Genomic DNA, 57,671 nt, shown 5'->3' with positions numbered 1-57,671 from the left:
TCCCGTCCGGGACCGGCCCGGCGGAGCCGCCGGGGCCACCAGGGCTGCCTGGGCCGCGTTCGGCCGGTGTGGGCGCCCCCGCCGCCCCCTTCCGGCGGGCGCCCCGTCGGCGTCGGCGCCCGCCGCCGGCCGCACCGGGCGGGCCGCCGGGGCTTTCCGGGGCCTCGCCCGGAGCCGGGGCGGGCCCCGGCCCCGGCCCGCCGTGACCGCCCGGCGCTGGTCCGGGCGTCGCCTCACCCGCCCGTTCCTCGCGGCGCCGCCGCTGGGCCTCGACGGCGGCCATCAGCGCAGTGGGCGTCATGCCGTCGTTCATCGACTCGTACAGCAGCTCGGCCAGCAGGTAGCCCGGGGCGAGCCGCAGCACATGGCCGAGCACCACCCGGGCGGTCGCCGTGTCCCCCGCGGCCCAGGAAGCCCAGGCCAGCAGGGTGAGCGGGGCCACCGCGCAGCACTCGTACGGCGGCACCGCGCGCCGGGCGAGGAAGCGCCACAGGCGCTCGGCGGGAGCGAGCTCGGCGGGGCGGACGTACTCGACGCCGCGGTCCCGGGTGAGGCGGTCCCGCAGGGCGAGCAGCAGCCGGGCCGTGCGCTCCTCGTCCAGCTCCCGGGCACCGGCCGCGAACTCGGCGAAGGCCTGCTCCAGCAGTTCGATGCCGTGCTCCCGGGAGACCGTGCCGACGACGGCCTCGGCGCTGGCGAGCGCCTCGCGCTGGACGGCGTCCTCCGGCGGACCGACCGGGGCCAGTCCGTCCGTGATCGCCTTCCGGCTGCCGCGCGGCACCAGGCCGGCCACCGTCGCCGCCGTGGCCGCCGGACCCGGATCGGGCCCGCGCCGCACCGGGTTGCCGCCCGGATCGCAGCACCCGTCGCGACGGCAGAGGAAGGACCACCAGCGGCCGTCCGAGACGCACAGCGACTCCTTCACCGCCACTCCCCTGCGCCCGAAGGCCGCGCGAAGGTGGTCGGCCAACGGCCGCAGCCGCTCCACCACCGGCGGGGCGTGCGCGGTGCCCGGATCCTGGCAGAGGTAGAGGAGCACCTGGAGCGGGCGACTGCCGTGCCGCTCGGAGAGGGCGACCAGCAGGGCCGCCGTCTCCTCGGCCGCCCCGGGCCAGTCCGCGGGCGAGGCCGGGAGGTCCGCCCGGATGACCCCGCCCTGGTGCAGGTCGGGGCCCTGGAGGCCGACCGCGACGATGCTGTCGTCGGGGTAGAACCCCAGGAGGTAGGGCAACAGCTCGGCCATGTCGGCCGGACCGCGCATGACGACCGGCCGCTGCTCGGAAGCCGGGCCGAGGGACAGGGTGACGTGTTCGTTGTTCTTCGCGTTCATGGCCGCAACACTGGACGCAATCCGAGAACGGCGCCGAACTTCCTCTTTTCCTGTGGATAACCCCGGCCCCGAATTTCTCATCGCTCATTCGGAGCACACGAAACCCACACCCGCGAGTGGATTTCGCCGACCGTTCAGCGGATCAGCGGATGAATTCCACCCCGCCTTCCACCCTTCCTTCCGCCCTGCGATCCGGCCCCGTTCGCCCCTTGTCGGCACCATGGGGTTACATCGACGCCATGCAGCAGCCCGACATCCACACCACCGCCACCGCCGACCGCGACGAGGTCCGGGCGCGGGCCGAGACCGTCCTCAGGGAACTGGCCGGCCCCGCCGCCGCCCTGCGCGAGGACCAGTGGACGGCCATCGAGGCCCTCGTGGTCGACCACCGCCGCGCTCTGGTCGTCCAGCGCACCGGCTGGGGGAAGTCCGCGGTCTACTTCATCGCCACCGCCCTGCTCCGCGCCCGGGGCGCGGGGCCGACGGTGATCGTCTCCCCGCTGCTCGCCCTGATGCGCAACCAGGTCGAGTCCGCGGCCCGCGCCGGCATCCACGCCCGCACCATCAACTCGGCCAATCCCGACGAGTGGGACGAGATCCAGGCGGAGGTCGCCGCCGGGAAGGTCGACGTCCTGCTGGTCAGTCCCGAGCGGCTGAACAACCCGGACTTCCGCGACCAGGTGCTGCCGAAGCTCGCCGCCTCCACCGGCCTGCTGGTGGTCGACGAGGCCCACTGCATCTCCGACTGGGGCCACGACTTCCGACCCGACTACCGGCGGCTGCGCACCATGCTCGCGGACCTCCCGCCCGGCGTCCCGGTGCTGGCCACCACCGCCACCGCCAATGCCCGGGTCACCGCCGACGTCGCCGAGCAGCTCGGCACCGGCACCAGCGACGAGCACGCCCTGGTGCTGCGAGGCCCGCTCGACCGGGAGAGCCTCACCCTGGGCGTGCTGTCCCTGCCCGACCCGGCGCACCGGCTCGCCTGGCTGGCCGACCACCTCGACCGGCTCCCCGGCTCGGGCATCGTCTACACCCTGACGGTGGCCGCGGCCGAGGAGGTGACGGCCTTCCTGCGCGAGCGCGGCTTCCCGGTGGCCTCCTACTCCGGCCGCACCGAGGACGCCGAACGCCGCACCGCCGAGGCCGACCTGCTGGCCAACCGGGTCAAGGCCCTGGTCGCCACCTCCGCGCTCGGCATGGGCTTCGACAAGCCCGACCTCGGCTTCGTCGTCCACCTGGGCTCGCCCAGCTCGCCGATCGCCTACTACCAGCAGGTCGGCCGGGCCGGGCGCGGTGTGGACCGGGCCGAGGTGTTGCTGCTGCCCGGCCGCGAGGACGAGGCGATCTGGCGCTACTTCGCCTCGCTGGCCTTCCCGCCGGAGGAGCAGGTGCGCCGCACCATCGACGCCCTGGCCGAGGCCGGCCGGCCGCTCTCCACCGCCGCCCTGGAGCCCCGGGTCGACCTGCGCCGCGCCCGGCTGGAGACCATGCTCAAGGTGCTGGACGTGGACGGCGCCGTCCGCCGGGTCAAGGGCGGCTGGACGGCCACCGGGCAGAGCTGGGAGTACGACACCGCCCGCTACGCCAAGGTGGCCGCCTCCCGGGAGGCGGAGCAACGGGCGATGCGCGACTATGCGGCCGCCACCGGGTGCCGGATGGAGTTCCTGCGCCGCCAGCTGGACGACGAGCAGGCCGCGCCGTGCGGGCGGTGCGACAACTGCGCGGGCCCGCTGCACAGCCCGGAGGTCTCCGCCGAGACGCTGGCCGCGGCCCGGGCCGCGCTCGGCCGCCCGGGCGTGAGCTTCGAGCCCCGCCGGCTCTGGCCCACCGGGATGGACGCGCTCGGGGTGCCGCTCAAGGGCCGGATCCCGGCTGGCGAGCAGGCGGAGACGGGCCGGGCGCTCGGCCGGCTCTCCGACATCGGCTGGGGCAACCGGCTGCGCACCCTGCTCGCCGAGCAGGCGCCGGACGTGCCGGTGCCGGGGGAGGCGGTGGACGCGCTGGTGGCGGTGCTGGCCGACTGGGCGCGCGGTCCGGGCGGCTGGGCCGGGCCGGCGACGGCGGAGGGCGCCCGGCTGGAGCGGCCGGTCGGCGTGGTGGCCATGGCCTCCGCCTCCCGCCCCCAGCTGGTCGGCAGCCTCGCCGCGCGGATCGCCGAGATCGGTCGGCTGCCACTGCTCGGCCGGATCGAGTACGCGGGCGGCCTGCCGCCGCACGGGGCCCGCAGCAACAGCGCCCAACGGCTGCACTCGCTGGCCGGGGCGCTGGTGCTGCCGCCGGAGCTGGAACAGGCGGTGGCGGGGGCCGGCGGGCCGGTGCTGCTGGTCGACGACCTCGTGGACTCGGGCTGGACGGTCACCGTGGCCGCCCGGCTGCTGCGCCGGGCGGGGGCGAGCGCGGTGCTGCCGCTGGTCCTGGCCGTGCAGGGCTGAGCGGGAAGCGGCGGGCCGCCGCGAACCGGGCGAGACAGCCAAGACGGCCATCACTCGAATGGCCTAACGGAAAGGAGGCCGCAAGGCGATTCCGATCACCCAGCGGACCGGCCGGAGAAAGGAGTGCCCACCATGCGGAAGGCGGTTCACCGCACCCTTTGCGCGATGAGGATCAGCGCCGGACGGCGCCTCCGTGACACTCAGGCAGTTGTGGAACATATCCGGCAGAACATGGGCTATCGGATGGCGTTCATCATTTCATCATTGCCGGTCCGGCCCCGTTGCCCCGAGAATTGGGAGGTACCCGAAACCCGGTCCGCTGGATCCGTCCTTCGGCGTACTCAGGCGCCCGCCTGCCCCCGGGTCAGGAAGGAGGATCGTGGTCAACGGTATCGGCCGAGGTCAACATCCCCTCTCCGGGAGCCCGGCGCCCAGAAGGGTGATCGACCTGGAGACCTGGACCGCCTCGGGGGTCCCGTTGCTGCGCGATCCGCGCGCATTCGTCCTGGAGCTGCACCAGCGCCACCTGCCCCAACCGGGGACGGTCGTGGTCGGCGTCCTGGACGCGCTCCACCACCTGGGCGCCTCGGCGTCGTTCACGCCCCGGCCGCACCAGACCGACGGCTGGCAGCACCGGAACGACCTGCTGGCCCACCTGCGCCGGATCACTCCGCACGACCTGCGACGACCCGAGCCGACCCGGACGGCCGTGCTGCTGCGCTGCCGCGAGGGAGCACCCGGCTGGACGGAGCAGGACGGTGCCTGGATGTGGGCGCTGCGGGACGCCTCGGCGCTGCACGGGCTGCGCTGCGGCTCCTACATCGGGCTCACCCCGGTGGGCTGGCAGATCCTCGGCGAGGGGCGCAGCGGACGCCATCCGCACGCGGGGTCGTGGGCGGACGGACCGGTGCACACCGTGACCGAGCTGCCACCGAGATCGGCACTCGACGACGCCTCGCGCCGTCAGCGCGCCCGGCAGCAGGCGGCCGAGCGGGCCAAGCGCGTTGACGGTGCGCAGCGCTCCCACGCGTCCGAGCCGCCGTGGGCCCCGGCGCGGGTCACCGCCGTCGAGCCGAGCCGCCGCACCGGAACCGGCTGAACAGCGCACGCTGAACGGCACACGCTGAACAGCGCCCACGGGAAGCGACGCTGTGGGGCTGACAGGGGGAAGTGGGGCGCGAGGGGCGCTGTGCCCGTCGACGGCAGCAGGCGGGGGCGGGTGACCGGACGGACTGCGGGCCCGGCACCGTACGGCACCGGGCCCGGGGTGGAACGGCTCGTCAGGCTCGTCAGGCCTTGACCGGGCGCCCTGGCGCGACGGCGGGCGCCCCGGCGGCGGCCGGACCGGCCTCCCCGCAGACCACCAACAGCGCGGTCGCGTGGCCGAGCGCCTTGGTGTACGCGTCGGCGGCCCGGGCGGGCGAACCTCCGTTGACCACCAGGACCACCACCTCGCGGCGGACCGGACGGGCGAGCGCGGCGTCCGCGTAGAACACGTCCCCGCCGTCGGCGAGTTGCGCCCAGTAGCGCTCCTCACCGAAGGAGAGCTCGTGCTGCTGCCAGGGGTGCGCGTCCCCGACGGTGAGCACCAGGATGTCGCCCGGGTTCCGGCCGGAGTCCAGCAGCAGGTCGACCGTGTCGTCGGCCCGCTCCAGCGCCTGGGCCGGGGCGGCGGCGACCCGCTGGACCTCGACCTGTGGCGCGGGGGACGCCGGACGGCGTGGTGCCGGTCCCGGCTTCGGGATCAGGCGCGGCGGGCCCGAGCGGTCGGCGCGCGGCGGAGCCGGGCGCGGTGGCGCCGGGCGGGGGCCGGGCACCGGGGCCGGCGCGGCGGTGACGGTGGTGGGTGCGGTGGTGGGAACGCCGCCGGTGGCAGGTGTGTGGAGGGCTTGTGCGTCCGACTCGCGGGGGAAGGGAACGCCGGGGCCCGGGAGGCTCTCGTGAATCTCCGGCTCCTCGGGGAAGACAGGCATACCCGGATATCTATCAAATGCCGGTCGGACGCGCACGGGCGCCCCACCCCTTGGGCACGGGACCCCCAGGCACCACAGCCGGGGCAATTCAGACGGACCGTCAGAAACCGAGCGCCAGCTGTTCGTCGGCGGATCCCTGGCCCGCGCCCGCGAGGTCCCGAACGCGCTTGAGGTGGCGCCACTTCGGCAACGCGTCCAAGTAGGCCCAGGAGAGCCGGTGCAGCTCGGTGGGGCCGTGCTCCTCCAGCGCGGCGCGGTGCACCGGGGACGGGTAGCCCGCGTTGTCCGCGAAGCCGTACTGGGGGTGCGCCTCGCCCAGTTCGGCCATCAGGCCGTCGCGGTGGACCTTGGCGAGCACCGAGGCGGCGGCGACGCAGACGCAGGACTGGTCGCCCTTGATCACCGTGCGCACCCGCCAGGGGCCGCCGAGGTAGTCGTGCTTGCCGTCCAGGATCACCGCGTCGGGCTCGACCGGGAGCGCCTCCAACGCGCGGACGGCGGCCAGCCGCAGCGCCGCCGTCATGCCGAGCTCGTCGCACTCCTGCGGCGAGGCGTGCCCGAGCGCGTACGCGGTGACCCAGTCGGCGAGCACCGGCGCCAGCGCCTCGCGGCGCAGCTCGGTGAGCAGCTTGGAGTCGGTCAGCCCCTCGGGCGCCCTGCGCAGTCCGGTGACGGCCGCGCCGACGGTGACCGGTCCGGCCCAGGCGCCGCGTCCGACCTCGTCCAGACCGACCACGAGCTTGGCGCCGGCCCGGCGCAGCGAGCGTTCGACGGAATGCGTCGGCGGGACGATGGGCATCGCAGGGGCTCCGTTCGGCAAAGCAGCCCCTTTCCAATGGGGACAGCCTCCAGCCTAAGCCGTCTTACGAGCGCCCAGAACCGGTCCTTCCGAGCCCGGCCCCGGTCCCGGCCCCCGCTCCGAGACCCGCTCCCCCTCCCGCTCCCCCTCCCGATCCCGGTCCCGGTCCGAATCTCGCCCCAGGCCCCGCCCTACGGTTGCCGGATCAGCGGCACCAGCACGTCGTCCATCAGCCGGGCCGCGAAGTCGGGGGCCATCTCCCGGTCGTGGACCTTCACCCGGAACAGCAGCATCGCGGGTATGACGTCGGCGACCAGGGGGCTGACCGCTCCGGGCCGGACGTCGCCGCGCTCGGCGCCCCGGCGGAGGATGTCCAGGATGGCATCCTTGGTCGGTTCCATCACCCGCTGCACGATGAAGTCCTTGAACACCTCGGCCTGCTGCTGGGACAGCTCGCCCATCAGCACGTGCAGCGCGGCGCCCGCACGGGAGCCGATCCCGTCCGTGAACAGCTCGATGAGCTGCAGCAATTCGGCCCTGGCGGACCCGAGGTCGGGGACCCCGTGAGGGCGTGGCAGAGTGGCATCCAGGGCGTCGATGACGAGTTCCATCTTGGACGCCCAGCGCCGGTAGAGCGCGGCCTTCCCGGTCCGCGCCGCAGCGGCGACGCCCTCCATCGTCAGTCGCGCGTAACCGCCGGAGGTGAGCTGGTCGAGCGCGGCCTCGAAGATCGCGTTCTCCAACTCCTTCCCCCGGCGCCGCACCGGCCGGGCCAGCGCCTCCCGGGCGACCCGCATCGGGCAACGCGGCTCCGGCTCCCCGTCCGACGACCTCGCGCCACCCACCGGCTCCACGGGTGGCGAAGCCGCCGGCCCCGGAGCCACCGGCACCGCGGGCGACCGGACCGCGCCATCCGCCGGTCGGGCGGCCGCTCGACCGGATGCCCGGTCCGCCGCCAGTCGCCGCACCAACCGTTCCATCGCCACCATCCTTAAGGAACGCTTGCGTTCACTATCAGGCCCAGGATATCTTCCAGATTAGTGAACGGGACCGTTCCTTCCCAGTCCGCACGCGCCCGCCCCGCGCCGCACGGCGCCCGCCCGCGTCGGCGCGCAGCAGCGCACAGCACCACTCCGGGCCCGCAGTTCGGCCCGATACCGAGCACCCGGTCCCCGAGCACCGAGTCACCGAGTCACCGAGTCACCGAGTCACCGAGCAAGTGACTCACCGAACACCGAAATCGCCCAACACCGAAATCGCCGAACACCGAGATCACCGAGCACCGAGTCACCGAGCACGTAGCCAGCAGGGGGAAGCATCCATGGCCATCTCCGACACGCTCAGCAAGAACGCACCACCGAAGGGCCGCCAAGGCCGGGGGAAGGGCATCACCCTGGCCGTCATCGCGGCCACGCAGCTCATGGTCGTGCTCGACGCGACCATCGTGAACATCGCGTTGCCGCACATCAAGGACGCGCTGAACTTCTCGACCACCGACCTCTCCTGGGTCATCAACGCCTACACGCTGACCTTCGGCGGGCTGCTGCTGCTCGGTGGTCGCGCGGGTGACATCCTGGGCCGCCGCCGGGTGTTCATCTTCGGCACCCTGCTGTTCGGCCTGGCCTCGCTGCTGGGCGGTTTCGCGCAGGACAGCGGCCTGCTGCTGGCCGCCCGCGCGCTCCAGGGCATCGGCGGCGCGATCTGCTCACCGACCGCCTTCGCCCTGATCGCCACCAACTTCGACGAGGGGCCGGAACGCAACAAGGCGTTCGGCGTGTTCTCGGCGGTGGCCGGCTCGGGTGCCGCGATCGGCCTGCTGGCCGGCGGCCTGCTCACCGAGTACCTGAACTGGCGCTGGGTGTTCTTCGTCAACGTGCCGATCGCGATCCTGATCGCGATCGCCGCCCCGCGCTACATCGCCGAGTCCGAGCGCCACCCGGGCCGCTTCGACGTGCCGGGCGCGCTCGCCTCGACGCTCGGCCTGGTCGGCCTGGTCTACGGGTTCATCCGGGCCGCCTCGGACGGCTGGTCGGACGGCATCACGCTCGGCTCCTTCGCGGCCGGCGCGATCCTGCTGGCCGCCTTCTTCGTGATCGAGAACCGCACCGCCCAGCCGATCACCCCGCTGCACCTGTTCGCCGACCGCAACCGCACCGGCGGCCTGGTGATGATGCTCTGCCTGGCCGCGGCCATGTTCGGCATCTTCTTCTACGTGGTCCTGTTCGTGCAGGGGCCGCTCGGCTACAGCCCGCTCAAGGCGGGCGTGTCGTTCCTTCCGATCAGCGTCTCGATCATCATCGCCGCGCAGATCGCCTCCAACCTCCAGGCCAAGTACGGCCCGAAGCCGTTCATGGCGGGCGGCGCGCTGCTGGTCACCGTCGGCCTCTCCTGGCTGACCCAGATGGACAAGACCAGCGGCTACGTGGACGGGGTGCTCGGCCCCACGGTGGTCTTCGGCTTCGGCATGGGCCTGATCTTCGTCCCGGTGATGCTGCTCGCGGTCGCGGGTGTGCCGGGCGAGGAGACCGGCGCCGCCTCCGGACTGCTCAACTCGATGCAGCAGATCGGCGGTTCGCTCGGCCTGTCGATCCTGACCACGGTCTTCGCGCACTACGCGACCGCCGAGGCCAAGGCGCAGCTGCCGGGGTTCATGCACAGCGCGACTCCGAAGGAACTCGGCTACTTCCAGGAGCACCACGAGTTCCTCCCGGGCACCGATCCGGCGAACTCCGTACTCGCCCAGGGGATTTCGCACGGCTTCATCGTCGGCGCGGCGCTCGCCGGGGTGGCCCTGCTGATCGCCCTCTTCGTGATCAAGGCGAAGGCCAGCGACCTGCCGAGCGGCGACTCGGCCGGCGTGGCCATGCACTGAACCGCAAGGCACCGGGCGCCGGAACGCACTGAGGCGCCACGACCGTACGGGCCCGCCGGGAGCACCACGCTCCCGGCGGGCCCGTCCCGTACTCCTGACGCGGCCGGCCGTCAGGAGTACGGGTCGATCCGCAGCCCCGCCCGCTCGCAGGCGTTGGTACCGCCGAAGCCGCCGTCGCTCAGCGGCCGGGCGGCCAGGATCCGGCGGGCCCGGTCGGCGGAGCGGCTGGTGGCGTACCAGGCCGCGGGGTGGTCCGCCAGGTCGGTGCGGATCAGTTGCAGCGCGCAGGTCCGCTGCGGTTCGGGGAGCCGGTCCAGGGCGGGCACCGCGTCCGCCGAGAGTTCGCGGACGTTGCGCAGGTCGATCCGGTGCGAGCGCTCGAAGCGGGAGACGTTCTGCTCCGCGATGATCGAGTCCGGCCCCATCAGTCCGTAGACCGCGACGGTGAGCATGCCGCTGAGGACGACGACGCGCGGCAGCCGGTCGGCACGCCGGGTGAGCCCGGCGGCGATCAACAGCAGGAAGACGACGCCCAGCCAGGATTCGACCACCAGCACCCACAGCCGCAGCCTGGTGAGGCCGGAGGCGTCCACGTAGAACCACATCCGGCCGAGCGCCGAGGCGACCACGACCAGCGCGAGCAGGCAGAGCAGTCCGAGCAGGATCCGCGCCACCCGGCGGTCGCCGGGGGTGGTTCGCGGGGCCCAGCGCTTGGCGACGGCCACCACGACCAGGGTCAGCACGGTGATGGCGCTCAGCTGCCAGAACCCCTGTCGGGCGTAGGCGGAGCGGCTCATGCCGGTGTCCCGGAGTACGGCGTCCGCCCCGCCGAGCACCACCACGGCCTGGATCACGGCGAAGGCACCGAACAGCAGCTCGAGCGCGACCAGCGGCAGGGCCCACTCCAGTCGGCGCCGCTCCCGCCCCGGGGCGGCCGTCACGCGGTCCCAGCGGCGCGGGCCGGCCGCGGTGTACGCGAAGCCGAGCGCGGTGACCGTACCGAGCAGGAACAGCAATGCCCGCACCGGCAGTTGACGGAAGTCGAAGCTGGGGTTGAGATCGCTCAACAGGTCCGCCATGCCGGCGTCGGCGCTGGCGAACAGCAGGCCGAAGACGGTCAGCAGGACGGCGGCGACCGCGAGCGCCTTCAGCACCGGGACGATCCGGCCGCGGCCCGGGAGCTCCCTTCCCCGCAGGCCGTTCCAGGCCCAGGCCACGCCCGGCACCGACTGCCAGACGACGGCGGGCAGGGCGAGTAGCACCCCCGGCCAGCGGCGCCCGCCGTGCAGGGCCAGCGAGGCCAGTCCGAGCGCTCCCCCGACGGCCAGCAGGGTGGGCCAGCCGGCGTCCCACAGGGCCGGGACGGCGAGCAGGGCGAGGGCGAGCAGGCTCCAGACCACCGTCCACGGCCGGATCCGCCGGCCCGCTCCCCGCGCGACGAGCCCGGCACCGACGGCGGTGACGGCGCCGCAGATCAGCAGGTCGGCGCCGACGCCGTCGTACAACAGCCAGGCCGTCACCAGGCCGGTGACCGGGGCCGCCAGGAGGGCTCGGGGCGTGGCCGCCGCCCGACGGTCGGGCTCCGTGCGGCGCAGCCGGTCGCCGTACGAGGGCACGGGCACACCGAGCGACCGGTAGGGGCCCATCGGTCGGGGCTCGGTCGCGGGCAGCGGATCGATCGGGGCAGGCGTGGGCGGACCTGGCATGAGTCCCCCTCAGTGGTCGGCGGGCATGCGGAAGCCACCCTCGGGTGATCCGCCGGCGGGCGCGCTCGCCCGGCGGCCGCGACGCCGGGCGCCGCGGCCGCTGCCGACCGTAGACCATTCTGAACAAGTTCAAAAGTAACTCCTGAACGCGTTCAGAAAGCATTGATCACGCGGTCTGCTCCATCTACCCCTTGACCGACCCAGCCAGCAGCCCACGGACGAAGTACCGCTGGAGGCTGAAGAAGACGATCAGCGGCACGATGATCGACAGGAACGCCCCGGCCGTGAGCAGCTCCCAGCGCCCGCCGAACGAACCGGACAGCTGCGCCAGCCGGACCGTCATCGGCGCCACCTCCGGCGTGCCGCCGGCGAAGGTGAGGGCGACCAGCAGGTCGTTCCAGACCCAGAGGAACTGGAAGATCGCGAAGGAGGCCAGCGCCGGCGCGCACAACGGCAGCACGATGGACCGGAAGATCTTGAAGTGCGAGGCGCCGTCCACCACCGCCGCCTCCATCAGGTCGCGCGGGAGCTGGGCGATGAAGTTGTGCAGCAGGAACACCGCCAGCGGCATCGCGAACATGGTGTGCGCCAGCCAGACCGGCGCGTAACTGCCCTTCAGGTCCACCGCCGGGATCAGCGTCAGAGAACCCAGGTGCGCACCGCTGGAGAACAGCCGCAGCAGCGGGATCAGCGCCATCTGGAGCGGCACGACCTGGAGCGCGAACACCGTGAAGAACACCGCGTCGCTCCCCCGGAACCGCACCCAGGCCAGCGCGTAGGCCGCCATCGCCGCCAGCACCAGCGGGAAGAGGGTGGCCGGGACGCTGATCGCCAGCGAGTTCACCAGGAACGGCATCAGGCCGGTGGAGACGCCGGAGCCGCCCTCGAACAGCACCGCGTGGTAGTTGCCCAGTCCGAAGTCCGGGTGCAGCAGGGCGTTCCACCAGCCGTCGGCGGTCACGTCCTGCTTGGGGCGCAGCGAGGTCACCAGCAGGCCGAGCGTCGGGATCGTCCAGAGCACCGTCATCGCGATCACGAACACCGAGGCCAGCGGGTTGCTGAAGGCCTTCCGCACGGGGCGCCCCGCGCCGTCACGCAGGCCGGCGGCCCTCCGGCCGTCGTGCTTGCGGCCGGAGCGCTTCCGGCCGTCGTTCTTCCGGCCGTCGTGCTTCCGGACGACGGACCCCGCGCCGACCGCCTCCCCCTCGCGAGCGCTCACCGCACCTCACGCTCCCTCCGCAGCTGGACGATGTTGTAGGCCACCAGCGGCAGCACCGCCAGGAACAGCAGGACCGCGAGGGCGCTGCCCCGCCCGTCGTTGAACTGCACGAAGGACTGCGAGTACATCTCGTTGGCCAGCACCTGGGTGCCGAAGTTGCCGCCGGTCATGGTGCGGACGATGTCGAAGGCCTTCAGGGTGATGATCATGACGGTGGTCAGCACGACCATCACCGTGGTGCGGATCATCGGGACGGTGACGGACCAGAACAGCCGCAGCCCGGTCGCGCCGTCCAACCGGGCCGCCTCCGTCACCTCGGTCGGGATCGCCTTGATCGCCGCCGACAGCACCACCATCGCGAAGCCGGTCTGCACCCAGACCATGACCACCATCAGCAGGAAGGTGTTCAGCGGCTGGCTGAGCAGCCAGTTCGGCGGATCCGACCAGCCGACCGCGTGGGCGAGTTGGCTGAGCAGCCCGATCTGCGGCTGATCCTTCCCGCGCGCCTCGTAGACGAACTTGAAGATGATCGACGCGCCGACCAGCGAGATCGCCATCGGCATGAAGATCAACGACTTGTACACCGACTGGCCGCGCATCCGGTCCACCAGCAGCGCCAGCACCAGGCCCAGCCCGGTCGCCGCCAGTGGCGCGACCACCAGCCACAACAGGGTGTTGAGCAGCACCTCCCGGACCGAGTCGGTGGTGAAGGCCCAGCCGAAGTTCTCGCCGCCGACGAACCGGCTGCCGTCCGCGTTCTGCAGGCTCAGGTAGACGGTCCGTACCAGCGGCACCACCAGTCCGACCGCCAGCAGCACCACGGCGGGCCCGAGGAACACCAGGACGGCCAGCGGACGGGCCAGGCGGCCGCGGGCCCGGCCGGCCACGAGGAAGACCAGCAGCAGGATGCCGAGGAAGCCGGCGATCGCGCCGATGCTGTTGCCGAACTTGACCGCCGCGTCGCCCCAGGTGCCGGCGGCCAGGGGGTCGGCGACCGACGGGTCGACGGAAGGCGGGGAGCCGGATACCGACATGGCTGTACGTCCCTTCGGGTCCGGTGGGTCCGGTGGGTGGTGGGAAGGGGCGGGCGGTGCGGGTGGGTGGCCCCGCACCGCCCTCGGCGGGTGGTCCTCATACGCGCGCCCGACGGCGCGACCGGCCGGACGGGCGGGATGGACGGGATGGACGGGGCGGGCCCGTGCCCGACAGGCCCGAGCCGACCCAACGACCCGAGCGGACCCTACGACCCGAGCGGGCCCGCCGATCCGATCGCCCCTGAGCGGCGGGCGAGCCCGAGCGCCCTCTCCCGAGCCCGGCCGATCCCGTCCGGCCTACTTCGGCCAGGCCGCGTCGATGTCGGCGGCCGTCTTCTGGATCGACTGTCCCTCCGCGAACCAGGCGGTCAGCGACTTCCACTCCTGCCCCGAGCCGATGGCCGCGGGCATCAGGTCGGAGGCGTCGAAGCGGAAGGTCGCGCTCGGGTCGGTCAGCGCCTCCGCCGAGAGCTTGTCGATCGGGTCCGTGTACAGGCTCTTGTCCACGCCCTGGTTGGCCGAGACCCAGCCGGGCGCGGTCTTCACCCGGCTGCTCGCCCAGTCCGAGCTGGACAGGTAGTTCTGCACCGCCTGCACCTCGGGCCGGCTGGAGAAGGCGGCCAGGAACTCGCCGCCGCCCTCGACCGGGTTGGCGATCGACGGGTTCACGGCGGGCAGGTGGAAGGCGAAGACGTCGCCGTCCGGGCCGACCTTGGTGCCCTTGGGCCACTGTGCCTCGTAGAACGAGGCCTGCTGGAGCATGGCGCACTTGCCGGTGAGGACCGGCGCTCCCGCGTCCTGGAAGGTGGTGGTGGCGATCGACTTGACGTCGCCGTAACCGCCGTTGACCCAGGCCGGGTTCTGCATCCAGTCGGCGACGGTCCGCATCGCCGTGGTGACCTTCTCGTCGGCGAACTTGACCTGGTGGCCCACCCACTGGTCGTACACCTCGCCGCCGTACGTGCCCAGCATCACCTCCTCCAGCCAGTCGGTGGCCGGCCAGCCGGTGGCCGTGCCGGAGGCGATGCCGCCGCACCAGGGCTTGGGGCCGCCCGCCTTGGCGATCCGGTCGCTGAGCGCCGTCAGGTCCGCCCAGGTCTTCGGCACCTCGTAGCCGGCCGTTTTGAAGGCCTTCGGCGAGTACCAGACCAGCGACTTCATGTTGGCGCTCATCGGGGCCGCATAGAACGTGCCGTCGACGGAGCCGTAGGTCTTCCAGACCGGGCTCCACTTGTCCTGGTTGGCGACGGTCTGGGCGGGCGGCTTGACCACCTTGCCGCTCTTGACCATCTGCGCCAGCAGGCCCGGTTGCGGGATGATCGCGAAGTCCGGGGCGTTGCCGCCGGCCACCCGGACCGGCAGCTGGGACTCGAAGTCGTTGGAGCCCTCGTAGCTGATCTTGATTCCGGTGCACTTGCCGAACTCGGCCCAGGACTTCTCCAGGTTGTCCGACTCCGGGCTGAGGATGGAGGCGAACATCGTCACGGTGGTGCCCGAATGGCCCGCGTACGGCTGGTACTTGGCGCAGTCACCGGTCAGGGTCTGGGCTGCTCCGTCGCCACCGCCCGAACCGCCGGAGCTGTTCGAGCAGGCCGCGGTCAGCGTCAGCGCCGCCACCAGGGCGGGTACTGCGGCCAGTCGGCGGCGGGAACTCCGGTGTGGCGCGGTCGGGTTGAGGGACAATGCGGTCCTCCTCGCCAGGACGTGCTGTCGACGTGGGGTGAACGACGGTGCGCTGTACCTGAGATGGGCGTACGGAGATCGCGGGCGAGCGGCGGCTGAACCGGTTCGACGACGTTAACGCAGCCGTCGGCCGCCGCCAAGGTCCATGGTCAACCTTAAAGCGAGACATTGAAGCGCGGCCTCGAAGCGAGACCTTGGAGCGGAACCTCACAGCGAGACCTCAAGGCGACGGCCCCGCCCGGAAACCGGACGGGGCCGCAAGTCCGCGACGTGTCAGGCCAGTCGAACCGGCAGCTCCAGCAGGCTGTTCACCACCAGCGTCGGGCTCGGCCGCAGCTCGGCGTCCGGCACCGCCAGCGACAGCGCGGGGAACCGCTCGAACAGCGCCGGCAGCGCGATGCCCGCCTCCAGCCGGGCCAGCGGCGCCCCGGGGCAGACGTGCGGGCCGTGCCCGAAGGACAGGTGGCGGGTCGGCTCCCGGGTGATGTCGAACAGCTCCGCCGTCACCCCGTGCTGCAGCGGGTCCCGGCCGATCGCGTTGTACGAGACCAGCACCGGCTCACCGGCCGGGATCACCACCCCGTCGACCTCGATGTCCGCGGCCGCGAAGCGGAACAGGAAGTTGCTGGTCGGCGGGGTCCAGCGGAGCGACTCCTCGACCACCGCGTCCCAGGGAACCTTCCCGGCCCGCACCAGCTCCAGCTGGTCCGGGTGGGTCAGCAGCGCCCGCACCGCGTTGCCGATCAGGTTCACCGTCGTCTCGTGGCCGGCCGCGATGATCACCCGCAGGGTGGCCGCCGCCTCCGCGTCGGTGAGCGCCCCGCCCTCGGTGTCGGCGGCCAGCAGCGCGCTCGCCAGGTCCTCGCCGGGCGCCGAACGGCGCTGCGCCACCAGGTCGTCGACGAAGGCGTTCAGCCCGGCGATGGTCGCCTGGATGCCCGCCGGGTCGGGCTTGATGCCGAAGAACCGCTCGTACAGGTCGCGCAGCACCCCGTGGTCCGACTCCGGCACGCCCAGCAGCGAGCAGATCACCGTCATGGGCAGCGGGAAGGCGAAGGCGGTCTTCAGGTCGACCACCGGCTCCCCGGCCGCCAGGCCGTCCAGCAGCGCCCGGGTGACGGCCTCGACCCGCGGGCGCATCAGCTCGACCCGCCGCGGGGTGAAGGCCTGGGCGACCAGCGCCCGCAGCCGGCGGTGCTCGGCACCGTCCGTCGTCACCATGCTCGGACCGGGCACCGCCAGGCCGATCAGCGGCCAGGTCTTCGGCACCTCGCCGCGCTGGTAGGCCGCCCAGTGCCCGGCGTCCTTCACCAGCCGGGCGTCGGTGAGCAGATCACGGGCGGCCGCGTGCCGGGTCACCGCCCAGGCGGCGACCCCGCCCGGCAGCACCACCGGCACCACCGGGCCGGCGGCCCGCAGCAGGGCGCCCTCGGCCGCGTTGTCACGGGCCAGCGGGTCGAGGGCGATCGGGGCCGGGGCTGCGCTCATCGGCGGCAACTCTCTTTCGGGTACCGGAACTTCGAACGACTGTGCACGTCCTGTTGATCTTGGCTGGCCCGGCCGGGTTTCCGCAAGGCGCCCGCGCTACGCCAGGTGGCCCGGACTGAACGAGACCGGCAGCGCGACCAGCCCGCGCACCCAGGCGGAGGGCCGCCACACCAGCGCGTGCTCGGCCACCGCCAGCCGCAGGTCCGGCAACCGGTCCAACAGCACCTCGATCGCCGTGGTGGCGATCACCTCGGCCGCCTCCTGGGCCGGGAACGGGCAGCCGTGCTCGCCGTACGAGTAGCTCATGTGCGCCCGGTTCCCCTCCGCCGGGCGGCCGTCCGGCTGGCGCACCGACGGGTCGGCGTTGGCCCCGGCGAAACCGAGCAGCAGCATGTCCCCCTCGGCGATCCGCTGACCGCCCAGCTGGGTGTCCCGCACGGCCCAGCGGCCGGCGAAGATCTGCGTCGGAGTGTCCTCCCAGAGCGCCTCGTTGAGCGCCTGGCTGATGCTGCGCCGGCCGCCCGCCAGCGAGGCGGCGAACCGCTCGTCGGTGAGCATCAGCCGCAACGCGTTGGAGATCCAGTACGAGCACGGCTGGTGGCCGGCGATCAGCAGCACCCGCAGGTCGCGCATCACCTCGTCGTGGCTCAGCCCCGCCGGGTGCTCCAGCATCCGCGAGGCCACGTCCGCGCCCGGGTGCTCGGCCTTCTGCTCCACCAGCGCGAGCATCAGCTCCAGCAGCCGCTGGGCGCCGGCCGGTGCGTCCGCGCCGCCGTCCAGCATGGCCAGCAGCGCCGCGATCAGCTGCGGCGCCTGCTCCTCGTCCAGGCCCAGCACCCGGCACAGCACCAGCAGCGGCATCCGGTGCGCGTACTCGGCGACCAGGTCGGCCTCGCCGCGCCCGGCGAACTCGTCGATCAGCCGGTCGGCGATCTCCTCGGAGTGCTTGCGCAGCTCGTACGGGTCGATCGCGGCCAGCGCGTCCGTGACGGCGCTGGAGCGGCGCACGTGCTCCTCGCCCTCGGCGTACAGGATCGACGGCACCGGCGCCATCATCGGCTTCAGCGGCCAGTCCTCGGGCAGCGTCGCCCAGGCGTGCCAGCGGCTGGAGTCGCGGCCGAACAGCTGCGGCTGGCCGGTGACCTGCTGCAGCTCGCGGTAGCCGATCACCAGCCAGGCGGGCACCCCGCCGGCCAGCTCGACCGGGGCGACCGGTCCGTGCGCCGCGCGCAGCTCGCGGTAGAGCTGCGCCGGGTCGGTCTGGAAGCGCGGCCCGTACAGCGGCGTGGCGCCGGCGTGCGCCGGGCAGCCCGGGGGCGGGGTGGCGGCGGGCTGGGTCACGGGGTGCTCTCCTCGTAGATCGCGTCGGCCGCTCCTGCCAGGGCGGCCAGGTGGTGGACCAGTTCGATCAGCACCCGCTTGCCGGACTCCCGGTCGCGGGCGTCGCAGTCCACCAACGGCACCTCGGGCGACAGGTCCAGGGCCTCCCGGACCTGCTCCAGGGTGTGGGTGGGCTCGCCGAAGTTGTTGCGGGCGACGATGAACGGGGTGCCGTGGTGCTCCAGCCGGTCGATCGCGTACCAGGAGTCCTCCAGCCGCCGGGTGTCCACCAGGACGACCGCGCCCAGGGCTCCGTTGAACAGGCGGTCCCAGAGGAACCAGAAGCGCTCCTGGCCGGGCGCGCCGAACAGGTACAGCACCTGGCGCTCGGACAGGGTGATCCGCCCGAAGTCGAAGGCGACCGTGGTGGAGCGCTTGCCCCAGCTGCCGGCCGGGTCGATGCCCTCCCCCGCCCGGGTCATCACCTCCTCGGTGTTCAGCGGACGGATCTCGCTGACCGAGCTGACCATGGTGGTCTTGCCGACTCCGAAGCCGCCGACCACGACGATCTTCAGCGCGTTGTCGGCGGTAGCCCGCAGCGGGGTGCGCACCGCGGGCCGGGCGTCCTGGAGGTCAGAGCCGTTGGAGGCCATGCAGCACCTGCTTCAGCGTGTCGAGGTCGGGCAGCCGGGCCTTGTTCGCCGCGAACCGGGGGTGCCGGGCGGTGACCGCCCCGGACTCCAGCAGGTCGCCGAGAAGGATCTTCACCACCGAGATGGGCAGCGCCAGCTCCGCCGCCACCTCCACGACGGCGGTCGGGGCCTCGCACATCCGCAGGATCCGGGCGTGCTCCGACTGCATGCCGGACGCCGGCTCCCGCTCGGCGACGATCAGGGTGACCAGGTCGAAGGCGTTCTCCGGGGCGCGGCTGCGGCCCCCGGTGATGGTGTAGAGGCGGTCCGGGTCGTCGTCCCGGCCCGGCAGCACCGGCCCGCCGTTCATATCCCGGCGCTCTCTTGTGTGGCGGCGTCCCCAGGGGCGGTGTCCCCTGCGGCGGTGCCCTTCACCGCCGCGGACTCCACGGCGGCCGCGCTCCGGGCGGGAGCGCTGAGGTGGACGCCGATCTGCTCGATCAGGCCGTGCATGTTGTGGCCGACCACGCCCACGTCCGCGTCCTCGTCCGTGACCACCGCGAGGTGGGCGCCCTCACCGGCCGCCACGATGCACAGGACGCCGCCGTGGAACTCGGTCATCGACTGCCGCACCCCGCCGCTGCCGTCGCCGAACTCGATCGATGCACCGTGCGCGAGGCTCTGCAGACCGGAGGCGATCGCGGCCAGCTGGTCCGCCTGGTCGGCGCTCAGTCCGTCGGTGTGGCACAGCTTGAGGCCGTCGGCGGAGAGGACCAGGGCGTGCCGGGTGCCGGGGGTTGCCGCCAGCAGGTTGTCCAACAGCCAGTCGAGGTCGCGGTCGGTGGCGCTGCTCATCAGGAGTCCTTCGTCGTGACGGGGGGAGCGTCGGGCGTGGTGTCGGTGTCCGCGGTCGGCGCCGCGGGTACCGGCCGGCCGGCCGGTACGGGCGCGCCGGCCGGTACGGGCACCGTCGGCTGGGCGGCTCGGCGGAAGGCGCCGAACCGGGCGGCGGCTTTCGCGGCGTCGGTCCGTCCGGGCCGCGTGACCGGGGCCGCCGCCGGGGCGGTGGTGGCCAGGGTCTGCCCGCGGCGGCGCTGGGGCAGGCCGCTGTCGGTCGTCCGGGCGGGCACGGCCGGGTTCTGGGTGGGGACGGCGGGCGCCGGGACCACCGAGGCGGTCGGCACAGCCACCGGGGCGGCGCTCGGCGCGGTGGGTGCGGGGGGCAGTGAGGCGGGCGCCGGGCGGGCGGGGGTGAGCGCCGGACGCGCGGTCTCCACGGCCGGTGCGGGACGCCTGGGCTCGACGGCCGTCGCGGGGGCCTGGAGAGAGGCCGGAGCCGGGTGGGTGACCAGCTGCTGCGGGATCAGCATCACCACGCCCGTGCCGCCGCGCGCCGACGGCCGGAAGGAGATCTGCAGGCCGTACTTGCGCGCCAGCACGCCGACCACCGCGAGGCCCAGCCGGGTGCCGGCGGAGAGCGTGGCGAGGTCCAGCGGCTCGGCGGAGACGGCCCGTTCGGCCCGGCGCAGCCAACTGTCGCTCAGGCCCAGGCCGCTGTCCTCCACGGTGACCGCCAGACCGGCCGGCACCTCCTCGACGTAGACGTGCACCTCGGCGGGCGGGGCGGAGAAGTTGGTGGCGTTGTCCAGCAGTTCGGCCAACGCGTGCATCACGCCCTCGGCCGCGTACCCGGCGACCGCGGCGCTGCTCGCGTTGTGCAGCCGCACCCGCTGGTAGGCGCCGATCCGGCCGAGCGCTCCGCGCAGCACCGACTCCACCGCGATCGGCTTGGCCCAGCGGCGGCCCGAGCGGGCACCGGTGAGCACGGCGATACTGTCCGCCATCCGGCCCGCCTGGGCGGTCGAGTGGTCCAGCCGCAGCAGGTCGCCGAGGACCTCCTCGTCGTGCCGGTGCTGCATCTCCCGCAGCTCGGCGTGCATGCTCGTGGCCAGGGCCTGCACCCGCCCGGCGGCGGTCGCGCAGACGGCCAGCGCGGCCGCCCGCAGCCGCTCGCCCCGGCCGATCTCCTCGCCGACGGCGCGCAGCAGCGCGTATTGGGGGTGCTTGCGGTGCGCGGCCAGCGCACTGTCCACGGACGCGCCCCCACGCAGCTTCTTCACCACCTCGGGGAGCACGCCCTCGGGAATCCGGTCCAGTTCGGCCCGCTCGGCGGCGGCCCGCTCCCGTGCCGCCTCGACCTCGGCCCGCGCGTCCTCCAGCTCGGACCGCAGCCGATCCAGCTCGGTGTGCGCGGCGGTGACGTCCGCCTCGGCGCGGGCCTGCTCGGCGCGGGCGGCGTCCCGTTCGGCCTGCGCCGCGGCGGCGCGCTCCTTGGCGGCCGCCTCGGACTGCCGGGCGGTTCCGGCGATGACCAGGGCCGTCATCGCCTCCTGGTGCTGCGCCTCCACGTCCTCGGCCAGCCGGCGGGAGCGCTCGGCCCCGGCTGCCGCCAGGCCGACGGCGATCAGCCAGAGCACCGTGACGGCACCCACCGCCAAGGCGGTCAGCGGCTGGTGCGCGCCCAGGGCCCGGCTGATGCCGACGGGGCCGGCGACCAGGGCCAGCAGGACGGCGGCCGCGGTGAGGGCGACGGTGCGCGGCGCCGGGCGGCGACGCGGCTGACCCTCGGGGCTGGTGGCATCTCTCATCGGGCGGTCCTCGGCAACGTCGGCGGGCGGCGGCGCGGGCGGCGGATCGGCGACGGTGGCGGCCGCCGACAGCGGGTCGAGCGCATATGAGACCGCCCGGCGACGTCGTGACACATCTCCGGGCGGCTGATCCGTTCACGCTTTCGGCCGATCATATCGATTCAGACTTTGCCCTCAAGCCGCTAGTTGACGGACAATCTCCTGCGTTCACCGCTCGTACACCGATCGACGGCATCTCGAACGCCCCGTCACCGGATCCACCGGGTCCGAACTCAGCCCGGCCTCGCCACAGCGCTCGGCGGACCCGGCGCTCGGCCGAACCCGCGCTCTGCGGAACCCGCGCTCAGCCGAACTGCCGCTCCGCCGAACCCGTGCTCAGCCGAACCGGCGCTCCAGCGCCTCCTCGAAGGTCCCCCGCCCCACCGCCCGGTCCGGCGTCGTGAGTCCGCCGGCTCGCAGGGCCCGGCCCACCGGCCCCGGGAGCGGGACCGGCAGCAGCGGCCGCCGACGGCCTGCGGCCCGCAGGTACGCCTCGGCCAGCTCCCGGTAGGAGCGCACCCGGGGCCCGCCCACCTCCGGGGCGAATCCGGCCGGTTCCCGCCCCACCAGGCCCGCGACCCGCGCCGCCACCTCCCGGACGTCCACCGGCTGGATCCGGGCGCCGGGCACCACCGGGAACAGCGGCAGCTTCGCGCTCACCGCGAACGCCCTGAACAGCAGGTCGTGGAACTGCGTGGCCCGCAGCACCGTCCACCCCAGCCCCGACTCCCGCACCACCCGCTCACAGGCGAGCTTCGCCCGGTAGTAGGCGAGCGGCACCCGGTCGATCCCCACGATCGACACGTACACCAGATGCCGGACTCCCGCCCGGCGGGCCTGCTCCGCCAACCGCTCGACCCCGGTGACGTCCCTCTTCCCCTGGGTGGTCGCGCAGTCCAGCACGGTCTCCACCCCGGCGACCGCTTCGGCGATCCCCTCCCCGCTCACCAGGTCCCCGACCACCCACTCGACCCCGTCGCCCCCGGCCCGTGTCCGCCGGCTCAGCCCCCGCACCGCGACGCCGCGCGCCACCAGCAGTCGCACCACCTCCCGGCCCAGGGTTCCCGTCGCCCCGGTCACCAGCACCGTTCCCATCACCACACCGTTCCTCTCGGTAGGAGCCGTCACCCCTTCCGACCGGACAGCGGCCCCGTCCGTGACATGTGCGTCCCCGGTAACGCGAAAGAGCGGGGCGAGGACCGTGAAGTCCTCGCCCCGCTCTCAGTGGCTCACCCCGTCACCTCGTCACCCCGTCCGAGCCGGGGTGACGGCCCCGTGGTCAGCTGCAGCCGCTGGTGGAGCCGCAGCCCTCGCAGAGGTAGCAGCTGCCGGCGCGGCGCATCTTGGTGCCGCAGGAGAAGCAGAGCGGCGCGTCGGCGTTGAGGCCGAGCTGGATCTCCATCAGCTCCGTGGAGTTGTGGGCCTGCTTCGGGGCCGGCTTGGGCGCCTCGGCGGCGGGGGCCGGCTTGGCGACCACCGGGGCCGACTGGGCCAGCGACTCGGTGTCGATCTCCTCGGCCTCCAGCGGCTCGTAGGAGCCCGTCTCCAGGTGGCGCTGGCGCTCCTCGACGGAGTGGATGCCGAGCGCCGAGCGGGTCTCGAACGGCAGGAAGTCCAGCGCCAGGCGGCGGAAGATGTAGTCGACGATCGACTGGGCCATCCGCACGTCCGGGTCGTCGGTCAGACCGGCCGGCTCGAAGCGCATGTTGGTGAACTTGGAGACGTACGTCTCCAGCGGCACGCCGTACTGCAGGCCGACCGAGACGGCGATGGAGAAGGCGTCCATCATGCCCGCGAGGGTCGAGCCCTGCTTGGACATCTTCAGGAAGACCTCGCCGAGGCCGTCGTCCGGGTAGGAGTTGGCCGTCATGTAGCCCTCGGCGCCACCGACCGTGAAGGAGGTGGTGATGCCCGGGCGGCCCTTGGGGAGGCGCTTGCGGACGGGGCGGTACTCGACGACCTTCTCGACCGCGGCGGGGGCCTCGACCGCCGCCGCCTTCTCGTCCTTCTTCTTGGCCGAGAGCGGCTGGCCGACCTTCGAGTTCTCGCGGTAGATGGCGAGCGCCTTGACGCCCATCTTCCACGCCTCGAAGTAGATCTCCTCGACGTCCTCGACGGTCGCGCCGGCCGGCATGTTGACCGTCTTGGAGATGGCGCCGGAGATCCACGGCTGGATCGCCGCCATCATCCGCACGTGGCCCATCGGGGAGATGGAGCGCTCGCCCATCGCGCAGTCGAACACCTCGTAGTGCTCGGTCTTCAGGCCGGGCGCGTCCACCACGTTGCCGTGCTCGGCGATGTGGGCGACGATCGCCTCGATCTGCTCGTCCTGGTAGCCGAGGCGCTTGAGGGCGCGCGGGACGGTGCCGTTGACGATCTGCATCGAGCCGCCGCCGACCAGCTTCTTGAACTTGACCAGGGCGAGGTCGGGCTCGACGCCGGTGGTGTCGCAGTCCATCATCAGGCCGATGGTGCCGGTCGGGGCGAGCACCGAGGCCTGGGCGTTGCGGAAGCCGTTCTGGGCGCCGATGCGCAGCACGTCCTGCCAGGACTTGTTGGCCGCGAGCCAGACCGGGGCGTCCAGCTCGTCCGAGGGGACGGCGTCCAGCGAGGCGTCGGCGTGCTGCTTCATGACCCGCTGGTGCGCGACCGCGTTGCGGGCGTAGCCCTCGTAAGGGCCCACCACACCGGCGAGTTCGGCGCCGCGGCGGTAGGCGGTGCCGGTCATCAGCGAGGTGATGGCACCGGCCAGGGCGCGGCCGCCCTCGCTGTCGTAGGCGTGGCCGGTGGCCATCAGCAGGGCGCCGAGGTTGGCGTAGCCGATGCCGAGCTGGCGGAAGGCGCGGGTGGTCTCGCCGATCTTCTCGGTCGGGAAGTCGGCGAAGCAGATGGAGATGTCCATCGCGGTGATGACCAGCTCGACGACCTTGGCGAAGGTCGTCACGTCGAAGGAGTCGTCCTCGCGCAGGAACTTCATCAGGTTCAGCGAGGCGAGGTTGCAGCTGGAGTTGTCCAGGTGCATGTACTCCGAGCACGGGTTGGACGCGTTGATGCGGCCGGACTCCGGGCAGGTGTGCCAGTGGTTGATGGTGCTGTCGTACTGGATTCCGGGGTCGGCGCAGGCCCAGGCAGCCTCGGCCATCTTGCGGAACAGCTTCCTGGCATCGACGGTCTCGATGACCTCGCCGGTGAGACGCGCGCGCAGGCCGAATTCGGTGCCGTTCTCGACGGCGGTCATGAACTCGTCGTTGACGCGGACCGAGTTGTTGGCGTTCTGGTACTGGACGGACGTGATGTCGTCGCCGCCGAGGTCCATGTCGAAGCCCGCGTCGCGCAGGGCGCGGATCTTCTCCTCCTCCTTCACCTTGGTCTCGATGAAGGCCTCGACGTCCGGGTGGTCGACGTCCAGCACGACCATCTTGGCCGCGCGGCGGGTGGCGCCGCCGGACTTGATGGTGCCGGCGGAGGCGTCGGCGCCGCGCATGAAGGAGACCGGGCCGGAGGCGTTGCCGCCGGAGGAGAGCAGTTCCTTGGAGGAGCGGATGCGAGAGAGGTTGAGGCCGGCGCCGGAGCCGCCCTTGAAGATCATGCCCTCTTCCTTGTACCAGTCGAGGATCGACTCCATGGAGTCGTCGACGGACAGGATGAAGCAGGCGCTGACCTGCTGGGGCTGCTTGGTGCCGACGTTGAACCAGACCGGCGAGTTGAAGCTGAACACCTGGTGGAGGAGGGTGTGGGTCAGCTCGTGCTCGAAGATCTCGGCGTCGTCCGTGGTGGCGAAGTAGCCGTGCTTCTCGCCGGCCGCGCGGTAGGTGAGCACCACGCGGTCGATGATCTGCTTGAGGCTCCACTCGCGCTGCGGGGTGCCGAGGGCACCGCGGAAGTACTTGGACGTGACGATGTTGACGGCGTTCACCGACCAGAAGTCGGGGAACTCGACACCGCGCTGCTCGAAGTTGATCGAGCCGTCGCGCCAGTTGGTCATGACGACGTCGCGCCGCTCCCAGCGGACCTCGTCGTAGGGGTGCACGCCAGGAGTCGTGTAGATGCGCTCCATCCGGAGACCGCCCTTCGGGGCCTTGGCACCCTTGGCCGCAGCCTTCTCGGACTTCGACCCGCGCGCGGAACCGCTCGTGGTGTCTGTCACTTCTCGCTCCTCCTCCTGGGCAAACGCCCGAAGTGCCCCGAAAAATCCGGGCACCGCTGGTTCGCTCTTCCGGTGTGCGGGCAGCCGGAGACCTCGCCTGCTTGCGCACGGTTTGTGGTGTTCCGTGCCCCGGTCTCGGGCACGCGTGGGCCCCGGGGGGCCGTGTGGTGGTACGGGCGGGAGGCCCCGGCGGGGCCCCGGCGCCGCCTAGGGCGCGGTGGCGGGTACGGGCACGGGGGTGCCGTCCGCCTCGGGGACGGGCCGCTCGGCGCGGAGTTCCGCGATGGCGGCCTCGAAGTCTTCGAGTCCGTCGTACGCCTGGTAGACGCTGGCGAAGCGCAGGTAGGCGACCACGTCGAGTTCCTTGAGCGGGCCGAGTATGGCCAGCCCGACGTCGTGGGTGGTCAGCTCGGCGTTGCCGCTGGCGCGCACGCACTCCTCGACCCGCTGACCGAGCTGGGCGAGGGCATCCTCGGTGACCGGGCGGCCCTGGCAGGCCTTGCGGACGCCGGTGATGACCTTCTGCCGGGAGAACGGCTCGGTGACGCCGCTGCGCTTGACGACCATGAGCGCGGCCGTCTCCACGGTGGTGAAACGGCGGCCGCAGTCCGGGCACTGTCGACGACGGCGGATGCAGCTGCCGTCCTCGGTGGTCCGGCTGTCGACAACGCGGCTGTCGGAATGCCGGCAGAAGGGGCAGTGCACCGGGGGATCCCTCCCTGGCAGGACGTGCGGACCGGGTGAGTCTATGCGATGCGCCCCCGGCCTCGGCAAGCTGATCATGAGACGCGACCACTACTACTGGGCACGCGGAGGACTCTAGCCACTACATCTAGGTCTCGGGGGGATGCGGCACGCCAGGCGTGTCGGCGCCGATTAGACTTCCGAGGTCGACATCCGGTCGAACATTTACTCGATGTACAGCAAAGCCTTGATCGAGTCAGCCAACTCCCGAATAATTCACTCGAACGTGTGTTTGGCGCAACCTTTCGATAGGAGGTGCGTTGGGCTGGAAAAGGGGAGAGGACAGCCGTCGAGAGGGGCCGCCGTGAACACCGTCGAAACCAACACCATCCCGGTGCAGGAACACTCCCAGTTCAAGGTGGGGCAGCGCACCGTGAATCAGCAGAGCGTGGACATCAGCATGGACCGTAGCGAAGACCACCGCCTTTCCGGCCCCGCGCTCTCCACCGCGAGCCGCGTTCCCGACCAGCCGATCGAACACACCCCCGCAATGGACGACACCCATCCCTCCCCCGCCCGCGCGATGCCCGGACGCCCCCCCGGCATCCGCACCGACGAGGCCGGCCTCACCGAGCGCCAGCGCCGGGTGATCGAGGTCATCCGCGACTCCGTCCAGCGCCGGGGCTACCCGCCGTCGATGCGGGAGATCGGCCAGGCCGTCGGCCTGTCCAGCACCTCCTCGGTCGCCCACCAGCTGATGGCCCTGGAGCGCAAGGGCTTCCTCCGCCGGGATCCGCACCGCCCCCGGGCCTACGAGGTCCGCGGCGTCGAGGTCGCCCGTCCCAACACCGCCGAGACGGCCGGCCGTCCCTCCACCTCCTACGTGCCGCTGGTCGGCCGGATCGCCGCCGGCGGACCGATCCTGGCCGAGCAGACGGTCGAGGACGTCTTCCCGCTGCCCCGCCAACTGGTCGGCGAGGGCGAGCTGTTCGCGCTCACCGTGCGCGGCGACTCGATGATCGAGGCGGCCATCTGCGACGGCGACTGGGTCACCGTCCGCCGCCAGCCGGTCGCCGAGAACGGCGACATCGTGGCGGCGATGATCGACGGCGAGGCCACCGTCAAGCGGCTCAAGCGTGAGGACGGCCGGATCTGGCTGATGCCGCACAACCCGGCGTATGAGCCGATCAACGGCGACAACGCGACCATCCTGGGCAAGGTCGTCGCGGTCCTGCGCCGCCTCTGACAGCACGGCGCACCGCCTCCGCCGGCAACGGCGGCGGCCTGGCCAGGCCAGGCCGCAGGGCACCCACGGCAGCCCCAGAACACCCATCGCAGGCCTGCGGCAGCCTCCGGCACCACGGGCAGCATCCACCGGGAAGGGGCTCCACCGCGTCAGCGGGGAGCCCCGCCGTCGTTGCCCGGGCGCGAGGACCTCAGCCCCGCTTCACCACCGGCCGCACCGGCGCCGCCGACGCGTCGATCGCCGCCAGCGAGCGGCGGACCTGGTTGCGGTCCGTGGTGTACCAGAACTCCGGCATCGAGGACCGGAAGAAGCTCCCGTACCGCTTGGTCTCCACCCGGGGGTCGAGCACCGCCACCACGCCCCGGTCGTCGGCCGCGCGCACCAGCCGGCCCGCGCCCTGCGCCATCAGCAGCGCCGCGTGCGTCGCCGCGACCGCCATGAAGCCGTTCCCGCCGTGCTGTTCGACGTCCTTCTGCCGGGCGCTCATCAGCGGGTCGTCCGGCCGGGGGAAGGGGATCCGGTCCATCACGACCAACTGGCAGGCCGAGCCCGGCACGTCCACGCCCTGCCAGAGCGAGAGCGTGCCGAACAGGCAGGTCGTCGCGTCCGAGGCGAACTCGCGGATCAGCTCGCCCAGCGTCTCCTCCCCCTGGAGCAGGATCCGGTGGTCCAGCCGCTCCCGCATCGCCTCCGCGGCCGTCTGGGCGCCGCGCATCGAGGAGAACAGCCCCAGCGTCCGGCCCCCGGCCGCGCCGATCAGCTCGGCCAACTCGTCCAGCATGTCCGGCCGTTCCGGGTCGCGCCCGGGGTCGGCGAGGTGCTTGGCGACGTACAGGATGCCCTGCTTCGGGTACTTGAACGGCGAGCCGACGTCGATGCCCCGCCAGTACGGGACGACATCCTCCCCGAACCCCGGCTCGGGGTTGTCGCCGGGCGTGCGCTCGTCCGGCAGCCGGGCCTCCTTGGGCAGGCCGACCGAGCCGGCCACGCCGTTGAAGTCCCCGCCGAGCTTGAGCGTGGCCGAGGTGAGCACGACCGAGCGCTCCTTGTACAGCCCCTCGCGCAGCAGCCCGGAGACGCTCAGCGGCGCGACCCGCAGCGAGGCGGTGCCCAGCCCGAAGCGGTCGCTCCGCTCGATCCAGACCACGTCGTACTCGGAGTCCCGCAGCAGCCGGTCGGCGGTCTCGTGCAGCGTCTCGGCCGAGGCCATCGCCTGCTTGCGGACCGCGTCCTCGTCGCTGAGCCCCTTGTCCCTGGTCTCGCCGAGCGAGGTGATCACCTGCCGGGCGGCGTCCCGGATCGCGGTGACCGCGTACGCCAGGTACTCGGGCAGTTCCTCGACCCGGCCGGGCTGCGCGGTCTCCATCAGGCCGTGGTAGTTCTCGGCGGCGGCCTGCAGCGCGTCCACGGCCTTCTCGTTGGCCAGCCGGGCCGCCCGCTTCACGGCCCGGTTGACCGCGCCGACGGTGAGCTCGGCGGTGGCCGCACCGGTGACCCGGTTGACCAGCTCGTGCGCCTCGTCCACGATCAGCAGCCCGTGCTCGGGCAGCACCGGCGCGCCCTCGATCGCGTCGATCGCGAGCATCGCGTGGTTGGTGACCACGACGTCCGCCAGCTTGGCCCGCTCCCGCGCCTTCTCCGCGAAGCACTCCTGTCCGTACGGGCAGCGCGAGGCGCCCAGACACTCCTTGGAGGTGACGGCCAGCTGCGCCCAGGCCTTGTCCGAGACGCCCGGGCTGAGGTCGTCGCGGTCCCCGGTGTCGGTCTCCCCCGCCCAGTCGCGCAGTCGCAGCACGTCCTGGCCGAGCTTCCCGGTGGGGCCGCCGAGCGCGTCCACCGGGTCGAACAGGCCCTCCCCCTCGTCGCTCGGGGTGCCCTCGTTGGCCCGGTGCAGGCACAGGTAGTTGGAGCGGCCCTTGAGCATCGCGAACAGCGGGCGGCGGCGCAGCACCGGGTGCAGCGCCTCGACCGTGCGCGGCAAGTCCCGCTCCACCAGCTGGCGTTGCAGCGCCAGGGTGGCGGTGGCGACCACCACGCGGTCCCCGTGGGCGAGCGCCGGCACCAGGTAGGCGAGGGACTTCCCGGTGCCGGTGCCGGCCTGGACGAGCAGGTGCTCGCCGTTGTCGACGGCGTCGGCGACGGCCTCGGCCATCCGCACCTGGCCGGGGCGCTCCACGCCGCCGACGGCCGCCACCGCGGCGTGCAGAAGTTCGGGGATCCGCGAACGCGGGACGGCGACGGCTTCCTCGGCCTCGTCGTCGAGGTCCGTCGCGGGCTGGGATTCGGAGTCGTTCGTCATGACCCCTCCACCCTACGGGGCGGGGGTGACAATCCGGTCCCGTTGTGCCGGAAGGCGCACGTCCACGGCGACCAGCGCGTTCGGGACGGTCCCGTGCCGGGCGGCGTGCGGGCGGTGCGGGCGGTCCTGGTAGCCGTCCAGCAGCAGCCGGTTGCGGTTGAGGCAGAGCCGGGTGATCCGGGGCTGGAACAGGTCGAACAGCGCGAAGCGCTCGCGCAGCTCGGGGAAGCGGTCCTGGTAGCGGTGGATCTCGGTGCGCAGCAGGGCCCAGAACTCGGTCTCGGGCAGTCCGGTCTGGGCCTCCAGCAGCGGGGCGAGGTAGCGGAAGACTCCGATGAACAGCCCGGAGTGGATGAACTGGCAGAGCTCCGGCGGGCTGTCCCGCAGCAGCACGTCGGCGACCTCGGCGGGCAGGTCGCGCAGTTCGGGCAGGTCCTGGTCGCTGAGGTTGACGTCGTCGACGAAGTCCTTGACCGCGAGCCGGGTCGGGGTGTCGCGGTCGTCGAAGACCACGATGGCGTTCTCGCCGTGCGGGGAGAAGACCAGTCCGTAGCGGTACAGGAAGTGCAGCAGCGGCGGCATCATCGCGGCGAACAGCCGGCCGGTCCACTCGGCGGGGGCGAGGCCGGAGCGGGCGATCAGCTCGCCGGCCAGCGCCCGCCCGTCCGAGCCGGTCTGCAGCAGCGCGGCCAGGGTGCGGGCGCGCTCGCCCTCGGCGAGGGAGGGGCCGAGCGGCTCGCGCCAGATCGCGCCGAGCAGTTCCTTGTACTGGTACGGCGACTCGGGCATCTCCCGGTACACCGGGTGGTCGACGGTGACCGAGGCGATCTCGCCGAGCAGGATCACCCGGCACTCGTCCCGCAGGTACGGGTCGGCGTCGCGCAGCCCGTGCAGCCAGGCGGTGACGGCGGGCGCGGCGAGGGTCCGCTCGACCGGCAGCCCGCGCCAGACCAGGGTGTTGAGGATGGACAACGGCAGCTTGACGGTGCAGCGCTCGGGGTGGGCGGTGTTGAAGAAGGAGCGGATGGACTGCTGGGGCAGCCGTGGGTCGCCGTCCGAGGGCAGCGGCACGATCTCGCCGGAGGCGATCCAGGGCGCGAACAGCGGCAGGACCGTCTCGTCCCACTGCCAGGGGTGGACGGGCAGCAGCAGGTAGTCGTCGGCGTCCGGGCCGAGTGGGGCGCGCAGCGCGTCCACGTCGTCCAGTTCGCGGGCGTACAGCTGCTCGGGCCGCTCCAGGCCGGGCACCCCGCGGTACTCGGCGAGCCGGCGGTGGACGGCGATCCAGGGCAGCGGGCGCGGGCTGCGGGCCTCCGGGGTCCAGCGGGCGGCGTCGGTGCCGGAGAAGCCGATCCGGCCCTTGTTGGGGACGATCCACGGGTGGCCGCCCTGTCGCCCCTCCAGCGAGGGGTGGTCGAGCTCGGCGAGTTCGGCGGCGGTGAGCGCGGTGGCGAGCTGGCGGGCGTCCGCGGTGAGGGTGGCGGAGAGCTCGCGGATCAGGTGGGCCGTCGTCTCGCCGCGCATCCCGAGGGTCTGCCGGGCGTACGGGAGGAAGCGCAGCGGGTCCAGGCCGTCCGGGTGGGAGCAGCGGATGGATTCCGGGTCGACCTGCCAGCCGTCGTAGGCGCCCCGGCGGGCGGCGAAGCGGTACTCGACCTCGGGCAGTTTCAGCAGGTACTCGCCGTCGAGGGCGCCGGGGGTGGGGGTGAGCAGGTCCTCGTAGGAGAACTCGGCGAACATCTTGGCCAGCAGGGCGCGGCCGGCCCGCTGCCAGTGCCCGGCGGTGAGGTGCGGGGGCCGGTAGAGCGGCGGTTCAGCGGCCGACGGTTGCGGCACGGGTCAGCTCCTGGGGGCGGGGGACGACGGGGGCGGGTCGGCCGGCACGGCCGGCGGGGGCGGGCGGCGCGAAGCCGGTCCAGGCGGTCCGGTCGGGCAGTCGGTGGACGGTGCGGCCGGTGACGGCGTTGAGGATGACGGCGGCCCGGTGGGCGCCGAGCCCGAGGTCGGGGGTGCCGACGCCGTGGGTGTGCAGTTCGGCGTTCTGGACGTAGATGCCGCCGGTGAGCTCGGGCCGGGTGGCGACCCGGTGGTCGAGGTCGACCCGGTAGCGCCCGGACCGGTCCCAGTCGATCAGGTGGGCGAGGGGTTCGATCGCGGCGGGGCGGGCGGCCCGGTAGCCGGTGGCAAGCACCACGGCGTCGGTCCGCAGCAGGTGTTCGGTGCCGGAGTCGCTGTGCCGGCAGCGCAGTTCGAGGCCGCCGCAGGGTCCGGGCCGGGCGTCGGTGACGGCGGTGCCGGGGGTGATCTCGACCGGGGCGGAGTCGATCGGGCGGCCGATGGTGCGCTCGTAGAGGTGGTCGTGGATCTCGGCGAGGGTTTCGGCGCTGGCTGCCTTGTGCAGCTGCCACTGGGCGGCGACGAGGGAGTCCCGGACGGCTTCGGGGAGGCCGTGGAAGTAGCGGGTGTAGTCGGGGGTGAAGTGTTCGAGGCCGAGCTTGGAGTACTCCATCGGGGCGAACGCCCGGGTGCGGGTGAGCCAGCGCAGCCGGACGCCGTCGCCGTCGTGGCGGCGGAGCAGGTCGAGGAAGACCTCGGCGCCGGACTGTCCGCTGCCGACCACGGTGATGTCCCGGGCGCCGGCCAGGTCGGCGCGCCGGTCGAGGTACTCGGCGGAGTGGAAGGCCCCGGGGTGGCCCGCGAGTCCGGCGAAGGCCTCGGGCAGGACGGGCCGGGTGCCGACGCCGAGCGCGAGGTTGCGGGCCCGTACGGCGGAGCGCCGGCCGGTCGCGGTGTCGGTCAGCTCGACCCGGAACAGCGGGCCCTGGTCCGGTGTGGTGGTCCAGTGCAGTGCGGTGACCTCGGTGCCGAAGCGGCAGTTGGCCAGCCGTTCGGCGGCCCAGCGGCAGTAGTGGTCGTACTCGCGGCGGGGCAGCTGGAAGCGCTCGGCGAAGTAGAACGGGAACAGCCGGTCCTGGGCGCGCAGGTAGTTGAGGAAGGACCAGGGGTTGGTCGGGTCGACCAGGGAGACCAGGTCGGCGAGGAAGGGCACCTGCATCCGCGCCCCGTCCACCAGCATTCCGTGGTGCCAGCGGAACTCCGGGCGCTGGTCGCAGAAGAGGGTGCGCAGGCCCGGTACGGGCTCGGCGAGTGCCGCGAGCGAGAGGTTGAACGGGCCGATGCCGACGCCGAGCAGGTCGTAGGGAGGGGGTGTCGAGGTGTCCACAGGGTGTCCTAGGCGGGGAGTCGGGCCTGGCGCGGGGCGGGCCCCGGGTCTCGGTCGCGGACCATCAGGGCGGCGCGCTTCTCGGGCAGGCGGAGTTCGGCGGCGGCCCGGAACCCGGCCCGTTCGAAGGCCCGGACCGAGCGCCGGTTGCGCACGTCCGGTTCGGCCACCAGCCTTTCGCAGTCGGGCCGTCGGTGCAGGACCAGGTCGGCCGCGGCGGCCAGCAGGAGGCCGCCGAGGCCCCGGCCGCGGCTGGCGGCGGGGCCGAGCAGCAGGTGCAGGCCGGTGTCGTGCGGTCGGGCCGGGTAGTACCCGGCGAGCGGGTCGAGGTCGGCGCGGTAGACCTCCCAGTAGCTCATCGGTGCGCCGTCGAGCAGCCCCAGGCAGGGCACGCTGCGGCCGTCGCCGTCGAGTTGGGTTCGGACGTGCCGTTCGGTGACGGCGGGCGGCCCGGCCAGCTCCCAGAACGCGTCGACCTCGGGGTCGTTCATCCAGTCGGCGAGCAGGTCCAGGTCGGCGGGGAGCCGGACGGGGCGGAGCCGGAACTCGCCGGCCGGGGTGGAGACGGCGCCCCACCCGGGCAGGTCGTCCGACATCAGCCGCCCGCCACGGGATTGGGGATGTCCACGTACACGGACTGGGAGGCGACCGGGCCGACCAGCTCGTCCAGGCCGTTGATCCGGGTGAGCAGATTGGCCTTGCAGGGGAGGGTGGGCGCGTCCAGCAGCAGGGCGGGCAGCGCCGAGCCGGTGGCGCTCGCCCGCGGGCCGGCCAGGAAGCGGCGCAGCCCGGCGATCAGCACCGTCTCGTCGGCCAGCCCCTGGGAGCCGAAGGCGCCGATCAGTCCGAGCACGTGGTTGATGCCGAGGTAGTAGGCGAAGTGGTGGTCGATCACCGGGTCCGGCAGGAAGGTGTCGCTCTGCGCGCCGAGGCCGGGCAGCCGTGCGGTGAGCCGCTCGGCGGCGCTCTCCCGGTAGTAGTAGCCCTGGTTGTCGCGGTAGCGGCCGCCGTTGGGCCAGCCGTCGGCGTCCAGCAGCACGATGCTGTTCTGCTGGTGGGCCTCCAGCGCGATGCCGCCTCGGCCGTCCAGCCAGAGGACGGGCAGCACGACGGCGTCCAGGTACCGCAGGAACCATTCGGCGGCCACCGTGGACAGCGGGCGGCCGGTGCGGGCGGCGAGCGAGCGCAGGGTGTCGCCGAGCCGGGACGGCACGGTGGCGCCGGTGCCGAGCGGCTGTTCGGCGACCAGCCCGGCCACGCACAGCGCCCGGTCCGCGGGCGCGAAGGGCTGGGCGCGCAGCACGGTGTCCAGTCCGCCCGGGTCGTCGAGGTCGGGGTGGTCGACGCCGATCCAGGCCGGGTCGCGGACGACGTCGAAGCCGGGGTGGGCGGCCCGCCACTCGGCCGCGAGGCCGCTCTCCAGCAGCCGGTGCATCTCCAGGCCGCGGTGGAGCTCCTTGCGCAGGTTCTCCCGGCGGGAGTTGGTGATCCGCAGGCCGAGCGAGAGCTTGAGCATCCACGGCACGCCGGGCCGGTAGACGGTGCGCACCGAGGAGGTGGGGTACCAGGGCTCGCCGGCCGGCCCGAGGTCGTGCAGCAGCCCGTCGGCGAGCAGCGTGGCGACGGCCGGGCGGTGGGCGAGTTCCCGGGCCTGCCAGGGGTGCAGAGGCAGGGCGGCGGTGCCGGCCGGCAGGGCGGCGTGGCCGTCGAGCAGGGCGGCGGTGAGCCGGTCGGCGCTGTCGGCGACGGCGGAGCCGGCCGCGAGCAGTTCGCGGTCCACCGCGAACCAGTGCAGTTGGAAGGAGCCGTGCAGTTCCGGCGAGTACGCGGCGCTCTGGGCGGGACCGAGGCCATCGCGGCTCTTCGGGGTTGGGTGCAGTGGGTGGCCGAGCAGCAGGGACTGCTCGCCGGCGAGGAAGTGGGAGCGCTCCGGCCCGCCGGGTTCGGCGGCGGTACGGCGGTGGGCGAGGATCTCGGCGGTGCGCACGACCGAGTCGGCGACCCGGGCGGCGAGGTCGGCGACCTGTCCGGGGTCGGGCCGCTCGGCGGCCGCGGCGGCGAGCAGCGCGGCGGTGGTGACGGCGTCCACCGGGGCGTCGGCGGTCCCCTCGCCGGCCGAGAGCGTGGCCGGTCCGAACCGGTGCCAGCCGGCGGGCGACCAGTAGCGGACCGGCGCGGTGAGCCGGGCGGCGCCGCCGAGGACGTCGATCCGCAGCCGCCCGTCCGTCCCGGGCCGGGCGCCGGTCTCCCGCGTCCAGCAGCGCAACAGGGCTTCCACGGCGGCCTGTTCGGCGGCGACGGCCGGGTCCCGATGCAGCAGCGGGTCCGGCCCGGGCTGGTGCTCCCCGCTCGCCTCCGGCGCCGTCGCGCCCTGGGGCTCCCGAGGGGGCTCCGCGGGCTGCGGCGATTCGGGCGGTGCTCCGGTGAGGGCGGTGCTCAAGGCTGCTCCTTGGTGCGCGTGGGGGTGCGGACGCGCGCTGGTGGTGGAGGGGATGGGCGGGCGCTCGCACCGTCGCGTCAGGTAAGGGTTACCTATCCCTGAGGGTTGATCACAAGGACAGCTCACTCGTCCGGGTGAAGATCGGGGGTTGTCCGCCCCGGGGGCGGAAGGCCCTGCTGTGCCAACGAGCCGCCCGGTCCGGCGTCACGGATCGGTGACCTTCCGTCAGGTCCGCAACCCGGGGGCCGGGCCCGGCCGTCCTCGACCGCGATGGAAGACTCCATGGCGGCGATCCGCCACACCACCGCCGTGCCTCCGGCGCCGCACCGGCACCGCCGCACCACCGTCCGACCGAGCACAGGGGGAAGCGCACAGATGCCATCGATCCACCGGTCAGCCCTGGCCGCCGCCCTCGTCGCCGGAACGCTGCTCGCCGCGAGCGCCTGCGGGCCGGACGGCCCCGCCGGCGACGGCGGCGGGGCCGCCGCGCCGCCGCCGGACGCGACCGCAGCGAGCGGAGCCGCCGCCCCGGGCGGTGGCGGCGTCACCGGCGGGATCACCCTGCCCTCCGGCCTGCCGACCAGCCTGCTGGAGGGCCTGCCGCGGAGCTGGGACGACCTGAAGAAGTGGAAGTTCGAGGACTGGGACAAGTGGGCGTCCAAGCACGTCTTCCACAACCCGGTGGTGAAGGACTTCTGGGACCCGGCCAAGATGGGCGACGCCAAGCCCGCCGACCCGGCCCCGCCCGCCGCCAAGCCGGCGCCCTCCACCCCGGCGCCGTCCACCCCGGGGGCCGCCACCGACGACGGCGTGACCGATCCCGAGCCGGCGGTGGTCAAGGCCGTGCCGGTGCCCCGCCCGTACCTCAAGCAGCCCTCCGGCAAGGTGTTCTTCTCCGCCCAGGGCGGCCGGGGCAACTGCTCGGCCACCGTGGTGGCCGACCCGCAGCACCCGGGCAAGAGCAACCTGGTCTGGACGGCCGCGCACTGCGTGCACGAGGGCAAGGGCGGCGACTTCTACAAGGACCTGGTCTTCGTTCCCGCCTACAACAACTCCGGTGCCTCCAGCGGCGGCAGGAAGGCACCGCTGTCCGAGCTGGCCCCGCTCGGCACCTGGTGGGCCGACCAGGTCACCACCTCCCCGCAGTGGATGCTCGAGGGCGGCCGGACCGGCGACGCCGCCAACCAGTACGACTTCGCCGTGATGCGCGTGCACAACCAGAACGACACCGGCAAGTCCCTTGAAGAAACGGTCGGTTCGGCCGTCCCGGTGTGGTTCGACGCACCCCGTGACCAGCTCCGGGTGTCGGCCGCCGGCTATCCCCTGGTCAAGCCGTTCGACGGCCAGGAGCTCTACGCGTGCGACGGCGGCAAGCCGACCCGGCTGTCCTTCGACGCCAAGCGCCCGTCCATGCTGACCATCGGCTGCGACATGACCCAGGGCGCCAGCGGGGGCGGCTGGTTCGCCACCCTGCCGGACGGCAGGACGGCCCTGGTCAGCAACACCTCGATCGGCACCCAGGAGCACACGTCGCTGAGCGGCCCGTACCTGGAGACGGTCGCCAAGCAGGCCCTGGACTGGATCTCCAGGAAGCAGTGACCGGTACCGCGACGTGGGACGAACCAGCATGCGCACCGTCGGCACCAGGGCGCGCCGGGCCGCCACGGCCGGCGCCGCCCTGCTCGCCGCCCTGACGCTCACCTCGGCCGCCTGCGGGCCGGACGGCCCCATCGCCCCGGCCGCGCCGCCCGCCGCCCTGCCCAGGGCCGCGCCGACCAGCCTGGGCGACCTGAGCGGCTGGAAGGTGGAGGACTGGGCCCGGTACGCCACCGAGAGCGGCTTCGCCAACCCCGTGGCCCCGGGCTACTGGTCGGTCTCCCGGATGGAGGCCGCCAAGGCCAGGCCCACTCCGGAGTACGCGCTGACCGCCACCGCCCCCGGCGCCGTCCAGCGCGACGCTCCGCCGGCCGCCGTCCCGGCCGTGCCGCAGCGGCACCCGTACGGCCCGGACTCCGCCGTGGTCGGCAAGCTGTTCATGACCACGCCCCAGGGCGACGCGGTCTGCTCCGGCACGGTGGTCTCCGACCCGGTCGACCCCGGCCGCAGCGACCTGGTCTACACCGCCGCCCACTGCCTGCACGACGGCAAGGGCGGCGGCTGGGCGAGGAACCTGGTCTTCGTACCCGGCGTCAACCGGGACGGCCAGGCGCGTCGCGGCCGGCCGTACGGCGACCAGCAGGCCGCCCCGTACGGCCGGTGGACGGTGGTGCGGGCGCTGGTCTCGCCGACCTGGCTGCGGGAGAGCGGCGTGGGCGCCCACGACCAGTACGACTACGCGGTCCTGCGGGTGCGCCGGGAGGCCGGCTCCGGGCCGTCCCTGGAGGAGACGGTCGGCGGCTCGGTCCCGGTGTGGTTCAACGCACCCCGGGACCAGGTCGGTTCGGCCGTCGCCTACGGCTACCCGGTGGAGCGGCCGTTCGACGGCATGGAGCTGACCCGCTGCGAATCCCCCGCCGCGCCCGGTCTGCTCTCCTTCGACCGGACCCGACCGCCGATGTACGTGATCGGCTGCACCATGACCGGGGGCGCGGGCGGCGGCGGCTGGTTCATCACCAAGGACGGCAAGCCCAACCTGGTCAGCGTCAGCGCGCTCGGCAACCGCAACCCGGCCGGCTACCTGGCCGGGCCCTCGCTCCAGGACCAGGCGAAGCAGGCCTTCGACTACTTCACCAAGAACGAGCGATAGCGGGCCTCGCGGAAACGCCCAGGGCCCCCGGACACGATCGTCCGGGGGCCCTGGGCAAATGTCAGCCCGGTGAGCCGGGCAGAGGTGAAGCCGGTCAGCCGTGCAAGGCCACCGAGAAGTGCTCCAGCTCCGCCGCCAGCTCGGCCGGCACCTTGGCGTGCAGCAGCGTGCCCTCGCCGGTGTGCTCGGTGCCGAGCAGCTCGCCCTCCTTGTGCACCCGGGAGACCAGCGCGCCCTGGGTGTAGGGCACCAGGGCCCGTACCTCCACGGCCGGGCGCGGCAGCTCGTCGTCGATGAGCTTCAGCAGCTCGTCGATCCCCGCACCGCTGCGGGCCGACACCACGATGGCGTGCGGCTCGCGGCGCAGCAGGCGCTGCAGCACGTGCGGGTCGGCGGCGTCCGCCTTGTTGATCACCACGATCTCGGGCACGTCCTGTGCCTCGACCGAGACGATGACCTCCCGAACGGCGGCCAGCTGCGTCTCCGGCTCGGGGTGGGAGCCGTCCACCACGTGCAGGATGAGGTCCGCGTCGGCGACCTCCTCCATGGTCGAGCGGAAGGCCTCGACCAGGTGGTGCGGCAGGTGCCGGACGAAGCCGACGGTGTCGGCCAGGGTGTAGAGCCGCCCGGTCGGGGTCTCGGCCCGGCGCACGGTCGGGTCCAGGGTGGCGAACAGCGCGTTCTCCACCAGCACGCCCGCGCCGGTGAGCCGGTTGAGCAGGGAGGACTTGCCGGCGTTGGTGTACCCGGCGATGGCCACGGACGGCACCTGGTGGCGCTTGCGCTCCTGGCGCTTGGTGTCGCGGCCCTTCTTCATGTCGGCGATCTCCTTGCGGAGCTTCGCCATCTTCTCGCGGATCCGACGGCGGTCGGTCTCGATCTTGGTCTCACCGGGACCACGGGTCGCCATGCCGCCGCCCGAGGAGCCGGAGCCACCGCCACCCATCTGCCGGGACAGCGACTGGCCCCAACCGCGCAGACGCGGCAGCATGTACTGCATCTGGGCCAGCGAGACCTGCGCCTTGCCCTCACGGGACTTGGCGTGCTGGGCGAAGATGTCCAGGATCAGGGCCGTCCGGTCGACGACCTTGACCTTGACCACGTCCTCCAGGTGGATCAGCTGGCCGGGGGTGAGCTCACCGTCGCAGACCACGGTGTCGGCGCCGGTGGAGGCGACGATGTCGCGCAGCTCACGTGCCTTGCCGGAGCCGATGTAGGTGGCCGCGTCGGGCTTGTCGCGTCGCTGGATGAGGCCGTCCAGCACCTGGGAGCCGGCCGTCTCGGCCAGCGCGGCGAGCTCGGCCATCGAGTTCTCCGCCTCCTCCAGCGTGCCGTCCGTCCAGACACCGACGAGCACCACGCGCTCCAGGCGGAGCTGGCGGTACTCGACCTCGGTGACGTCTTCGAGCTCGGTGGAGAGGCCGACGACCCGGCGCAGGGCGGCTCGCTCGCTGCGGTCGTACTGGTCGCCGTCGTAGTCGTTGGTGTGGCCGAGGTCCTCGTCGATGGCCGCGAGGTCCTCGTCCATGAGGGCTTCCGCCCGCAGACCGTCGATGCGGCGCGGGGCGTCGGCGTGGTCGCGGGTGTCGGACGTGGAGGTCATTCTGTCCTTTGGTCGCTGTACGGCTGTGGCGAGGACCCTCGACTGTCACCGGGACCTCTGTGTCCTGGCAACGCCGTGGACCGGCCGTGAATTCCCCACGATGGTCGCACGCCGGGCGCGGGCCGGTCACCCCCATTTCCCCCGGAGTGGCGGCTCCGCGCCCCCTCCGGGGCGTGCGGGCGGCTCACGTCGTACACCCCGGACACCCGGAGCATCGCCCGCATCAGCGCGGGCAGCGCGCCCGGCTCGGGCAGCTCGACGGTGTAGGTGTGCCGGACCCGCAGCTCCTGCGGCGGCTCGACCTCGGCCGAGACGATGCCGACGCCCTCCGCGGAGATCGCCGCGGTGAGGTCGGCGAGCAGCCGGGGCCGGTTCAGCGCCTCGGCCAGCAGGGTGACGCGGTGCCCGGCCGTCGGCGCGTCCTCGGGCCGCCAGCGCACCTCCAGCTCGGCGCGGCCGTCCGCGCGCAGCCGCTGCCCGGCCGGACAGCCGGTGCGGTGCACGGCCACCGTGCCGCCGCGGATCGGGTAGCCGGCCACCTCGTCCGGCGGGACGGGCGTGCAGCAGCGGGCCAGCCGCACCGTCGCGCCGGGCTGCCCGGCCACCGCGACGGGGGCCGCCCGGCGCTCCCCGGCCCGGTGCGCGGGCGGGGCGGGCTGGCCGCCGGCCGGGCCGGTGCGCACCACCGGCAGCCGGGCCGGATGGTCGGCCAGCCAGCGCTCGATGGCCAGCCGGGCGGCGGGGGTGCGGGCGTGCGCCAGCCACTCCGGCGACGGGCCCGAGGGTTCGGTGCCGCGCTGCCCGCCGCCCGCCGGGGGGCTCTCGGTGAGCACCGCGAGCACGTCCCCGTCCTGGAGGACGGTGGACAACGCGGTGAGCCGGCCGTTGACCCGGGCGCCGATGCATCGGTGGCCGGTCTCCTCGCCGAGCAGGTAGGCCGCGTCCACACAGGTGGCGCCGGCCCTGAGCTGAAGCGTTTCGCCGCTCTCCGTCACCACGGTGATCTCGCGGTCGCCGGCCAGGTCGGCGGTGAGCGCGGACCAGAACGCGTCCGGGTCGGGGGTCTCCTGCTGCCACTCCAGCAGCCTGCTGAGCCAGCCGGGCCGGGCCGGGTCGGTGCGGTCCAGCTCGTCGGTGTCCTGGGCGGGGCCGGCCGGGGTCGGGTCGCCGAGCGCGACCACCCCGGTCTCGGCCACCTCGTGCATCCGGCGGGTCCGGACCAGCACCTCGACCACCGCACCGCCCTCCAGCGCCACGGCGGTGTGCAGCGACTGGTAGAGGTTGAACTTGGGGGCGGCCACGAAGTCCTTGAACTCCCCGGGCAGCGGTGTCCAGCAGGTGTGCAGCTCGCCGAGCACGGCGTAGCAGTCGGCGTTCTCCTCGACCACCACCAGCAGCCGCCCGAAGTCGGCCGGCTGGGGCCCCCGCGGCCGCCCGTCCGGCCCGGGCGCGGCGGCCCGCTCGAGCAGCACCCGGTGCAGCGAGACGCAGTGCCGGGGCCGCACCGTGACCTCGGCGGCGATCCCGGCCTCGGCCAGCTGGCGGGCCAGCCCGCGGGCGAACGGCTCCAGCAGGGTGTCCGGCTCGGCCTCGTGGCCGGTCATCAGGGCGCGGGTGCGGGCGTGCTCCTCGGGGTGCAGGGTGGCGAAGACGATGTCCTCCAGCTCCGCCTTGAGCACCTGGATGCCTAGCCGCTCGGCCAGCGGGATGAGCACGTCGCGGGTGACCTTGGCGATCCGCACCTGGCTGGCCGGCTTCATGTGCCGGATGGTGCGCATGTTGTGCAGTCGGTCGGCGAGCTTGATCACCATCACCCGGACGTCGTCCCCGGTGGCGACCAGCATCTTGCGGAAGGTCTCGGCCTCGGCGGCCGCGCCGAAGTCGACCTTCTCCAGTTTCGTCACCCCGTCGACCAGGTAGGCGACTTCGGGCCCGAAGCCGGCGCTCACCTGGTCCAGCGTCAAGTCGGTGTCCTCGACCGTGTCGTGCAGCAGCGAGGCGACCAAGGTGGTCGTCCCGGCGCCGAGTTGGGCCAGGATCATGGTGACGGCCAGCGGGTGGGTGATGTACGGCTCGCCGCTCTTGCGCTTCTGGCCGCGGTGGCTGGCCTCGGCGAGCCGGTACGCCCGCGCGAGCAGGGCCAGGTCGGCCTGCGGGTGGTGCCGGCGGTGGACCCGGACGAGCGGTTCCAGGGCGTCCGGCACCGGCTGCCGCCCGGTGGCCAGTAACGCGGCGCGCCCGGCCCGGCCGAGGGCGGCCAGGCCGAACTCCCCCAGGGGCCTCCGGGCCCCGGCCTGCCGTGCGGTCGTCGGCTGCCCCGCGAGGGGCTGCCCGGCTTCGATGGTCATCGGCACCTCCGGCAACGGTCGCCGGGTGCTGCCCCTCCCGAGGGCTGGTCCTGCCACCCCTCCCGGGGGACGACCCGGTGGTCCATGCTACCGAGCGGAGCACGGTGCGCGATGCCGTGATTCCCGTCCGCGACCGGTATCACCCGATCGGGTGGATTCGTCGCCGCGCGAAATGGGCAAACCGGGCCGTCAGCCGCGGCTCAGCGACTCCCACCAGCGCGCGTCGAGCCGCCCCTCGGCCACGATCACCGCCGGCCCGGTCATCTCCACCCGGCCGTCCGGGTGCTCGGTGATGACCAGCCGGCCGCCCAGCACGTCCACGGTGTACGAGACCGCCTCGCCGGTGGCCGCCGGGTCCAGGCCGTCCCGGCGGATCGCCGCCACCGCGACGGCGCAGGCGCCGGTGCCGCAGGAGCGGGTCTCGCCGGAGCCGCGCTCGTGCACCCGCATCGCGACGTGCCGCGGGCCGCGGTCCACCACGAACTCGACGTTGACGCCCTCCGGGTAGACGCCCTCGGGGCTGGTGAGCGGCGCGGTGCGCAGCTCGCCGGCGTGGTCCAGGCTCTCGACGAAGGCCACCGCGTGCGGGTTGCCCATGTTGACGTTCAGCGCGGGCCAGTGCCGCTCGCCGACCGCGACCTCGATGCCGTCCGGTCCGGGCAGCCGGGCGCGGCCCATGTCGATGGTGACCTCGCCGGGGGTGCCGTCCGCGGCGTCCTCGGCGACCATCGCGGTGCGCACCCCGGAACGGGTGGCGATCACCTGATCGCCGGGCTTGGCGAGACCGGCCTCGACCAGGAAGCGGGCGAAGACCCGCAGGCCGTTGCCGCACATCTCGGCGATGCTGCCGTCGGAGTTGCGGTAGTCCATGAACCACTCGGCGCGGTCGGCCAGGTGGGCGGCGGCCGGATCGGCGGCGGCACGCACCACGCGGAGCAGCCCGTCCCCGCCGATGCCGGCCCGCCGGTCGCACAGCGCGGCGACGGCCTGCGGGCCGATCTCCAGCACGCCGTCCGGGTCCGGCACGATCACGAAGTCGTTCTGGGTGCCGTGTCCCTTGAAGAACGGGAGACCGGCCTGCTGGGGGGAGGATGCGCTCACCCCTCCGATGGTACTGATGCCCGCCCGCCCGGCTCGGGGCGGGAAGGAGCCCGCGGCCCGCCCGGCTGGGGTCCGCGACCCGCCCGGCTGGGAAGGAAGGGGCCCGCGGCCGGCTCAGCGCAGGTACGCGACGCGCCACACCGCGAGCGCGCAGGCGCCCAGCGCGATCAGGGTGTACACCACGATCGTCTTCCAGCCCGCCCGCTGCCCGGAGCCCCGGCGCGGCAGCCCCGGCCACTTGTACCCGGCGTGCCGGGCGGCCATCGCGCCCCAGCCGACCGAGGCGGCGGTGAACAGCAGCCCGAGCATCCCGACCATGGTGGCGCGCGCCCCGGCCGAGCCGAAGGCGAGCGGGAAGGCGAACATCAGCGAGCCGAGCGTGCCGAGCAGCGCGATCGGCAGGGTCTGCCACCAGCGCAGTCGGCGCCGCGGCCGGATCTCGCGCTCGTGCACCGAGCCCGCGGGCGGCGTGCGGGTGTCCAGTGCGGGCACCGCGACCGCGTACGAGGTCGGCGCCTCCAGGCCGGTCAACACCGGGAGGTCCCCTCTCGTCGACTCGTCGAACTGCTCGGCCGGTGCGGTGACACTCCCGCCCTGGCCGGGATCGGGGCCGGTACCCGTCGACACACGGCCTCCCCTGACTGTTCGACACGAGCGGACTCGCGGCCGGGCACGGTCGGCCCGCGCGGGCCGACCCTTATGGCATCGATGATGGCATGTCCAGAGGAGCCGTTCGGGGCCTGACCGGGGTCCTCGGGTGATCCGTGGCCATCACGTGATCGGGCCGTGACCCCCGGTTCGTCCTGCACGGTCACCTGCGCGCGCAGGTGCACCGCCGGATTGGCCGGAACCGCTCCTAAGCGGCCGGAACTCCCTGACGCCCGATCAGTTCGAGGGAACGTTCCAGCAGCTCGACCGGGTCGGTGCCGGCCGGGCGGGAGAGCCAGTGGATCCGGTCGTCCCGGCGGAACCAGGATTCCTGACGGCGGGCGAAGCGCTTGGTGGCCCGTACGGTTTCGGCCCGCGCCTCGTCCTCGGTGCACTCCCCGGCGAAGTGGTCCAGCACCTGCTGGTAGCCGAGCGCCCGGGAGGCGGTCCTGCCCTCGCGCAGCCCGACCTTCTCCAGCTGCCGCACCTCGTCCAGCAGTCCCGCCTCCCACATCCGGTCGACCCGCAGCGTGATCCGCTCGTCCAGCTCGGGGCGCGGCACGGCGACGCCGATCTGCACCGCCTCGTAGACGGCGGTGTTGCTCGGCAGGTTCGCGGTGAACGGCTGCCCGGTGATCTCGATGACCTCCAGCGCCCGGACGATCCGCCGCCCGTTGCTCGTCAGGATCGCCTCGGCGGCCGCCGGGTCCAGCTCGGCCAGCCGCCGGTGCAGCGCGTACGGGCCGTCCTGCTCCAGTTCGGCCTCCAGCCGGGCGCGCACCGCCGGGTCGGTGCCGGGGAAGTCCATCTCGTCGATCGCCGCCCGGACGTACAGACCGGAGCCGCCGACCAGGACAGGCGTGCGCCCGGCCGCGAGCAGCCGGTCGATCTCGGCCCGGGCCAGCCGCTGGTACTCGGCGACGCTGGCGGCCTCGGTGACGTCCCAGACGTCCATCAGGTGGTGCGGCACTCCCCCGCGCTCCGCCACGGTGAGCTTCGCGGTGCCGATGTCCATGCCCCGGTACAGCTGCATCGAGTCGGTGTTGATCACCTCGCCGCCGAGGGCGCGCGCGAGGGCGACGGCCAGGTCGGACTTGCCGGCGGCGGTGGCGCCGACGATGGAGACCACCCGGGGAGGGGCGACGCGCGGGGTACGGGAGCTGCTCACCGCTCCAGTCTCGCAAACCGCGGAGGCGGCGGGGACCGGGCTGCCGCCCCTGCCCGGCCGCGCGACGATGTGACTGGACGGTCCGGGTCCGATTTTGCGAACGCTTTACCGGTCCCGTGCGTTGAGCAGGGGACAGGGAGAGAAGGAGATCGCCATGGGTCTGATGGACAACCTCAAGGGCAAGGCCGGGGAGCTCAAGGACAGGGCGAGCGAGCTGGCGGGCAAGCACAGCGACCAGATCGAGCACCTGGTGGACAAGACCGGCGGCGCGATCGACCGGGCGACCAAGGGCAAGTACAGCGAGAAGATCGAGCACGGCGCCGACAAGGCCAAGCACGCGGTGGACGACTTCGCCCACAAGCCGAAGCCGGGCGACGACGGGCCGACCCCCCGGCCCTGAGGCCCGGCCGCTCAGGGCCCGGCCTGACGCTCAGCTCCAGGACGCCACGAAGTATCCCACCCCGTACGGCGCGTCCTGGTAGCGCAGCCGCGCGGTGAGGCCGGCGCCCTCCGCGGCGCCGGCCAGCACCTGCCAGGGGGCCCGGCCCTCGGCCTTGAGCTCGGCTGCGAGCCCGGCGTCCAGGGCGGCGAGCGCGGGCAGGTCGGCCGAGCCCAGGGCGGCGGCCAGCGCGGCGTCGAACCCCTCGGCCCGCTCGTCCAGGTAGCCGGGCGCCCGCACCGTGCGGCAGGCACTGCCGTCGCCCAGCACCAGCAGGGCGACCCGGTCGGCGAGTCCGGCCAGGCCCTGGCCGAGTCCGAGCATCCGGTCCGCGGGAGCGTCCGCGGGCACCGCGCAGGCGTGCGTGGGCAGGGTGACCCCGGCGCGCTCCAGCAGCCAGGCGCCGACGGTCAGCGAGGGGGCCAGCTCCGGCCCCTCGACCCGCCCGCCGGGCAGCTTGGCGACCAGCGGCACCCCGTACCGGTGGAAGGACCCGGCCCCGCCCTCGGTCCAGACCTCGGCCTCCGGCCCGGCGCCGACCGCCACGATCAGCTGCGGCTCGGCCGCGACCAGCGCCGCCAGCGCCTCGTCGCAGGCGGCGCGCAGCCCGTCCAGCTCGGGCGCGGCCCCGGCGGCGATCTCGGGGACGATCAGCGGCGGACAGGGGCACACGGCGGCGGCTACCAGCATGCGGATCACTCTATCCGGGCAGCCGGACGGCCCGGTGGGAGTCCGAACTCCCACCGGGCCGCGGTCGCACGCCGAAGCGGAGCGTCAGTCCCCGCAGCAGGCGCCGCTGGCCGGCGCGGCCAGCGGCAGCTCGGCCGGGGCGCCGACCTTCGGCAGGCCGAGCAGCACGCCGGCCGGCTTGGCGGCGGGCTTGGTCTGGCGCTTCTCCCAGGCGTCGCCGGCCCGGGTGCGGCGCACGGCCAGTGCCGGGCCCTCGGCCAGCAGGTGGTGCGGGGCGGCGTAGGTGATCTCGACGGTCACCATGTCGCCGGGGCGCACCGGCTGGTCCGGCGTCGTGCCGTGCCCGTCGTCCGCCCCTCGCAGGCTCGGGTTGAAGTGCACCAGGCGGTTGTCGGGCGCGCGGCCGGACAGGCGCCGGGTCCGGTCGTCCTTCTTGCCCTCGCCCTCGGCGACCAGGACCTCCAGGGTGCGTCCGACCTGCTTCTTGTTCTCCTCCCAGGAGATCTCCTCCTGGAGGGCGATCAGCCGGTCGTAGCGGGCCTGGACGACCTCCTTGGGGATCTGGTCCGCCATCTCGGCGGCGGGGGTGCCGGGGCGCTTGGAGTACTGGAAGGTGAAGGCGTTGGCGAAGCGGGCCTCGCGGACGACGTGCATCGTCTCCTCGAAGTCCTCCTCGGTCTCGCCGGGGAAGCCCACGATGATGTCGGTGGAGATGGCCGCGTCCGGCATCACCTCGCGGACCTTCCGGATGATCCCGAGGAACCGCTCCTGCCGGTAGGAGCGGCGCATCGCCTTGAGCACCCGGTCCGAGCCGGACTGCAGCGGCATGTGCAGCTGGTGCATCACGCTCGGCGTCTGCGCCATCGCGGCGATCACGTCGTCGGTGAAGTCGCGCGGGTGCGGCGAGGTGAAGCGGATCCGCTCCAGGCCCTCGATCTGGCCGGCCGCCCGCAGCAGCTTGGAGAAGGCCTCGCGGTCGCCCAGGTCGGAGCCGTAGGCGTTGACGTTCTGGCCGAGCAGCGTCACCTCGATGACGCCCTCGTCCACCAGCGCCTCGATCTCGGCGAGGACGTCGCCCGGCCGGCGGTCCTCCTCCTTGCCGCGCAGCGCCGGGACGATGCAGAAGGTGCAGGTGTTGTTGCAGCCGACCGAGATGGCGACCCAGGCGGCGTACGCGGACTCGCGGCGGGTGGGCAGCGTGGAGGGGAAGGTCTCCAGCGATTCCAGGATCTCGACCTGGGCCTTGCGCTCGACCGCGGCCCGCTCCAGCAGCGCCGGCAGGTGGCCGATGTTGTGGGTGCCGAACACCACGTCCACCCACGGGGCCCGCTTGACGATGGTCTCGCGGTCCTTCTGGGCCAGGCAGCCGCCGACGGCGATCTGCATGCCCTGGTGGCGGCTCTTGACCGGCGCGAGCTGGCCGAGGTTGCCGTACAGCTTGTTGTCGGCGTTCTCCCGCACCGCGCAGGTGTTGAACACCACCAGGTCCGGGTCGCCCTCGGGCCCGGCCTTGACGTAGCCCGCGTCCTCCAGCAGGCCGGACAGCCGCTCCGAGTCGTGGACGTTCATCTGGCAGCCGTGCGTGACGACCTTGTAGCTCTTCAATCCGCTCTCACCGCTCACCAGACCAGGGTACGGGCAGCCGCGAGACGGTTTTCCCCGGAGCTTTGCACCGGCCGTTCCCCTCCCGTTCGGGGGGAGCGCCTGGCAGTATCCCTGCATGACCCCCACCGATCCATCACGTCTCGGCGCCGCCGTCCGCCGCGCGGCCCGCAGCCCGCTGTGGCGGACGGTGCTGGCGCTGGTGCTGCTGGCCGGCGCCCTGGGCGGCTGGTGGCTCTCGGTGGGCCGCTCCCCCGGGTACCCCCGGGGCGAGACGCGCTTCGCGACCGGGGTGCAGCGCGGCGTCTACGACCGGTACGGGCAACTGCTGCAGGGCCACGTCTCCGCGGCGATGCCCGGGGTGCGGCTGGCGCTGGACAACACCGAGGGCTCGATCGACAACCTCACCCGGGTCCTCGCCGGCCAGGACACCTTCGCGATCGCCACCGCCGACGCCGTCGCCGACTACCACGGCCCGGGCAAGGACAGGCTGCGGGCGATCGCCCGGCTGTACGACGACTACCTGCAGCTGATCGTTCCGGCCGACTCCACGGTGCGCCGCACCGCCGACCTCAAGGGCCTGCGGGTGGGCGTGGGCCTGCCGCAGTCCGGGGTGAACCCGGTGACCAAGCGGCTGCTGGCCGCGGCCGGCCTGGACCCGGACCACGACATAAAGCCGGTGATGGCCGGCGTCGGCGACGCCGCCGACCAGCTGCGCGAGGGGAAGCTGGACGCCTTCTTCTGGTCCGGCGGCCTGCCGACCAGCGCGCTCACCGACCTCTCGGACCACTTCCGGATCCGGCTCGTCCCGCTGAGCGACCTGTCCGAGGCGCTGCACAAGGCCGAGGGCGGCGGCACCGACGCCTACCGCGCGGCCACCATGCCCAAGGGCACCTACCCGAACGCCGAACCCAAGGACGCCGTCGCGACCGTGGCCGTGCCCAACCTGATGATCACCCGGGACGACGCGGACCCGGACCTGGTCGAGGGCATGACCCGGGCGGTGATCGACAGCCGCGACCAGATCGGCGCCCAGGTGCACGCCGCCCAGCTGGTCGACCTGCGCACCGCCGTCTACACCGATCCGCTGCCCCTGCACGAGGGCGCGGCGCGCTACTACCGCTCCGTGAAGCCCTGAGGCCCGCCCGGACGCGCCGCGGCCAAGACCTCTCCAGGACCGCTAAGACCGCTAGGACCGCTCCGGCCGCGGCACCGCCAGGGTCACCGCGAGCCCGGTCGGCTTCACCGGCGCGAAGCCGAGCGAGCCGCCACCGGCCGCCAGCAGGGTACGGGCGATGGACAGGCCCAGCCCGGAGCCGTCCACGTTCTGGTGCCGCGGGCTGCGCCAGAACCGGTCGCCGGCCCGGGCCAGCTCGTCCTCGGTCAGACCCGGTCCGGCGTCGGTGACGGTCACCGCGACCTCGTCCCGGCGCACCGCGATCCGCAGCCCCACCCGGCTGCCGGACGGGCTGAACTTGAGCGCGTTGTCGAGAACGGCGTCCAGCGCGGAGCCGAAGCCGATCGGATCCGCCATGCCGATCGCCAGCGCCGGGCCGTCCCAGGTCAGCTCGATTCCGCGCTGCTCGGCCACCGGCTGCCAGCCGTCCACCCGGGCCAGGGTCAGCTGGGTGAGGTCGGTCCGCTCGGGTTCGGGGCGGGCGTGCTCGGCGGTGGCCAGTCCGAGCAGGTCGTCCAGCACCCGGGCCAGCCGGGTGCCCTCCTCCCGCACTCCGCTGAGCTCCTCCTCGTGGCCCTCGGGCAGTTCCAGACCGAGCACCTCGACCCGCAGCAGCAGCGCCGACAGCGGGTTGCGCAGCTGGTGCGAGGCGTCCGCGACGAAGGCCTTCTGCTGGTCCATGGCGTGCACCACGTGGTCCGCCATCTCGTTGAACGAGCGCGCCAGCCGCTGGAGCTCGGGCGGTCCGCCGCCGGGCGCGACCCGGGCGGCCATCCGGCCGGTGGCGATGTCGTGGGTCGCCCGGTCCAGGGTGCGCACCGGGCGCAGCACCCACTCGGTGAGCCGGACGGCCAGCAGCACGGCGACGATCATCGCGACCGCCTCGCCCCCGGCGACCACCAGCCACTTGTGCAGCACCCGGGTGCGCAGCGCCCCGGTCGGGGACTCGCTGAGCACCACCGCGACGACGTCGCCGTCGCGCACCACCGGGGCGGCGACGGTGATCGTCCGGTCCTCCGTCCACGGCCAGACCTGCGGCGGGTTGTGGCTGCGCCGCCCGTCCAGCGCCTCCTGGAAGGCCTGGGCCCCCCAGCCGGCGGCGGGCACCCGCCAGTCGGCGGGGGCGACCGCCATCGGCATGCCGTCGCGCTGGAAGATGCCCAGCCGCACGCCGTACAGGTCGTAGTAGCGCCGGACCTCGGCGTCGATCGCGTGCCGCCGGCTGAGGTCGCCGGGGGCGGGGTCCGGGTCGCCCTTGCGGGCGGAGTCCAGCGAGGAGGCGCCGGAGGTGGGCAGGTCCTGGGCGAAGCGGGCGGCGTCGTCGAGCCGGTCGACGACCACCTTGCTCTGCTCGGCCGCCGCGAACGCCGCCGCGAGCGGCAGCCCCAGGGCGGCCAGGACGCAGAGCATGAGGGCGATCAGGATGCCGAGCAGGCGGGTGCGCACGTGCGGTCAGTGCTCCGCGGGGGCGGGCGGGGCCGGGTCGGCGGCGGCGGCCGTGGTGGCCGCAGTGGACGTGGCCGCAGTGGACGTGGCCGCAGTGGACGTGGCGGCCGCAGTGGGCGTGGTCGCCGCAGTGGACGTCGGGCAGTCGGGGATCAGACGGTAGCCGACGCCGCGGACGGCCTCGACCAGCCCGGGCAGCGCAAGCTTGTTGCGCAGCGAGCCTATGTGCACCTCCAGGGTGCGGCCGTTGCCCTCCCAGCCGCTGCGCCAGACCTCGCTGAAGATCTGCTCGCGCCGGTAGACCACGCCGGGGCTCTGGGCGAGCAGCGCCAGCAGGTCGAACTCCTTGCGGGTGAGCGGCACGTCGCGGCCCTCCACGCTGACCCGGCGGCGCTCCCGGTCGATCCGGATGCCGCGCGACTCCAGCGGGCCCCGCTGCTGGGGCACGCTGTCGGGCGCGGGCGCCGACACCGGGGGCACGGCGCCGCGGCGGGCGACGGCGTGGATGCGGGCGAGCAGCTCGCCCATGTCGTACGGCTTGGTGACGTAGTCGTCGGCGCCCAGGTTGAGGCCGTGGATCCGGGAGCGGATGTCGGCGCGCGCGGTCACCATGATCACCGGCACTCCGCTGCCGGCCCGGATCCGGCTGCACACCTCGAAGCCGTCGCGGTCGGGCAGGCCGAGGTCGAGCAGCACCACCCGGTACGGCTCGTTGCCGTCCGGCACCAGCGCGTCCAGTGCCTCGTGCCCGCTGCGGGCGTGGCGCACCTGGAAGCCGTGCCGGCCCAGCACCGCGACCAGCGCCGCGGCCACGCGTTCGTCGTCCTCGACGAGCAGCAGTCGCATCCCGTTCTCCTCCTCTCCCCACGTGATCACCGGGCCCGATCGGCCGGTGCCCGGTCCTGCGCAGTATGGGCCAGCGGGCGGCCCGACGCCAGGTTCGACCCCGCGCCGGGCCCGTGGGGGACGGGGAGCACCGGCGCGGATTCCCGCTGTGACATGCCCCGTCGCCACCTTCGCGAACAGTACGTACGCACCGTGTGGCCGTTTCGTGATCCTCAAGTTCCGCTCAGATCGGCTGACGGGGCACCGTCAGCACTCCTATGGTCACCCCACCGGGGGCTGCGGCTCCGCCGGTCGCGGCTCCCGGATTCGTACCACCATTGCCGCCCAAGGGAGTTGACACTCCTCGGGTAGGCGTGATCCGACATAGAGGGAGCAGGCGCGATGACCGAGAGCCCCGTCGAGGACTCCACCCCCGCAGCCGCCCCACTGGTCGTGCTGAGCAACGTCAACAAGCACTACGGCGCGCTGCACGTGCTGCAGGACATCGACCTCGAGATCCACCACGGCGAGGTCGTCGTCCTGATCGGGCCGTCCGGCTCGGGCAAGTCCACGCTCTGCCGGACGATCAACCGGCTGGAGCCGATCGACTCCGGCACCATCACCATCGACGGCCGCCCGCTGCCCGCCGAGGGCAAGGAGCTCGCCCGGCTGCGGGCCGAGGTCGGCATGGTGTTCCAGAGCTTCAACCTGTTCGCGCACAAGACCGTGCTGGAGAACGTGGTCATCGGCCAGGTCAAGGTGCGCAAGGTGATCCGCTCGCACGCCGAGAAGACGGCCCGCGCACTGCTGGAGCGGGTCGGCCTGGCAGCGCACGCCGACAAGTACCCGGCCCAGCTCTCCGGCGGGCAGCAGCAGCGCGTGGCGATCGCCCGGGCGCTGGCGATGAAGCCCAAGGTGATGCTCTTCGACGAGCCCACCTCGGCGCTCGACCCGGAGATGGTCAACGAGGTGCTGGAGGTCATGCGCCAGCTGGCCGCCGACGGCATGACCATGGTCGTGGTCACCCACGAGATGGGCTTCGCCCGCTCCGCCGCCAACCGCGTGCTGTTCATGGCCGACGGCCGGATCGTCGAGCAGAACACCCCGGACGCCTTCTTCACCGCGCCGCGTTCCGAGCGCGCCAAGGACTTCCTCTCGAAGATCCTGCACCACTGAGCCTTCGAGACCACGCGGGGCAGCCCCGGCAAAGGCGCCGGTCAGCCCTGCCCGTGCACGACTTCCCGACGCCAGAGCCCGGTTCACCCCGTGGCCCAGCCCCAGGAGAACAACCCTCATGAGGACTTCTCGCACCCTCGCCGTGGCGCTCTGTGCCGTCGCGCTCACCGCCACCGCCGCCTGCGGCAAGGACGGTTCCCCCGGCGGATCCGCCGCCTCGAGCGCGAGCAACGCCCCGGCACTGCCGACCTACGCCGTCAAGACCGACGCCAAGGTCGACTCCCCGGTCATCGCCGAGGCCAAGAAGCGCGGCCAGCTGATCATCGGCGCCAAGGCCGACCAGCCGTTCCTCGGCTGGGAGGACGTGGCCAGCGGCGACCGCAGCGGCTTCGACATCGAGGTCGCCAAGATGATCGCCGCCGACCTCGGCTTCACCCCGCAGCAGATCAAGTGGCAGACGCTGGTCTCCTCGCAGCGCGAGCCCGCCATCGCCAAGGGCCAGATCGACTTCTACGTCGGCACCTACAGCATCAACGACGAGCGCAAGAAGACGGTCTCCTTCGCCGGCCCGTACTACATCGCCGGCCAGGACCTGCTGGTGAAGAACGACAACACCTCGATCACCGGCCCGGAGAGCGTCAGCGGCAAGAACGTCTGCACCGCCACCGGCTCGACCTCGATCAAGAACATCCAGCAGTACAACCCGAAGATCACCCAGTTCGACACCTACTCGGCCTGCGTCGAGAAGCTGCTGTCCGGCGAGGTCGACGCCGTCACCACCGACGACGCGATCCTCAAGGGCTACGCCTCCAAGTACGCCGGCAAGCTCAAGGTGGTCGGCAAGCCGTTCACCAAGGAGAACTACGGCGTCGGGCTCAACAAGGACGACAAGGTGCTGCGCGACGCGATCAGCGACGCCCTCAAGGCCCACGAGGACAACGGCGACTGGAAGAAGGCCTACGACGCGACCCTGGGCCTGTCCGGCTCCGCCGCGCCGGCGATCCCGACCCTCGAGCGCTACTGACCCGAGCGCCCGAGCGCCGTACTGACCACCCGTCCTGACCATCTGTGAGAGGAGGGCCGCCGGATGGGGTTCCTGTTCGAGCAGGACAACTTCGCGTTGTTCCGCGACGGCTTCCTGCAGACGATCGAGCTGAGCGCGCTCAGCGCCCTGCTCGCCCTGCTGCTGGGCACCCTGCTGGCGGCCTTCCGGGTCTCCCCGGTGCCGATCCTGCGCGCCTTCGGCACGACCTGGGTGACGCTGTTCCGCAACACCCCGCTGACCCTGCTGTTCTTCGCCGTCACCTTCGGCCTGCCGCCGCTGGGCGTGCACTTCAGCCACTTGGTCTTCGCGGTGCTGGCGCTCGGCGGATACACCGCCTCGTTCGTCTGCGAGGTGATCCGCTCGGGCATCAACACCGTGCCGCTCGGCCAGGCCGAGGCCGCCCGCAGCCTGGGCATGAGCTTCGGCCAGACCCTCACCCTGGTCATCCTGCCGCAGGCCGGCCGCTCGGTGCTCGCCCCGATGAGCAGCGTGCTCATCGCGCTGCCGAAGAACTCGGCGATCGCCGGCGCGTTCAGCGTCCCGGAGCTGTACAGCGCCCAGCAGACCTTCTCCGAACGCGGCTACTCGATCTTCGCGATCTTCTTCTGGGTGGCCTGCGCCTACCTGCTGATCAGCGCGGCGGTCGCCACCCTCTTCCGCTTCCTGGAAACCCGACTGGCGGTGGCCCGATGAGCTTCTTCGACCGGCCCGCTACGGCCAGCGTCCTCTACGACGCCCCCGGCCCCAAGGCCCGCGCCCGCTACCGCCTGTTCGGCGTCCTCTCGCTGATCGGCGTCGCCGGACTGCTCTGGTACGTCGTCGCCGCGCTCGCCGACAACGGCCAGTTCGACGCCGACCTCTGGGACCCGTTCCAGTACAACGCCGTCCAGCAGATGATCGTGGACGGCCTGGTGTCCACCCTGAAGGCCTTCGGCCTGGCCGCGGCCCTCTCGCTCTCCCTGGGGGCGCTGCTCGCCGCCGGCCAGCTGTCCGACCACCGGCCGGTGCGCTGGACCAGCACCGCCGTCGTCCAGTTCTTCCGGGCGATGCCGCTGCTGATCCTGATCGTGGCGCTCTACTACGCGTTCTTCGCCAAGACCCCGATGTGGGCGCTGGTGCTCGGCCTCACCCTCTACAACGGCTCGGTCCAGGCCGAGATCATCCGCAGCGGCGTCAACGCCCTCGCGCGGGGCCAGGGCGAGGCGGCGTACGCCCTCGGGATGCGCAAGACCCAGGTGCTGACGTCCATCCTGGTGCCGCAGGCCGTCCGCTCGATGCTGCCGTCGATGATCGGCCAGCTGGTCGTCACCCTCAAGGACACCTCGCTCGGCTACATCATCACGTACAACGAGCTGCTGTTCATGGGCAAGAAGATCGCCAGCCAGCCGCTCAACGCCGCGGGCTTCCCGTACATCCCCGTGGTGCTGGTGATCGGGCCCATCTACATCGCCCTGTGCCTGCTGCTGACCGCGCTCGCGCGGTGGATCGAAGCACGTGGCCGTCGCGGCGCGAACCGGCGCACTTCGGCTGCTGCTTGACGGACACGCAGGTGAACTGTTGCATTGCTCTTCGTGACACCTCCCGGGAGCATCCACGCGGCATATGCGGCAGCGGTAACTGACGCCGGCCCATGGGCCGGTCCGTGCCCGGAGGTCCCCGCATGGACCCGGTGATCGTGGTCGGGGCCGGACCGGTCGGTCTGGCCCTGGCCCTGGCGCTGGCCCGGCACGAGGTGCCGACCGTCGTCCTGGACGAGGGCTCCGGGCTCTGCCCCGAGGGCCCGCGCAGCGTCGTGCTCGGAGCCGACACCGCCGCCTTCCTCACCCGGATCGGCTATGCCCGGGCCGTCTCCGACTCCGCCCTGTGGGACTCCTTCGGCATCTGGCGGCGCCGCCAGGAGGTGCTGCGGATCGACCTCACCGACTCCCCCACCTTCCACCTGCCCCAGCACCGCCTCCAGCGCGGGCTGCGCGACGCCCTGACCGGCACCCCGCTGGTCAGGCTCGTCCCGCTGAGCCGGGTCGTGGAACTGGAACAGGACCGCGACGGCGTCAGCGTGCGCACCCACGGCACCCAGGACGGCTCCGCCACCTGGTGGCGCGGCAGCCACCTGGTCGGCTGCGACGGCGCCCGCTCCACCGTCCGCAAACTGCTGAGGATCCGCTTCCCCGGCCGCCCGGCGGTCGACCGCAACGCCATCGCCACCGTCCGGGTCGACCTGCCCTTCGACGGGGCCCGGCTGCACCGCGAGCCGCCCTGGCGCGGCGACCGCGAGGCCTCCGCCCGTCCGCTGCCGGACGGCGTCTGGCGGCTCGACTGGCGGCTGCCCCCCGGGCGGCCCGCCCCGACCGAGCAGGTCGACCCGCACGCCACCTGGCCCGGCATCGTCACCGGCGACACCCTGCTCACCCGGGTCACCGCCACTCTCACCGGCTGGTGCGGCGAACTGCCCCGCTTCGAACTGCTCGCCGCCGCCGACCACACCGCCCAGCAGCGCCTCGCCGCCCGCTTCCGCAGCGGCCGCTGCTTCCTGGCCGGTGACGCCGCCCACCTGCACGGCGCGCTCGGCATGCAGAACCTCGCCGACGGGCTGCGCGACGCCGACAACCTCGCCTGGCGGCTCGCCCTCGCCTGGCACCTCCACTCCGGCGGCCCCCAGCCCGGCGGCTCACTGCTGGACGGCTACGAGGCCGAGCGGCGCGGCGCGGTGGGCGCCCGGCTGCGCGCCGTCGACCAGTCCATGCCGCTGCTGCGCCCGCTGCGCGGCTGGCAGCAGACCCGGCGCTCGCTGCTGGTCGGCGGCTTCCGCAAGCACGCCCCGCTGCTCGCCGACGGCCAGCTGGGCACCGGCCGCTTCGGCGGCGCCCCCGCCTACCCGGCGGCGCCCTCCGGGGTCCCCGGCCGGGTACCGGTGCAGCGCATCGCGCGCGCCACCACCTCGCTCAGCGAGCTGCTGCCCGCCACCTCTCCCGGGGTGCTCGTCCCCGACCTTCCGGTGCTCGCCGCCGACGGCACCCCGGACCACCTGCACGCCCGGCTCGGCGTCAGCTTCCTGCTGCTGCTGGTCGCCCCCGGAACCGCCGTCTGGTCCTCCGAGCACTGGCTCGGCGCCGGGCTGATGCCCCGGCTCGCCGAGGTCGCCGCCGCGCTGCCGGTACCGGCCGAGGTACTGGTCACCGAGGAGTACCCGGGCGCCGGTCCGCACACGGTGCTGCTGATCCGGCCCGACGGGCACCTGGTCGGCCTCACCCAGGGCGCTGCCGCCGAGGACCTGCTGGTGCTCGCCGACCAGGCCCGCGGCGGCCCGGCACCGATCGCCGGCGCCCCCGAGTCAGAACCCGAGTCAGAACCCGAGTCCGAACCGACGCCGGAACCCCAGCAGGTGGACTCGGCGAGCTGACCCGCCACCGCCGTGGCCCGGCTCTCCCGGGCCGCAGTCACCCGTAACCGGCTCCGGCCGGTCAGCTCCGCCGCGATCTGACGGCCACCGCACGGGCGATCAGCTCCGCCCCGAGGCCGTCCGCCGCCTCCGGCCGCACCACCACCTGCGCCTCGCGCCCGGCCCGCACCGCATGCACCTCGACCACCCCGGCGGGCGGGCGTGCGACCCTCTCCAGCCGCGCCGGCCGGTGCCTGCACGCCCCAGCGACTCCTTGCGCGCCCCGAGGCGCTCCGGGCGCCCGGCCGAGCACGCGCCCCCTAGATGAGGGCGGCCGCCACTACTCCCACCCGGCGTCCGGCGGCCCGTCGTCCTCCTCCGCCAGCGCGCCGCGCACCACCCGGAAGGCCAGGCCCTCGGAGTAGCCGCGCCGCGCCAGCATGCCGACCAGCCGGCGGGTGCGGACCTGCGGGTCCAGCCCCCGGGTGGACCGCAGCTTGCGCTCGACCAGCGCCCGGGCCGCGTCCTCCTCGTCCTCGTGGTCGACCTGGGCGAGGGCCTGCTCGACCAGGTCGGCGGCCACGCCCTTGGTGCGCAGCTCCTGTGCCAGCGCGCGCCGGGACAGGCCTCGGACGGCGTGCCGGGACTCCACCCACGCGGCGGCGAAGGCCGCGTCGTCGATCAGGCCGACCTCTTCCAGCCGGGTGAGCACCTCCTCGGCGACGTCCTCCGGGATCTCCCGCTTGCGCAGGGCGTCGGCGAGCTGCTTGCGGGACTTGGCGGCCCCGGTCAGCAGCCGTAGGCAGATGTCCCGGGCGCGGGCCTCCGGATCGGCCGGTTCCTCGGCCGGTGAGCGGGAGGCGCGGGAGCCGCGCGAGGCGCGGGCAGCGGGTGCAGTGCCTTCCGCCTCACCCGGTGGCCCGTCGACGGACCGCCCACGGCGCCGGCCGCGCCGGGCGCCGGAGCGGAGGGGGGGGGGGGGGGGGGACCCCCCCCCCCCCCCCCACCCCCCCCCCCCCCCCCCCCCCCCCCCCCCCCCCCCCCCCCCAAAAAAAACCCCC

At 73.4% G+C, this 57,671-nt stretch carries 45 protein-coding genes (1 of these 45 running past the window's edge); 13 read left to right on the top strand and 32 right to left on the bottom strand.

Going from position 1 to position 57,671, the window contains the following annotated elements:
- Nucleotides 1-1,330, bottom strand: partial view of a DUF4192 domain-containing protein gene (locus ACZ4WV_RS20690; RefSeq protein WP_465748714.1) — the 5' portion only. It extends 206 nt beyond the left edge of the window; the window shows 1,330 of its 1,536 coding nt (coding positions 1-1,330); its start codon is at nt 1,328-1,330; the stop codon falls past the left edge of the window.
- A 239-nt stretch (nt 1,331-1,569) separates the two neighbouring features.
- Between ACZ4WV_RS20690 and ACZ4WV_RS20685 the strand changes: the two genes are divergently transcribed.
- Together ACZ4WV_RS20685 and ACZ4WV_RS20680 are read left to right on the top strand one after the other, a co-directional pair.
- Entirely contained in the window at nt 1,570-3,765 is a 2,196-nt protein-coding gene (locus tag ACZ4WV_RS20685) for a DEAD/DEAH box helicase (RefSeq protein ID WP_465748712.1), read from the top strand.
- A gap of 439 nt (nt 3,766-4,204) precedes the next feature.
- Nucleotides 4,205-4,864 carry a hypothetical protein gene (locus ACZ4WV_RS20680; protein ID WP_465748710.1) on the top strand — a complete coding sequence of 220 codons (660 nt, stop codon included), beginning with the start codon at nt 4,205-4,207 and terminating at the stop codon, nt 4,862-4,864.
- Nucleotides 4,865-5,054: 190 nt separating this feature from the next.
- On the opposite strand, the gene ACZ4WV_RS20675 is transcribed toward ACZ4WV_RS20680, so the two are convergent.
- The 3 genes from ACZ4WV_RS20675 to ACZ4WV_RS20665 all read right to left on the bottom strand — a co-directional run bounded on the left by ACZ4WV_RS20675 (nt 5,055) and on the right by ACZ4WV_RS20665 (nt 7,334).
- On the bottom strand, nt 5,055-5,738 hold the full coding sequence (locus ACZ4WV_RS20675) for a hypothetical protein (protein ID WP_465748708.1): 684 nt from the start codon (nt 5,736-5,738) through the stop codon (nt 5,055-5,057).
- Nucleotides 5,739-5,838: 100 nt separating this feature from the next.
- A complete protein-coding gene (locus ACZ4WV_RS20670) occupies nt 5,839-6,537 on the bottom strand; it encodes a ribonuclease HII (protein ID WP_465748706.1) in 699 nt (232 codons plus the stop codon).
- Nucleotides 6,538-6,728: 191 nt separating this feature from the next.
- Nucleotides 6,729-7,334, bottom strand: coding sequence for a TetR-like C-terminal domain-containing protein (locus tag ACZ4WV_RS20665; RefSeq protein WP_465748704.1), 606 nt, complete (start codon nt 7,332-7,334; stop codon nt 6,729-6,731).
- Nucleotides 7,335-7,858: 524 nt separating this feature from the next.
- Between ACZ4WV_RS20665 and ACZ4WV_RS20660 the strand changes: the two genes are divergently transcribed.
- On the top strand, nt 7,859-9,409 hold the full coding sequence (locus ACZ4WV_RS20660; RefSeq protein ID WP_465748702.1) for an MFS transporter: 1,551 nt from the start codon (nt 7,859-7,861) through the stop codon (nt 9,407-9,409).
- A gap of 110 nt (nt 9,410-9,519) precedes the next feature.
- Here the strand turns inward: ACZ4WV_RS20660 and ACZ4WV_RS20655 are convergent, their stop codons facing one another.
- The 13 genes from ACZ4WV_RS20655 to nrdR form a co-directional block, all read right to left on the bottom strand.
- Nucleotides 9,520-11,115, bottom strand: coding sequence for a DUF4153 domain-containing protein (locus ACZ4WV_RS20655; RefSeq protein WP_465748700.1), 1,596 nt, complete (start codon nt 11,113-11,115; stop codon nt 9,520-9,522).
- A 184-nt stretch (nt 11,116-11,299) separates the two neighbouring features.
- The gene (locus tag ACZ4WV_RS20650) at nt 11,300-12,334 is read right to left on the bottom strand and encodes a carbohydrate ABC transporter permease (protein ID WP_465748698.1); all 1,035 of its coding nucleotides are present in this window, start codon (nt 12,332-12,334) and stop codon (nt 11,300-11,302) included.
- Complete coding sequence (locus ACZ4WV_RS20645; RefSeq protein ID WP_465748696.1) at nt 12,331-13,368, bottom strand: carbohydrate ABC transporter permease; 1,038 nt, start codon at nt 13,366-13,368, stop codon at nt 12,331-12,333. The genes ACZ4WV_RS20650 and ACZ4WV_RS20645 overlap by 4 nt, the downstream gene beginning before the upstream one ends.
- 297 nt (nt 13,369-13,665) lie before the next feature.
- On the bottom strand, nt 13,666-15,051 hold the full coding sequence (locus ACZ4WV_RS20640) for an ABC transporter substrate-binding protein (protein ID WP_465748694.1): 1,386 nt from the start codon (nt 15,049-15,051) through the stop codon (nt 13,666-13,668).
- 273 nt (nt 15,052-15,324) lie between these two features.
- Nucleotides 15,325-16,539 (bottom strand): cytochrome P450 family protein, encoded by a 1,215-nt coding sequence (locus ACZ4WV_RS20635; RefSeq protein ID WP_465748692.1) that lies wholly within the window; start codon nt 16,537-16,539, stop codon nt 15,325-15,327.
- A gap of 96 nt (nt 16,540-16,635) precedes the next feature.
- On the bottom strand, nt 16,636-17,880 hold the full coding sequence (locus ACZ4WV_RS20630; protein WP_465748690.1) for a cytochrome P450: 1,245 nt from the start codon (nt 17,878-17,880) through the stop codon (nt 16,636-16,638).
- The gene (locus tag ACZ4WV_RS20625; RefSeq protein ID WP_465748688.1) at nt 17,877-18,512 is read right to left on the bottom strand and encodes a GTP-binding protein; all 636 of its coding nucleotides are present in this window, start codon (nt 18,510-18,512) and stop codon (nt 17,877-17,879) included. Before ACZ4WV_RS20625 ends, ACZ4WV_RS20630 begins: the two co-directional genes overlap by 4 nt.
- Nucleotides 18,493-18,861, bottom strand: coding sequence for a DUF742 domain-containing protein (locus ACZ4WV_RS20620; RefSeq protein ID WP_465748686.1), 369 nt, complete (start codon nt 18,859-18,861; stop codon nt 18,493-18,495). The genes ACZ4WV_RS20625 and ACZ4WV_RS20620 overlap by 20 nt, the downstream gene beginning before the upstream one ends.
- The gene (locus tag ACZ4WV_RS20615; RefSeq protein WP_465748684.1) at nt 18,858-19,346 is read right to left on the bottom strand and encodes a roadblock/LC7 domain-containing protein; all 489 of its coding nucleotides are present in this window, start codon (nt 19,344-19,346) and stop codon (nt 18,858-18,860) included. Before ACZ4WV_RS20615 ends, ACZ4WV_RS20620 begins: the two co-directional genes overlap by 4 nt.
- Complete coding sequence (locus tag ACZ4WV_RS20610) at nt 19,346-21,139, bottom strand: sensor histidine kinase (RefSeq protein ID WP_465748682.1); 1,794 nt, start codon at nt 21,137-21,139, stop codon at nt 19,346-19,348. The genes ACZ4WV_RS20615 and ACZ4WV_RS20610 overlap by 1 nt, the downstream gene beginning before the upstream one ends.
- A gap of 375 nt (nt 21,140-21,514) precedes the next feature.
- A complete protein-coding gene (locus ACZ4WV_RS20605) occupies nt 21,515-22,273 on the bottom strand; it encodes an SDR family oxidoreductase (RefSeq protein ID WP_465748680.1) in 759 nt (252 codons plus the stop codon).
- Between the two features lie 184 nt (nt 22,274-22,457).
- Nucleotides 22,458-25,325: a vitamin B12-dependent ribonucleotide reductase gene (locus tag ACZ4WV_RS20600; RefSeq protein WP_465748678.1), complete on the bottom strand. Its 2,868-nt coding sequence runs from the start codon at nt 25,323-25,325 to the stop codon at nt 22,458-22,460.
- Nucleotides 25,326-25,532: 207 nt separating this feature from the next.
- Nucleotides 25,533-26,030, bottom strand: coding sequence for a transcriptional regulator NrdR (gene nrdR / locus ACZ4WV_RS20595; RefSeq protein WP_465748676.1), 498 nt, complete (start codon nt 26,028-26,030; stop codon nt 25,533-25,535).
- A gap of 529 nt (nt 26,031-26,559) precedes the next feature.
- Between nrdR and lexA the strand changes: the two genes are divergently transcribed.
- Complete coding sequence (lexA, locus tag ACZ4WV_RS20590) at nt 26,560-27,255, top strand: transcriptional repressor LexA (protein WP_188299320.1); 696 nt, start codon at nt 26,560-26,562, stop codon at nt 27,253-27,255.
- A gap of 190 nt (nt 27,256-27,445) precedes the next feature.
- Here the strand turns inward: lexA and ACZ4WV_RS20585 are convergent, their stop codons facing one another.
- From ACZ4WV_RS20585 to ACZ4WV_RS20565, 5 genes are read right to left on the bottom strand one after another with little or no spacing between them, the layout of a single operon-like run.
- Nucleotides 27,446-29,554 (bottom strand): ATP-dependent DNA helicase, encoded by a 2,109-nt coding sequence (locus ACZ4WV_RS20585; protein ID WP_465748673.1) that lies wholly within the window; start codon nt 29,552-29,554, stop codon nt 27,446-27,448.
- A 12-nt stretch (nt 29,555-29,566) separates the two neighbouring features.
- Nucleotides 29,567-31,390 (bottom strand): IucA/IucC family protein, encoded by a 1,824-nt coding sequence (locus ACZ4WV_RS20580; RefSeq protein ID WP_465748671.1) that lies wholly within the window; start codon nt 31,388-31,390, stop codon nt 29,567-29,569.
- Nucleotides 31,368-32,777, bottom strand: coding sequence for a lysine N(6)-hydroxylase/L-ornithine N(5)-oxygenase family protein (locus tag ACZ4WV_RS20575; RefSeq protein WP_465748669.1), 1,410 nt, complete (start codon nt 32,775-32,777; stop codon nt 31,368-31,370). The genes ACZ4WV_RS20580 and ACZ4WV_RS20575 overlap by 23 nt, the downstream gene beginning before the upstream one ends.
- 8 nt (nt 32,778-32,785) lie before the next feature.
- A complete protein-coding gene (locus ACZ4WV_RS20570; protein ID WP_465748797.1) occupies nt 32,786-33,481 on the bottom strand; it encodes a GNAT family N-acetyltransferase in 696 nt (231 codons plus the stop codon).
- Complete coding sequence (locus ACZ4WV_RS20565) at nt 33,373-35,217, bottom strand: IucA/IucC family protein (RefSeq protein WP_465748667.1); 1,845 nt, start codon at nt 35,215-35,217, stop codon at nt 33,373-33,375. The genes ACZ4WV_RS20570 and ACZ4WV_RS20565 overlap by 109 nt, the downstream gene beginning before the upstream one ends.
- A gap of 375 nt (nt 35,218-35,592) precedes the next feature.
- Between ACZ4WV_RS20565 and ACZ4WV_RS20560 the strand changes: the two genes are divergently transcribed.
- Nucleotides 35,593-36,816 carry a trypsin-like serine peptidase gene (locus ACZ4WV_RS20560; RefSeq protein WP_465748665.1) on the top strand — a complete coding sequence of 408 codons (1,224 nt, stop codon included), beginning with the start codon at nt 35,593-35,595 and terminating at the stop codon, nt 36,814-36,816.
- A 28-nt stretch (nt 36,817-36,844) separates the two neighbouring features.
- A complete protein-coding gene (locus tag ACZ4WV_RS20555; RefSeq protein ID WP_465748663.1) occupies nt 36,845-37,963 on the top strand; it encodes a trypsin-like serine peptidase in 1,119 nt (372 codons plus the stop codon).
- A 94-nt stretch (nt 37,964-38,057) separates the two neighbouring features.
- On the opposite strand, the gene hflX is transcribed toward ACZ4WV_RS20555, so the two are convergent.
- The 5 genes from hflX to miaA form a co-directional block, all read right to left on the bottom strand.
- Nucleotides 38,058-39,566, bottom strand: coding sequence for a GTPase HflX (gene hflX, locus ACZ4WV_RS20550; protein WP_465748661.1), 1,509 nt, complete (start codon nt 39,564-39,566; stop codon nt 38,058-38,060).
- Nucleotides 39,563-41,914 carry a RelA/SpoT family protein gene (locus ACZ4WV_RS20545; protein ID WP_465748659.1) on the bottom strand — a complete coding sequence of 784 codons (2,352 nt, stop codon included), beginning with the start codon at nt 41,912-41,914 and terminating at the stop codon, nt 39,563-39,565. Before ACZ4WV_RS20545 ends, hflX begins: the two co-directional genes overlap by 4 nt.
- A 189-nt stretch (nt 41,915-42,103) precedes the next feature.
- On the bottom strand, nt 42,104-43,015 hold the full coding sequence (gene dapF, locus ACZ4WV_RS20540; protein WP_465748657.1) for a diaminopimelate epimerase: 912 nt from the start codon (nt 43,013-43,015) through the stop codon (nt 42,104-42,106).
- A gap of 114 nt (nt 43,016-43,129) precedes the next feature.
- The gene (locus ACZ4WV_RS20535; protein ID WP_465748655.1) at nt 43,130-43,642 is read right to left on the bottom strand and encodes a hypothetical protein; all 513 of its coding nucleotides are present in this window, start codon (nt 43,640-43,642) and stop codon (nt 43,130-43,132) included.
- A 229-nt stretch (nt 43,643-43,871) separates the two neighbouring features.
- Complete coding sequence (gene miaA / locus ACZ4WV_RS20530; RefSeq protein WP_465748654.1) at nt 43,872-44,831, bottom strand: tRNA (adenosine(37)-N6)-dimethylallyltransferase MiaA; 960 nt, start codon at nt 44,829-44,831, stop codon at nt 43,872-43,874.
- 154 nt (nt 44,832-44,985) lie between these two features.
- Between miaA and ACZ4WV_RS20525 the strand changes: the two genes are divergently transcribed.
- Nucleotides 44,986-45,231: an antitoxin gene (locus tag ACZ4WV_RS20525; RefSeq protein WP_465748652.1), complete on the top strand. Its 246-nt coding sequence runs from the start codon at nt 44,986-44,988 to the stop codon at nt 45,229-45,231.
- A 30-nt stretch (nt 45,232-45,261) separates the two neighbouring features.
- On the opposite strand, the gene ACZ4WV_RS20520 is transcribed toward ACZ4WV_RS20525, so the two are convergent.
- Both ACZ4WV_RS20520 and miaB read right to left on the bottom strand, forming a co-directional pair.
- Entirely contained in the window at nt 45,262-45,960 is a 699-nt protein-coding gene (locus ACZ4WV_RS20520) for a class III extradiol ring-cleavage dioxygenase family protein (protein WP_465748650.1), read from the bottom strand.
- Nucleotides 45,961-46,044: 84 nt separating this feature from the next.
- The gene (gene miaB / locus ACZ4WV_RS20515) at nt 46,045-47,583 is read right to left on the bottom strand and encodes a tRNA (N6-isopentenyl adenosine(37)-C2)-methylthiotransferase MiaB (RefSeq protein ID WP_465748648.1); all 1,539 of its coding nucleotides are present in this window, start codon (nt 47,581-47,583) and stop codon (nt 46,045-46,047) included.
- Nucleotides 47,584-47,680: 97 nt separating this feature from the next.
- Here miaB and ACZ4WV_RS20510 point away from each other — a divergent pair, with 97 nt between their 5' ends.
- On the top strand, nt 47,681-48,700 hold the full coding sequence (locus tag ACZ4WV_RS20510; protein WP_465748646.1) for a TAXI family TRAP transporter solute-binding subunit: 1,020 nt from the start codon (nt 47,681-47,683) through the stop codon (nt 48,698-48,700).
- 51 nt (nt 48,701-48,751) lie between these two features.
- Here ACZ4WV_RS20510 and ACZ4WV_RS20505 read toward each other — a convergent pair whose 3' ends face one another.
- Both ACZ4WV_RS20505 and ACZ4WV_RS20500 read right to left on the bottom strand, forming a co-directional pair.
- A complete protein-coding gene (locus tag ACZ4WV_RS20505) occupies nt 48,752-50,185 on the bottom strand; it encodes a sensor histidine kinase (protein WP_465748644.1) in 1,434 nt (477 codons plus the stop codon).
- Between the two features lie 6 nt (nt 50,186-50,191).
- Entirely contained in the window at nt 50,192-51,031 is an 840-nt protein-coding gene (locus ACZ4WV_RS20500) for a response regulator transcription factor (RefSeq protein ID WP_465748642.1), read from the bottom strand.
- A gap of 381 nt (nt 51,032-51,412) precedes the next feature.
- Here ACZ4WV_RS20500 and ACZ4WV_RS20495 point away from each other — a divergent pair, with 381 nt between their 5' ends.
- From ACZ4WV_RS20495 to ACZ4WV_RS20475, 5 genes are all read left to right on the top strand, one after another.
- Nucleotides 51,413-52,186, top strand: a complete 774-nt coding sequence (locus ACZ4WV_RS20495) for an amino acid ABC transporter ATP-binding protein (RefSeq protein WP_465748640.1) — start codon at nt 51,413-51,415, stop codon at nt 52,184-52,186.
- A 118-nt stretch (nt 52,187-52,304) separates the two neighbouring features.
- Nucleotides 52,305-53,210, top strand: coding sequence for a glutamate ABC transporter substrate-binding protein (locus tag ACZ4WV_RS20490; protein WP_465748638.1), 906 nt, complete (start codon nt 52,305-52,307; stop codon nt 53,208-53,210).
- A 63-nt stretch (nt 53,211-53,273) separates the two neighbouring features.
- Nucleotides 53,274-53,924: an amino acid ABC transporter permease gene (locus ACZ4WV_RS20485; RefSeq protein WP_465748636.1), complete on the top strand. Its 651-nt coding sequence runs from the start codon at nt 53,274-53,276 to the stop codon at nt 53,922-53,924.
- Nucleotides 53,921-54,769 (top strand): amino acid ABC transporter permease, encoded by an 849-nt coding sequence (locus tag ACZ4WV_RS20480; protein ID WP_465748634.1) that lies wholly within the window; start codon nt 53,921-53,923, stop codon nt 54,767-54,769. The genes ACZ4WV_RS20485 and ACZ4WV_RS20480 overlap by 4 nt, the downstream gene beginning before the upstream one ends.
- Before the next feature lie 122 nt (nt 54,770-54,891).
- A complete protein-coding gene (locus ACZ4WV_RS20475) occupies nt 54,892-56,631 on the top strand; it encodes an FAD-dependent monooxygenase (protein ID WP_465748632.1) in 1,740 nt (579 codons plus the stop codon).
- A gap of 319 nt (nt 56,632-56,950) precedes the next feature.
- Here the strand turns inward: ACZ4WV_RS20475 and recX are convergent.
- Nucleotides 56,951-57,671: recombination regulator RecX (gene recX, locus ACZ4WV_RS20470; RefSeq protein WP_465748630.1), on the bottom strand; the 721-nt coding region annotated here is incomplete at its 5' end.

This window comes from Kitasatospora sp. NPDC029312, from assembly GCF_055569215.1.
Note: the sequence above shows the minus strand (reverse complement) of the source record. Positions and strands in the feature narration are given on the sequence as shown.

What these genes read in the sequence shown, in the direction of transcription:
- ACZ4WV_RS20635 (WP_465748692.1), bottom strand. Translation starts at nt 16,539, where the DNA reads ATGAGCGCAGCCCCGGCCCCGATCGCCCTCGACCCGCTGGCCCGTGAC.
- ACZ4WV_RS20620 (WP_465748686.1), bottom strand. Translation starts at nt 18,861, where the DNA reads ATGAACGGCGGGCCGGTGCTGCCGGGCCGGGACGACGACCCGGACCGC.
- hflX (WP_465748661.1), bottom strand. Translation starts at nt 39,566, where the DNA reads ATGACCTCCACGTCCGACACCCGCGACCACGCCGACGCCCCGCGCCGC.
- ACZ4WV_RS20610 (WP_465748682.1), bottom strand. Translation starts at nt 21,139, where the DNA reads ATGAGAGATGCCACCAGCCCCGAGGGTCAGCCGCGTCGCCGCCCGGCG.
- ACZ4WV_RS20475 (WP_465748632.1), top strand. Translation starts at nt 54,892, where the DNA reads ATGGACCCGGTGATCGTGGTCGGGGCCGGACCGGTCGGTCTGGCCCTG.
- lexA (WP_188299320.1), top strand. Translation starts at nt 26,560, where the DNA reads ATGGACGACACCCATCCCTCCCCCGCCCGCGCGATGCCCGGACGCCCC.
- ACZ4WV_RS20625 (WP_465748688.1), bottom strand. Translation starts at nt 18,512, where the DNA reads ATGGCCTCCAACGGCTCTGACCTCCAGGACGCCCGGCCCGCGGTGCGC.
- ACZ4WV_RS20495 (WP_465748640.1), top strand. Translation starts at nt 51,413, where the DNA reads ATGACCGAGAGCCCCGTCGAGGACTCCACCCCCGCAGCCGCCCCACTG.
- ACZ4WV_RS20670 (WP_465748706.1), bottom strand. Translation starts at nt 6,537, where the DNA reads ATGCCCATCGTCCCGCCGACGCATTCCGTCGAACGCTCGCTGCGCCGG.
- ACZ4WV_RS20585 (WP_465748673.1), bottom strand. Translation starts at nt 29,554, where the DNA reads ATGACGAACGACTCCGAATCCCAGCCCGCGACGGACCTCGACGACGAG.
- ACZ4WV_RS20675 (WP_465748708.1), bottom strand. Translation starts at nt 5,738, where the DNA reads ATGCCTGTCTTCCCCGAGGAGCCGGAGATTCACGAGAGCCTCCCGGGC.
- ACZ4WV_RS20655 (WP_465748700.1), bottom strand. Translation starts at nt 11,115, where the DNA reads ATGCCAGGTCCGCCCACGCCTGCCCCGATCGATCCGCTGCCCGCGACC.
- ACZ4WV_RS20480 (WP_465748634.1), top strand. Translation starts at nt 53,921, where the DNA reads ATGAGCTTCTTCGACCGGCCCGCTACGGCCAGCGTCCTCTACGACGCC.
- ACZ4WV_RS20685 (WP_465748712.1), top strand. Translation starts at nt 1,570, where the DNA reads ATGCAGCAGCCCGACATCCACACCACCGCCACCGCCGACCGCGACGAG.
- ACZ4WV_RS20660 (WP_465748702.1), top strand. Translation starts at nt 7,859, where the DNA reads ATGGCCATCTCCGACACGCTCAGCAAGAACGCACCACCGAAGGGCCGC.
- ACZ4WV_RS20560 (WP_465748665.1), top strand. Translation starts at nt 35,593, where the DNA reads ATGCCATCGATCCACCGGTCAGCCCTGGCCGCCGCCCTCGTCGCCGGA.
- ACZ4WV_RS20605 (WP_465748680.1), bottom strand. Translation starts at nt 22,273, where the DNA reads ATGGGAACGGTGCTGGTGACCGGGGCGACGGGAACCCTGGGCCGGGAG.
- ACZ4WV_RS20525 (WP_465748652.1), top strand. Translation starts at nt 44,986, where the DNA reads ATGGGTCTGATGGACAACCTCAAGGGCAAGGCCGGGGAGCTCAAGGAC.
- ACZ4WV_RS20555 (WP_465748663.1), top strand. Translation starts at nt 36,845, where the DNA reads ATGCGCACCGTCGGCACCAGGGCGCGCCGGGCCGCCACGGCCGGCGCC.
- ACZ4WV_RS20510 (WP_465748646.1), top strand. Translation starts at nt 47,681, where the DNA reads ATGACCCCCACCGATCCATCACGTCTCGGCGCCGCCGTCCGCCGCGCG.
- ACZ4WV_RS20490 (WP_465748638.1), top strand. Translation starts at nt 52,305, where the DNA reads ATGAGGACTTCTCGCACCCTCGCCGTGGCGCTCTGTGCCGTCGCGCTC.
- ACZ4WV_RS20545 (WP_465748659.1), bottom strand. Translation starts at nt 41,914, where the DNA reads ATGACCATCGAAGCCGGGCAGCCCCTCGCGGGGCAGCCGACGACCGCA.
- ACZ4WV_RS20615 (WP_465748684.1), bottom strand. Translation starts at nt 19,346, where the DNA reads ATGAGCAGCGCCACCGACCGCGACCTCGACTGGCTGTTGGACAACCTG.
- ACZ4WV_RS20520 (WP_465748650.1), bottom strand. Translation starts at nt 45,960, where the DNA reads ATGCTGGTAGCCGCCGCCGTGTGCCCCTGTCCGCCGCTGATCGTCCCC.
- ACZ4WV_RS20645 (WP_465748696.1), bottom strand. Translation starts at nt 13,368, where the DNA reads ATGTCGGTATCCGGCTCCCCGCCTTCCGTCGACCCGTCGGTCGCCGAC.
- ACZ4WV_RS20485 (WP_465748636.1), top strand. Translation starts at nt 53,274, where the DNA reads ATGGGGTTCCTGTTCGAGCAGGACAACTTCGCGTTGTTCCGCGACGGC.
- ACZ4WV_RS20665 (WP_465748704.1), bottom strand. Translation starts at nt 7,334, where the DNA reads ATGCGGGTCGCCCGGGAGGCGCTGGCCCGGCCGGTGCGGCGCCGGGGG.
- ACZ4WV_RS20500 (WP_465748642.1), bottom strand. Translation starts at nt 51,031, where the DNA reads ATGCGACTGCTGCTCGTCGAGGACGACGAACGCGTGGCCGCGGCGCTG.